This window comes from Kluyvera sichuanensis (assembly GCF_040930405.1).
Lineage (GTDB): Bacteria > Pseudomonadota > Gammaproteobacteria > Enterobacterales > Enterobacteriaceae > Kluyvera > Kluyvera sichuanensis.
Genome location: NZ_CP162271.1, coordinates 3998886 through 4056556 on the forward strand (window position 1 = coordinate 3998886; position 57671 = coordinate 4056556).

A 57671-nucleotide genomic window follows, 5' to 3' on the forward strand; every position below is an offset into this window, starting at 1 on the left:
CCAGATGCAATGCGCGTTGTTGGCCAGCTGGGCCAGGTTCTGGGCCCACGTGGTCTGATGCCAAACCCGAAAGTTGGTACTGTAACTCCTAACGTTGCTGAAGCGGTTAAGAACGCTAAAGCTGGTCAGGTTCGTTATCGTAACGACAAAAACGGCATCATCCACACCACCATCGGTAAAGTGGACTTTGACGCTGACAAACTGAAAGAAAACCTGGAATCTCTGCTGGTTGCGCTGAAAAAAGCAAAACCAACTCAGGCGAAAGGCGTGTACATCAAGAAAGTTAGCATCTCCACCACCATGGGTGCAGGTGTTGCAGTTGACCAGGCTGGCCTGAGCGCTGCTGCAAACTAATGCCTTTACGTGGGCGGTGATTTTGTCTACAATCTTACCCCCACGTTTGCTAACAAAAGTTAGCGGCTAAAAGATTTGTTCGTTGGAGCCTGGCCTAATCCAGGCCTCCGTCGAAGACCGCAGGTGTTTCGCAAGAAACTTAATGCCCTGCGTAGACGGTGACAGAACGCTAAGATTATTTTTGGATACTCTGGCTTGTTTCTGCTCACCGTATTAAGACGCTCTTCCCGTTGGGGAGAGTGAAGTGAGTTCCGGAACATGAGTTCCGGCAAACATCCAGGAGCAAAGCTAATGGCTTTAAATCTTCAAGACAAACAAGCGATTGTTGCTGAAGTCAGCGAAGTAGCCAAAGGCGCGCTGTCTGCAGTAGTTGCGGATTCCCGTGGCGTTACTGTAGATAAAATGACTGAACTGCGTAAAGCAGGTCGTGAAGCTGGCGTATACATGCGTGTTGTTCGTAACACCCTGCTGCGCCGCATCGTTGAAGGTACTCCATTCGAGTGCCTGAAAGACACGTTTGTTGGTCCGACCCTGATTGCATACTCTATGGAACACCCGGGCGCTGCTGCTCGTCTGTTCAAAGAGTTCGCGAAAGCGAATGCAAAATTTGAGGTCAAAGCCGCAGCCTTTGAAGGTGAGTTGATCACGGCATCGAACATCGATCGCCTGGCAACCCTGCCGACCTACGACGAAGCAATTGCACGCCTGATGGCAACCATGAAAGAAGCTTCGGCTGGCAAACTGGTTCGCACTCTGGCTGCTGTACGCGATGCGAAAGAAGCTGCTTAATCGCAGTCCTCTTTGTAAAGTATCTGCTTACGTATAAACTTATTCTGATTTTCAGGAACAATTTAAATGTCTATCACTAAAGATCAAATCATTGAAGCAGTTGCAGCTATGTCCGTAATGGACGTTGTAGAACTGATTTCTGCAATGGAAGAAAAATTCGGTGTTTCCGCTGCTGCTGCTGTAGCTGTAGCTGCTGGCCCGGCTGAAGCTGCTGAAGAAAAAACTGAATTCGACGTAATTCTGAAAGCTGCTGGCGCTAACAAAGTTGCTGTAATCAAAGCAGTACGTGGCGCAACTGGCCTGGGTCTGAAAGAAGCTAAAGACCTGGTAGAATCTGCTCCAGCCGCTCTGAAAGAAGGCGTGAGCAAAGATGACGCTGAAGCACTGAAAAAATCTCTGGAAGAAGCTGGCGCTGAAGTTGAAGTTAAATAAGCCAACTTTTCTAGTTGAAGCCTGAGAAATCAGGCCGATGGCTGGTGACTTTTTAGTCACCAGCCATTTTGCGCTGTATGGCGCCAGTAGCATTTCACACTGTTTGACTACTGGTTGTCCTGACAATGCATGTTTCTATCGACGACTTAATATATTGCGACAGGGTGCTCGCTCTGTGTAAATCGCAATGAAATGGTTTAAGCGTGATAGCAACAGGTATTGCGGAAAGTGTTCCATTTTCCGGTCAACAAAATAGTGTTGCACAAACTGTCTGCCAATGGACAGATGCGTCGACTTGTCAGCGAGCTGAGGAACCCTATGGTTTACTCCTATACCGAGAAAAAACGTATTCGTAAGGATTTTGGTAAACGTCCACAAGTTCTGGATGTCCCATATCTCCTTTCTATCCAGCTTGACTCGTTCCAGAAGTTTATCGAGCAAGATCCTGAAGGTCAGTATGGTCTGGAAGCTGCTTTCCGTTCCGTATTCCCTATTAAAAGCTACAGCGGTAACTCCGAGCTGCAATACGTCAGCTACCGTCTGGGCGAACCTGTCTTTGACGTTCAGGAATGTCAGATCCGTGGCGTGACCTATTCCGCACCGCTGCGCGTGAAACTGCGTCTGGTGATCTACGAGCGCGAAGCGCCGGAAGGCACCGTAAAAGACATTAAAGAACAAGAAGTCTACATGGGCGAAATTCCGCTCATGACCGACAACGGTACCTTTGTTATCAACGGTACTGAGCGTGTTATCGTTTCTCAGCTGCACCGTAGCCCAGGCGTCTTCTTTGACTCCGATAAAGGTAAAACCCACTCTTCGGGTAAAGTGCTGTATAACGCGCGCATCATTCCTTACCGTGGTTCCTGGCTGGACTTCGAATTCGATCCGAAGGACAACCTGTTCGTACGTATCGACCGTCGCCGTAAACTGCCTGCGACCATTATTCTGCGTGCGCTGAACTACACCACTGAGCAGATCCTTGACCTGTTCTTTGAGAAAGTTGTTTTCGAAATTCGTGACAACAAGCTGCAGATGGAACTGATTCCAGAACGTCTGCGTGGCGAAACCGCGTCCTTCGACATCGAAGCGAACGGTAAAGTGTACGTTGAAAAAGGCCGCCGTATTACTGCGCGCCACATTCGCCAGCTGGAAAAAGACGATATCAAACATATCGAAGTTCCGGTTGAGTACATCGCTGGCAAAGTCGCTTCTAAAGACTACGTTGACGAATCTACTGGCGAGCTGATCTGCGCAGCTAACATGGAGCTGAGCCTGGATCTGCTGGCTAAGCTGAGCCAGTCTGGCCACAAGCGTATCGAAACGCTGTTCACTAACGATCTGGACCACGGTGCATACATTTCTGAAACTGTACGCGTCGACCCAACCAACGATCGTCTGAGCGCGCTGGTAGAAATCTACCGCATGATGCGCCCTGGTGAGCCGCCAACTCGTGAAGCTGCTGAAAGCCTGTTCGAGAACCTGTTCTTCTCCGAAGACCGCTATGACCTGTCTGCGGTTGGTCGTATGAAGTTCAACCGTTCTCTGCTGCGCGACGAGATCGAAGGTTCCGGTATCCTGAGCAAAGACGACATCATCGAAGTGATGAAGAAGCTCATCGATATCCGTAACGGTAAAGGCGAAGTGGATGATATCGACCACCTCGGCAACCGTCGTATCCGTTCCGTAGGCGAAATGGCGGAAAACCAATTCCGCGTTGGCCTGGTACGTGTTGAGCGTGCGGTGAAAGAGCGTCTGTCTCTGGGCGATCTGGATACCCTGATGCCTCAGGATATGATCAACGCCAAGCCGATTTCTGCAGCAGTGAAAGAGTTCTTTGGTTCCAGCCAGCTGTCTCAGTTTATGGACCAGAACAACCCGCTGTCTGAGATTACGCACAAACGTCGTATCTCCGCACTCGGCCCGGGCGGTCTGACTCGTGAACGTGCAGGCTTCGAAGTTCGAGACGTACACCCGACTCACTACGGTCGCGTATGTCCAATCGAAACGCCTGAAGGTCCAAACATCGGTCTGATCAACTCCCTGTCCGTGTACGCACAGACTAACGAATACGGTTTCCTCGAGACGCCGTACCGTAAAGTGACCGACGGTGTTGTAACCGATGAAATTCATTACCTGTCTGCTATCGAAGAAGGCAACTACGTTATCGCTCAGGCGAACTCCAACCTGGATGACGAAGGCCACTTTGTAGAAGATCTGGTTACCTGCCGTAGCAAAGGCGAATCCAGCTTGTTCAGCCGCGACCAGGTTGACTACATGGACGTATCCACCCAGCAGGTGGTATCCGTCGGTGCGTCCCTGATCCCGTTCCTGGAACACGATGACGCCAACCGTGCATTGATGGGTGCGAACATGCAACGTCAGGCCGTTCCAACTCTGCGTGCTGATAAGCCGCTGGTTGGTACCGGTATGGAACGTGCTGTTGCCGTTGACTCCGGTGTTACTGCAGTTGCTAAGCGTGGCGGTACCGTTCAGTACGTCGACGCATCCCGTATCGTTATCAAAGTTAACGAAGACGAGATGTATCCGGGCGAAGCGGGTATCGACATCTACAACCTGACCAAATACACCCGTTCTAACCAGAACACCTGTATTAACCAGATGCCTTGCGTGTCTCTGGGTGAGCCAATCGAGCGCGGCGACGTGCTGGCAGATGGCCCGTCCACCGACCTGGGTGAACTGGCGCTGGGTCAGAACATGCGCGTGGCATTCATGCCATGGAACGGTTACAACTTCGAAGACTCCATCCTCGTATCCGAGCGTGTTGTTCAGGAAGACCGTTTCACCACCATCCACATTCAGGAACTGGCATGTGTGTCCCGTGACACCAAGCTGGGGCCAGAAGAGATCACCGCTGACATCCCTAACGTGGGTGAAGCTGCGCTCTCCAAACTGGATGAATCCGGTATCGTTTACATTGGTGCAGAAGTGACCGGTGGCGACATTCTGGTTGGTAAGGTAACGCCGAAAGGTGAAACCCAGCTGACGCCAGAAGAGAAGCTGCTGCGTGCGATCTTCGGTGAGAAAGCGTCTGACGTTAAAGACTCTTCTCTGCGCGTACCAAACAGCGTTTCCGGTACTGTTATCGACGTTCAGGTCTTTACTCGCGATGGCGTAGAAAAAGACAAACGTGCGCTGGAAATCGAAGAGATGCAGCTGAAGCAGGCTAAGAAAGACCTGTCTGAAGAACTGCAGATCCTCGAAGCTGGCCTGTTCAGCCGTATCTACGCTGTGCTGGTTGCCGGTGGTGTCGAAGCTGAGAAGCTGGACAAACTGCCTCGCGATCGCTGGCTGGAACTCGGTCTGACCGACGAAGAGAAACAGAATCAGCTGGAACAGCTTGCTGAGCAGTACGACGAGCTGAAACACGAGTTCGAGAAAAAACTCGAAGCGAAACGCCGCAAAATCACCCAAGGCGACGATCTGGCACCGGGCGTGCTGAAGATTGTTAAGGTATACCTGGCCGTTAAACGCCGTATCCAGCCTGGTGACAAAATGGCAGGTCGTCACGGTAACAAGGGTGTAATTTCTAAGATCAACCCGATCGAAGATATGCCGCACGATGCTAACGGTACGCCGGTAGATATCGTACTGAACCCGCTGGGCGTACCATCGCGTATGAACATCGGTCAGATCCTTGAAACCCACCTGGGTATGGCTGCGAAAGGTATCGGCGATAAGATCAACGCCATGCTGAAACAGCAGCAAGAAGTCGCGAAACTGCGCGAGTTCATCCAGCGTGCTTACGATCTGGGCTCTGATGTTCGTCAGAAAGTTGACCTGAACACCTTCACCGATGATGAAGTGCTGCGCCTGGCAGAAAACCTGAAGAAAGGTATGCCAATCGCAACGCCAGTATTCGACGGTGCAAAAGAAGCGGAAATTAAAGAACTGCTGCAACTGGGCGGTCTGCCATCTTCTGGTCAGATTACCCTGTTCGACGGCCGTACCGGTGAACAGTTCGAGCGTCAGGTAACCGTAGGTTACATGTACATGCTGAAACTGAACCACCTGGTCGACGACAAGATGCACGCGCGTTCTACCGGTTCTTACAGCCTGGTTACTCAGCAGCCGCTGGGTGGTAAGGCTCAGTTCGGTGGTCAGCGCTTCGGGGAGATGGAAGTGTGGGCGCTGGAAGCATACGGCGCCGCCTACACCCTGCAGGAAATGCTCACCGTTAAGTCTGATGACGTGAACGGCCGTACTAAGATGTATAAGAACATCGTAGATGGCAACCATCAGATGGAACCGGGCATGCCGGAATCCTTCAACGTACTGTTGAAAGAAATCCGCTCGCTGGGCATCAACATCGAACTGGAAGACGAGTAATCCTCGCTCAAACAGGTCACTGCTGCCGGGGTCATTCCCGGCAGTGGATTGTGCTAACTCCGACGGGAGCAAATCCGTGAAAGATTTATTAAAGTTTCTGAAAGCGCAGACTAAAACCGAAGAGTTTGATGCGATCAAAATTGCTCTGGCCTCGCCAGACATGATCCGTTCATGGTCTTTCGGTGAAGTTAAAAAGCCGGAAACCATTAACTACCGTACGTTCAAACCTGAGCGTGACGGCCTTTTCTGCGCCCGTATCTTTGGGCCAGTAAAAGATTACGAGTGCCTGTGCGGTAAGTACAAGCGCCTGAAACACCGCGGTGTGATCTGTGAGAAGTGCGGCGTTGAAGTGACCCAGACCAAAGTGCGTCGTGAGCGCATGGGCCACATCGAGCTGGCATGCCCAACTGCCCACATCTGGTTCCTGAAATCGCTGCCGTCCCGTATCGGTCTGCTGCTCGATATGCCTCTGCGCGATATCGAACGCGTACTGTACTTCGAATCTTATGTTGTTATCGAAGGCGGTATGACCAACCTGGAACGTCAACAGATCCTGACTGAAGAGCAGTATCTGGACGCGCTGGAAGAGTTCGGTGATGAATTCGACGCGAAGATGGGTGCGGAAGCTATCCAGGCCCTGCTGAAAAGCATGGATCTGGAGCAAGAGTGTGAAACTCTGCGTGAAGAGCTGAACGAAACCAACTCCGAAACCAAGCGTAAAAAGCTGACCAAGCGTATCAAGCTGCTGGAAGCGTTCGTACAGTCTGGCAACAAGCCAGAGTGGATGATCCTGACCGTTCTGCCGGTTCTGCCGCCAGATCTGCGTCCGCTGGTACCGCTGGATGGTGGTCGTTTCGCGACTTCTGACCTGAACGATCTGTATCGTCGCGTCATTAACCGTAACAACCGTCTGAAGCGTCTGCTGGATCTGGCTGCGCCAGATATCATCGTACGCAACGAAAAACGTATGCTGCAGGAAGCGGTTGACGCCCTGCTGGATAACGGTCGTCGCGGTCGTGCGATCACCGGTTCTAACAAACGTCCTCTGAAATCTTTGGCCGACATGATCAAAGGTAAGCAGGGTCGTTTCCGTCAGAACCTGCTCGGTAAGCGTGTTGACTACTCCGGTCGTTCTGTCATCACCGTAGGTCCATACCTGCGTCTGCATCAGTGCGGCCTGCCTAAGAAAATGGCACTGGAGCTGTTCAAACCATTCATCTACGGCAAACTGGAACTGCGTGGCCTCGCCACCACCATCAAAGCCGCTAAGAAAATGGTTGAGCGCGAAGAAGCTGTCGTTTGGGATATCCTGGACGAAGTTATCCGCGAACACCCGGTTATGCTGAACCGTGCACCAACACTGCACCGTCTGGGCATCCAGGCGTTTGAGCCAGTACTGATCGAAGGTAAAGCTATCCAGCTGCACCCGCTGGTTTGTGCGGCATACAACGCCGACTTCGATGGTGACCAGATGGCTGTTCACGTACCGCTGACGCTGGAAGCCCAGTTGGAAGCGCGTGCGCTGATGATGTCTACCAACAACATCCTGTCCCCAGCGAACGGCGAACCAATCATCGTTCCTTCTCAGGACGTTGTATTGGGTCTGTACTACATGACTCGTGACTGTGTTAACGCCAAAGGCGAAGGCATGGTGCTGACTGGCCCTAAAGAAGCTGAGCGTATCTATCGCGCAGGTCTGGCCTCTCTGCATGCGCGCGTTAAAGTGCGTATCACCGAGTACGAAAAAGATGAAAACGGCGAATTCGTTGCGCACACCAGCCTGAAAGACACGACCGTTGGCCGTGCCATTCTGTGGATGATCGTACCGAAAGGTCTGCCTTACTCCATCGTCAACCAGGCGCTGGGTAAGAAAGCTATCTCCAAAATGCTGAACACCTGTTACCGCATTCTGGGCCTGAAGCCGACCGTTATCTTCGCTGACCAGACCATGTACACCGGCTTTGCTTACGCAGCGCGCTCAGGCGCCTCTGTCGGCATCGACGACATGGTTATCCCAGAGAAGAAATACGAAATCATCAGCGAAGCGGAAGCTGAAGTTGCTGAGATTCAGGAGCAGTTCCAGTCTGGTCTGGTAACCGCTGGCGAACGCTACAACAAAGTTATCGATATCTGGGCTGCGGCGAACGATCGTGTATCCAAAGCGATGATGGATAACCTGCAAACTGAAACCGTCATTAACCGTGAAGGTAAAGAAGAGCAGCAGGTTTCCTTCAACAGCATCTACATGATGGCCGACTCCGGTGCGCGTGGTTCTGCAGCACAGATTCGTCAGCTGGCAGGTATGCGTGGTCTGATGGCTAAGCCAGATGGCTCCATCATCGAAACGCCAATCACCGCGAACTTCCGTGAAGGTCTGAACGTACTCCAGTACTTCATCTCCACTCACGGTGCTCGTAAAGGTCTGGCGGATACCGCACTGAAAACTGCGAACTCCGGTTACCTGACTCGTCGTCTGGTTGACGTGGCACAGGACCTGGTTGTTACTGAAGACGACTGTGGCACCCTGGAAGGCATCACCATGACCCCGGTTATCGAGGGTGGTGACGTTAAAGAGCCACTGCGCGATCGCGTACTGGGTCGTGTGACTGCTGAAGACGTTCTGAAGCCGGGCACCGCGGACATTCTGGTTCCACGTAACACGCTGCTGAACGAGCAGTGGTGTGATCTGTTGGAAGAGAACTCCGTTGACTCCGTGAAAGTGCGTTCCGTTGTATCCTGTGACACCGACTTTGGTGTATGTGCGCACTGCTACGGTCGTGACCTGGCGCGTGGCCACATCATCAACAAAGGTGAGGCTATCGGCGTTATCGCTGCACAGTCCATCGGTGAACCTGGTACACAGCTGACGATGCGTACGTTCCACATCGGTGGTGCGGCATCTCGTGCGGCTGCTGAATCCAGCATTCAGGTTAAGAACAAAGGTAGCATCAAGCTCAGCAACGCGAAGTCGGTTGTGAACTCCAGCGGTAAACTGGTTATCACCTCCCGTAACACCGAGCTGAAACTGATCGACGAATTCGGTCGTACCAAAGAAAGCTATAAAGTGCCTTACGGCTCCGTTATGGCTAAAGGTGATGGCGAGCAGGTTGCCGGCGGTGAAACCGTTGCAAACTGGGATCCACACACCATGCCGGTTATCACCGAAGTAAGTGGTTTCATCCGCTTCACTGACATGATCGACGGCCAGACCATTACTCGTCAAACTGACGAACTGACCGGTCTGTCTTCTCTGGTTGTTCTTGACTCTGCTGAACGTACCACTGGTGGTAAAGACCTGCGTCCAGCACTGAAAATTGTTGATGCTCAGGGCAACGACGTTCTGATCCCAGGCACCGATATGCCTGCTCAGTACTTCCTGCCGGGTAAAGCGATTGTTCAGCTGGAAGATGGTACTCAGATTCACTCTGGTGACGCGCTGGCGCGTATTCCTCAGGAATCCAGTGGTACTAAGGATATTACCGGTGGTCTGCCACGCGTTGCGGATCTGTTCGAAGCACGTCGTCCGAAAGAGCCGGCAATCCTGGCTGAAATCAGCGGCATCATTTCCTTCGGTAAAGAAACCAAAGGGAAACGTCGTCTGGTTATCACCCCGTTAGACGGTAGCGATCCATACGAAGAGATGATTCCAAAATGGCGTCAGCTCAACGTGTTCGAAGGCGAACGTGTAGAACGTGGTGACGTGGTTTCCGATGGTCCAGAAGCGCCGCACGACATCCTGCGTCTTCGTGGCGTACACGCGGTAACGCGTTACATCACCAACGAAGTACAGGACGTTTACCGTCTGCAAGGCGTTAAGATTAACGATAAGCACATTGAAGTTATCGTTCGTCAGATGCTGCGTAAAGCGACCATCGAAAGTGCTGGTAGCTCCGACTTCCTGGAAGGCGAGCAGGTTGAATACTCCCGCGTCAAGATTGCTAACCGCGATCTGGAAGCGAACGGCAAAGTGGCGGCAACGTATTCCCGCGACCTGCTGGGTATCACCAAAGCGTCTCTGGCAACCGAATCGTTCATCTCTGCAGCATCGTTCCAGGAGACTACACGTGTCCTGACCGAAGCAGCCGTTGCGGGTAAACGCGACGAACTGCGTGGCCTGAAAGAGAACGTTATCGTGGGTCGTCTGATCCCTGCGGGTACCGGTTATGCGTACCATCAGGATCGCATCCGTCGCCGCGCGGCGGGCGAAGTTTCTGTAGCACCTCAGGTGAGTGCAGAAGAAGCGACCGCGAGCCTGGCGGAACTGCTGAACGCAGGTCTGGGTGGTTCTGATAACGACTAATCGTTAAATTAGAGGGGGAAGTGCTTAAAGCACTTCCCCTTTTACTTTGTACCGGCGTTGATTCGTTAGGATACTGAACTACAGGGAAGGATATGCCTGTTATTATTTCATTACTATATCTGGTGATCGGTTTTTTTATATTTACCAGGAAAATTAAATTATCAAAATTAATTTCTACATTTTTATTATTTCTTTCTTTATATATTCTACCGCAACACTCATTTTTGATATTGATTTATACGCTCATAATTATTATTGTTACGCTGTTTTTTTATAGATTAACGCTAGACCTGACGAGAAAAGAAACCCTCTATTTTTCGATGCCATGCTGGTTCGTTGTGCTGTCTATTGTTCTAAATGTATTTTATAGATAAACTGTTTTACAGTTATCTATTTTGTTTTTCTCATTATATCTAAGAATTCATTCTCACTAGAGATGTAAATTAATTGACCTGTTTTTGCATTGTATTTTGCCATCGAACACGGGACGTCTGTATCTCCATAACCCATCAGGAATTTTGCACTGATATTGCGGTATAGATTGACGCTAGGAATGGGATCTCTGCCAAAGGTATAGGGGGTAGGTAAACTTGCTTTGTGCTTGCTGGAAAACCATTTTGGTAGCTTAGAACCAAACCCATCAATGGGCGTGATAAAGGTTGAAAAGCCTGAATATTCCAGGTTAAAAATTATTTTTCCATCAGTTTTTTTCTTTCTATTATATCGATTCCAAATGTAATTTTAAATTTATCCCATATCTCAAGTTGACTATAATCTATTGGCTCACCTTTATATAAAGCTTGTTGTTCATACATCAGATGATAGACTTGTTTTAGCACCTGTATTCCTGCAGGACCAATTGTATTAGCAAGGGTTGGTAGTCCAGATTTACTATAGATAGACTCTTTAATGAAAAATATATCGGTACCTTTAAAATAAGCCATGCCTTTTCCTTTATGTTGAATGCTTTGACGGCATGATAAAGGAGTAAGCTTGATTATTGAAAGTTTTCTTCCGGACGTTTTTAAATTATATAAACCTATTTAGAATAGGCATTATGTTATGTAGCAATTACATCATCCCCGGCAAGCTTAACTTGCCGGGGATGAGCGATTGACTTAGCTAACCAGTGGAATACGGCGATACAGTTCAATCATGTCGGTCGCCAGATCCTGGATAACCATCGCGTTCATCAGGTGGTCCTGAGAGTGAACGGTGATCAGATTGACCGGCAGTTTACCCGTGCCTTCGTCAATGCCGATAAGCTGGGTCTGGATACCATGGGCCAGTTTGACGAACTCGCGAGACTCTTCCATCGCTTTTTCCGCGCCCTCAAAGTCACCTTTGCGAGCCAGCTGCAGCGCAGTTAATGCTGAACTACGTGCGGCACCGGCGTTCACCAGCAGCTCCATGATGATTGATTCTAAATCTTCCACGTCTTTCTCACTCCATTAACTTAAGGGCTTTCTCAAGCACAACATCGCCTTTCATCATGCCGTAGTCCATCATATCGATGACGGCGACCGTTTTACCCAGTGGGTCAGCCAAAGCCTGCAGCTTAGCTTGTTCATACTTCACCTGCGGACCTAATAGTACGATGTCCGCATCGTTAAGATTTGCTTTAAATTCGGCCACCGGTACGGCTTTAATTGAGACTTCAATTCCTTTTTTCTGTGCCGCATCCTTCATACGTTGGACCAACATGCTGGTGGACATACCTGCAGCGCAGCATAAAACGATATTCTTCATAATGCTCCCTCATGACCCGTGATGACTCATGTTTATCGCGAGCTGAAACGTTCAACAACTGCTTTACGATGATTGTGTGTAAGCCATCACAAAGATCGGCCCAAAAAACTGAAACCGGTTACAGTTTGCATGATTTAGCGTGCAAAAAATGAGGAAGGATAGGTAGCCCGGCTGAGCAATGTGACGCCGGGATTTTGCACCGCGCCGCCCCGGAGTCGGTGCGGCTGCACCTCGTCCGGGCTACACAAGAGTGGGTTATGCGTCGTGAGTCGTTCGCAGGATGCGGTTTTTCCCCTGGCGCTTGGCTTTATAAAGCGCCTCGTCGACGCTCGATACCAGATGGTCCAGCGTCTCCATGTGCCATTCGCCGAGCCCGGCGCTGAAGGTGACATGCAGCCCTTCTTCACGCCAGTTTCTATTGGCAACATTCATCCGCCATAGCTCGAGTAGCGCTGCCGCCTCGGCAATATGTTCCGCGGTGAAAATAACCGCGAACTCCTCGCCGCCGTAGCGGTAGAGCGACAGCCCGTGTGCCTGGAGAATCGTTATTCCTTCGCGGGCCACGTTGCGCAGCACAATATCGCCGCTGAGGTGACCCCAGGTATCATTGATGGATTTGAAGTTGTCGATATCGACCAGCGCCAGCGCGAACGACTGTCGGTCGTTCATCAAGGCGGTAATGTCGGTATCAAAGGCCCAGCGGTTTTTACAGCCGGTCAGTGAGTCAACGGTCGCCTGGCGTACATAGGCCTGCTCACGCTCTTTGTTGGTTTCAATCGCCTTATGCAGCATCACCTCAAGGCCGGGCGCACGGTTGGTATCGCCGGTTTTGATGGCATTAATAATGTTCATCAGAATACCGCGGGAAGCATGACGCAAATACAGGCCGAAGGTGATGATGATAAGACCGGCCAGCGCGAAGCCCCAGGAGATGATGATGCTCTCATGCTGTGCCAACACGCTGAGCGTATGTCCGGAGACTTTGTAGATGACGAACCAGTCAGGATTGGTGAACGAATAGTAGTAATACCAGGTCCGGCTCTGCTTATCGAATACCTCGCCTTCGCCAGCTGTCATGCTGGTCAGCAGCTGTGAAGAAACGACCGTCTGGAAGAGTTTGCCGGTGTCGGAGTGCAGCAGCGCCTGACCCTGACGGTTCACCACGAAGAAATCCCCCTGTACCGGCGGACGCATCTGGCGCAGGGTGTGGCTCATGGCGGCCAGGTCAAAATGGAAGGCCAGCGTTCCCTTCAGCTTGCCGTCGGGGGAGATGACCGGCTTCGCCAGCGTCACGGTCTGCTGCTGGGTATAGAAATCGGTGTACGGCTGCGTATAGCGGCTGAAAATACCGACATCACCCTGATGGACGAACCAGGGGCGGGTGGTCGCATCAAAGACCGGAGCGTTCTGCCGCTGCACCGCCTGCGGCGCACGCAGATAGTGACCTTCGGTATCGGCGACAGAGAGTGAAGAAACCGTTGGCATCATCGACAGCAACTGCATCATCGATTGCAGCCCTTTCTCAGGATCGAGATTCACCACCTTGTTCAGCTCGTCGTTGCGGGCCAAATAGTTCGTGGCGCGTCCCAGAATATAATCATTTTCGTTGAGAATAGATTCGGCGTAGTTGACCGCCAGGTTGTGGGTGAAGTTGCGGTTGATACTATGATAATCGCGAATAATATCGTTGCGCTGGATGATGGTTACCAGAATGGCAATAGCGATAAAGCACAGAATAATGCCAGCAAAACTGATAAAGATCGGGGTAGTAAACGACAGCCGTCTGCTGTGAGAACTCATCATGGTTTCCATTCCTGGGAGAGATTGCAGAAGACCAGAACCAGAGCGAGTTGGTACTGCAATTTAACACACATATTTATGACTCAATAATTATACTTTATTGGCGTAAAGATGAATATTTGTTCTAAATATATAGATTAAATCGCTATTACAAGTCGGTTTTAATGAAACAATATTTCGTTAAAATCTGAAAGAGGGCAGCGAAAAAACAGGCTGCCCTGAAGAAGTATAGCTGACGTTTAGCGGGCTGCGCTGCGTCCCAGCCAGCTATCCCAATCTTTCCATACCGGCTGCAGGCCGCGAGCGGCTAGCGCACTGGCCACTTCGGCAGGCGTTCTGGCATCGTGCGGGGAGAACTGCTCCAGTTCCGGGCGATTGTCGGCGTAGCCGCCGGGCTGGGTTTTCGAGAATGCGCTGACGTTATTGATAGCCAGCGGAATAACCCGATCCCGGAACCACGGTGATTCGCGGGTGGAGAGCGACAGTTCGGTCTCCGGAGAGAACAGACGGAACGCGCAGATTGTCTGCACCAGCTGGCGTTCATCCATCAGCGATGCAGGCTCAATGCCGCCTGCACACGGGCGCAGCCGTGGGAAGGAGATAGAGTAACGGCTTTGCCAGTAGCGCTGCTGCAGCCACAGCAGATGTTCGGCAACCATAAAGCAGTCGACCCGCCAGCTATCGGAAAGGCCAATCAGCGCGCCGAGGCCAATTTTATCGATCCCGGCTTGCCCCAGACGGTCCGGCGTGTCGAGCCGCCAGAAGAAGTCCTGTTTTTTGCCTTTCAGATGGTGCTGCGCGTACATCGCTTCATGGTAGGTCTCCTGGTAGACCATCACCCCATCCAGCCCCAGGGTTTTTAGCTCGGCATACTCTTCGGTCGCCAGCGGCTGCACTTCCATATGCAACGAGGCAAACTGCTGGCGAATGTCCGGCAGGTGACGACGGAAGTAGTCCATGCCGACCTTTCCCTGATGCTCGCCGGTGACCAGCAGGAGATGCTCAAAGCCCATCTCGCGTATCGCTCCGCACTCGCGGGCAATTTCTGCTTCATCCAGCGTCTTGCGCTTGATGCGGTTACTCATAGAGAAGCCGCAGTAGGTGCAGTCGTTGGCGCAGAGATTCGAGAGATAAAGCGGCACGTAGAAGCTGACGGTATTGCCGAAGCGCTGGCGGGTGAGCTTTTGCGCCCGCTGGGCCAGCGGCTCCAGATAGTCGGCGGCAGCAGGGGAGAGCAGGGCCATCAGATCGTCGCGGCTAAGCTGTGAAGCGCCGAGCGCCCGTTCCACGTCGGCGGCGGTTTTGCCGTTGATGCGTAAACGGATGTCGTCCCACTCCAGCTGCCGCCAGCGGTCGCTGAACGTTTTCATGCCAGCGCCTCCAGAAAACCGGTTAATGGGCTGGTGGCGCTGGCCTGCGTGCTACGGTTTCCCGGCACCGCCTGACGCGCCAGCAGCCCGGCTTCTACCGCCAGACGGAAGGCGGTTGCCATGGTGACCGGGTCGTCGGCCACGGCAATGGCCGTGTTGACCAGCACCGCATCGGCGCCCATCTCCAGCGCCTGCGCCGCATGGCTAGGCACACCGATTCCGGCATCCACCACCACCGGCACGGTGGCCTGCTGGATGATAATCTCCAGCATGGCCCTGGTCTCCAGCCCCTGATTAGAGCCGATAGGCGCGCCAAGCGGCATCACCGCCGCGCAGCCCACCTCTTCCAGCCGCTTACACAGCACCGGGTCAGCGCCGCAGTATGGCAGCACCACAAAGCCCTGCTTTACCAGCGCTTCGGCAGCTTTCAGCGTTTCAATCGGGTCTGGTAGCAGCCAGCGGGCGTCGGGGTGAATTTCGAGCTTCAGCCAGTTTGTCCCCAGCGCTTCACGCGCTAGCTGGGCGGCAAAGATAGCCTCCTCAGCGGTTTTTGCCCCCGAGGTGTTGGGCAGCAGCGTTACGCCCGCGTCAACCAGCGGGGCGAGAATCGCGTCGTTGTGCTGACGTAAATCCACCCGCTTCATCGCCAGCGTCACCAGTTGGCTGCCGGAAGCGCGAATGGCCTCGACCATCAGTTGTGACGAGGCAAATTTCCCGGTACCGGTGAACAGATGTGAATCAAACGTTTTGTCCGCAATACGTAACATATCAACCCCCTGCGATAACCTGAAAAAGCAGGATCTGGTCGCCTTCCTGCACGATGTGCTGCTGCCACTGGTCGCGTGGCAGAATCTGTTGGTTCAGCGCCAGTGCGGTGCCCGGTTTAAGCTGATTAAGCTGGACGAGCAGTTCGCTGACGGTTTGCCCCTCGGCGCATTGCATCGCTTCATCATTGAACTGAATCTGCATGTCGCCCTCCGCATACCGGGCAGCCCTGGGCGCGACGCAGCGCGAGGCTGCGCCACTGGCTGGTTTTGCCATCGAACAGACGCAGTTCACCGCTCGGCGTGTCGATGCCGCTCAACAGCTTGATGGCTTCCAGCGCCTGCAACGTACCCATCACACCAACCACAGGGCCGACGATGCCCGCGGTGCGGCAGTTACGCTCCGGCTCCGCATCGTCCGGCCACAGGCAGCGGTAGCATCCTTGCTCCCATGGCGGCGTCAGCACCATGATCTGGCCGCCAAAGCCGACGGCGCTGGCGGTGATAAGCGGCGTATTGAGCGCCACGCAGGCGGCGTTGATCGCCTGACGTGTTGCCATGTTGTCGGTACAGTCGAGCACCACGTCGGCGCGTGATACCGCGTGGCGTAGCGCATCGCCGGTCAGCCGTTGCTGTAGCGCCACCAGGTCAATATCTGGATTAAGTCGCGCCAGCCGCTGTTGAGTGACCTGCGATTTTGAGCGGGCAATATCGTCGGTGGTGAACAGGATTTGCCGTTGCAGATTACTGAGGTGTACCTCGTCGTCGTCTGCCAGCGTCAGCGTGCCGACGCCCGCCCCCGCCAGATACAGCGCGGCAGGCGAGCCCAGCCCGCCTAAACCGACGATCAGCACATGGCTACCGAGCAGTTTTTGCTGGCCATCAATAGCGATATCGCCCAGCAGGATCTGCCGGCTATAGCGCATAAAGTCGCGGTCATTCATCGCCCACTCCTGCGATAGCCAGCAGTTGTGCCGTGGCTTCACGCCAGTCCGCCGCCTGGGTGATGGCGCTGACTACGGCAATGCTGCCCACGCCGGTCGCCAGCACGTCAGGCGCACGCGCAAGACTGATGCCGCCGATAGCGACGGTCGGGTAATCAGCCAGACGCGCAATATGGCCTGCCAACTGCGTCAGCCCCTGCGGCGCGGAGGGCATCTGCTTGGTTTGGGTGGGGAAGACGTGGCCCAGTGCGATATACGACGGTCGAGCGGCGAGCGCCACGTCAATCTCCATATCGTCGTGGGTCGATACGCCAAGGCGGAGGCCCGCGGCCTGAATGGCTTTCAGGTCCGTGGTTTCCAGATCCTCCTGGCCCAGATGCACCCCGTAGGCGCGGTGCTTGATAGCCAATCGCCAGTAGTCGTTGATAAACAAGCGGGCGTCATAGCGTCGGCCCAGCGCGATGGCGGCCATCACGTCCGCTTCAACCTCGTCGTCGCGCTTGTCTTTGATTCGCAGTTGAATGGTACGTACGCCAGCTTCCAGCAGGCGTTCAATCCACATCACGCTGTCCACCACCGGATAAAGTCCGAGGCGGAACGGTACCGTTGGGAAATCGGGCTGGTACATCAGGCCTCCTCGCGTTTCAGGTAAATTTCACCGCCTTTGGCGCGGAAGTTCTCTGACATATCCGCCATGCCCACTTCAATCGTCTGGGCGGCGGCGTAGTCGCGTACTTCCTGGCTGATTTTCATCGAGCAGAATTTCGGCCCGCACATGGAACAGAAGTGGGCGACTTTGCCGGATTCCTGCGGCAGGGTTTCATCGTGATAGGCACGGGCGGTGAACGGGTCGAGCGCGAGGTTGAACTGATCTTCCCAGCGGAATTCGAAGCGCGCTTTTGACATGGCGTTATCGCGGATCTGCGCGCCCGGATGTCCTTTCGCCAGGTCGGCGGCGTGGGCGGCAATTTTGTAGGTAATCAGCCCCTGCTTCACATCCTCTTTGTTTGGCAGGCCGAGGTGCTCTTTTGGCGTAACGTAGCAGAGCATCGCGCAGCCAAACCAGCCAATCATCGCCGCGCCAATGCCGGAGGTGAAGTGGTCATAGCCCGGTGCGATGTCGGTGGTCAACGGCCCTAAGGTGTAAAACGGCGCTTCGTGGCAATGCTCCAGCTCTTCGGTCATGTTGCGCTGAATCATCTGCATCGGCACGTGGCCCGGGCCTTCAATCATCACCTGCACATCGTACTCCCAGGCGATTTTGGTCAGTTCGCCCAGCGTGTGCAGCTCGGAGAACTGCGCTTCGTCATTGGCATCCTGAATTGAGCCCGGGCGCAGACCGTCGCCCAGCGACAGTGATACGTCATAGGCGGCACAGATTTCACAGATTTCACGGAAGTGCTGATAGAGGAAGTTTTCCTGATGATGGGAGAGACACCATTTCGCCATGATGGAGCCGCCACGGGAAACGATGCCGGTCAAACGTTTGGCGGTCATCGGCACGTAGCGCAGCAGCACGCCCGCGTGGATGGTGAAGTAGTCGACGCCCTGTTCGGCCTGCTCCAGCAGCGTATCGCGGAAAGCTTCCCAGGTCAGATCTTCAGCGATCCCGTTGACCTTCTCCAGCGCCTGGTAGATCGGCACGGTGCCGATCGGAACCGGGCTGTTACGCAGGATCCATTCGCGGGTTTCGTGGATATAGCGGCCGGTCGACAGGTCCATCACCGTATCCGCGCCCCAACGGGTGGACCACACCAGTTTTTCCACTTCCTCTTCAATGGAGGAGGTCACCGCCGAGTTACCGATATTGGCGTTCACCTTCACGAGGAAGTTGCGGCCGATGATCATCGGCTCGGATTCCGGGTGGTTGATGTTGGCAGGAATGATGGCGCGCCCGGCGGCGACTTCATCACGCACGAATTCCGGCGTGATGTTCTCCGGCAGGCGTGCGCCGAAGGCCATGCCAGGGTGCTGGTGGCGCAATACTTCGCTGCGAATGCGCTCGCGGCCCATGTTTTCACGAATGGCGATGAACTCCATTTCCGGCGTCACAATCCCCTGACGGGCATAGTGCAGCTGAGTGACGCATTTATCTGCTTTGGCACGCTTCGGCGTCAACAGGCCGCTGAAACGCAGATCGTCCAGCCCATCATCGGCCAGGCGCTCTTTGGTGTAGGCGGAGCTGCGGTCATCCAGCTCTTCGCTGTCGTCGCGAGCGACAATCCACGGTTGGCGCAGCTTGGCCAGCCCCTGCTGGACGTTAATCGCGACGTCCGGGTCGCCGTAGGGGCCGGACGTGTCGTACACCGGTACCGCTTCGTTCGCTTCGAACTGTGGATTCTCTTTGTTGCCGCCAATTAGCGTAGGGCTCAGCTGAATTTCACGCATCGGAATGCGGATATCCGGCTGCGAACCGGTGATGTAGATACGTTGGGAGTTCGGGAACGCGGTGCCTTCCAGGGTATCGATAAAGTGTTGGGCCTGGGCGCGCTGTTCGCGGCGAGAGGGTTTAGTAGTGACAGACATAGCTCATTCCAAATAAAAGTAAGGACATGGCTTGTCAGACGACGGATGAAGCAAGAGAGAAGATCGCCCTTGGGCGATGCGACTATAGATTGACTCTTGTTCCCTTCGCAGGTCTTAACCTGATCAGGTTCCGCGGATCCCGAATTAACGGTCTCAGCCCGTGCTTGCGCACTGGGCACTCCGACAAGAAGTAACCTCAGATGATGAGAGGTAATGAATGTAAACTACTCGTTAATGCGGCAAATCTCAAGCCGGGCGTTTTATTTCGTCCTCGCCGAGCGCCTCGAAGGTCAGCATGATGAGCTGGTCTTCCAACAGAAAACGGGCCTCCAGCGCTTCACCGATATCGGACAGCGCCTGCTGGAAGGCATACACGTTATCCTGGTCGATAGCGTTCTCCAGCGTAGAGTCGTAGTAGTCCATAATTTGTTGGGTATTGGCGTCCAGCAGCGGCCAGATTTTGCTGGCGTTTAAAAGCGGACTGTTGCCTTCCATTTTATGGATAATGCGTTCATAAATACTGAAATGACCGGCGGACAGATAGTCGACCAGGCGCTGGCAAAAATCATCGAGCGCTTTCTCGTTAAGACGCATGAACGAATCTTTGCCAGGCTTAAGGCCAACCAGATTGTAGTAAGCCACGAGCAGGTGCTTACGAATATTCAGCCAGCGGTCGACCAGTCTGTGGTGTCCTTTTACACGCTCTGTCAGGCTCTCTAACTGGTTTAACATAGGTTGACCCCCGCATCAGTAAGTTTAAAATCTGCTCACGTCAATATGTAAACATTATGTTAATAAAATGCCTATGAACCGAAGGTAGCGCAAGAGATATGGATCGTATAATTGAAAAATTGGATCGCGGCTGGTGGATAGTCAGCCACGAACAAAAATTATGGTTGCCCGGTGGGGAATTACCATATGGCGAAGCGGTAAATTTCGATCTTGTGGGTCAGCCCGCACTCCAGATTGGTGAGTGGGAAGGTGACCCGGTTTGGCTGGTACAGCAGCCGCGTCGCCACGATATGGGCACCGTGCGTCAGGTTCTCGACCAGGACGTGGGCCTGTTCCAGCTTGCCGGGCGCGGCGTGCAGTTGGCAGAGTTTTACCGCTCGCACAAATTCTGCGGCTACTGCGGCCATACCATGCACCCGAGCAAAACCGAATGGGCGATGCTGTGCAGCCACTGCCGTGAGCGCTACTACCCGCAGATAGCGCCGTGCATTATCGTCGCCATTCGCCGCGATGATTCAATCCTCCTTGCCCAACACGTTCGCCATCGCAACGGCGTGCATACCGTGCTGGCCGGTTTTGTCGAAGTGGGCGAAACCTTAGAGCAGGCGGTGGCGCGTGAAGTGATGGAAGAGAGCGGCATTAAGGTGAAGAACCTGCGCTACGTCACCTCCCAGCCGTGGCCGTTCCCGCAATCGCTGATGACCGCCTTTATGGCGGAGTACGACAGCGGCGACATTGTTATCGATCCCAAAGAGCTGCTTAACGCCAACTGGTATCGCTACGACGATCTCCCGCTTCTGCCGCCGCCGGGCACCGTGGCGCGTCGTCTGATCGAAGATACCGTGGCAATGTGTCGGGCTGAATACGACTGACATGTTACAATAGGCGCATCAACGCTAAAGGAATGTAAACATGAGCGAACTGAAGAACGATCGTTATCTGCGTGCGCTGCTGCGCCAGCCCGTAGACGTGACCCCGGTATGGATGATGCGCCAGGCAGGCCGCTATTTGCCGGAGTACAAGGCAACCCGCGCCCATGCCGGTGATTTTATGTCGCTGTGCAAAAACGCCGAGCTGGCCTGTGAAGTGACGCTGCAGCCGCTGCGCCGCTTCCCGCTTGATGCGGCGATCCTCTTCTCGGATATCCTGACCATTCCGGATGCGATGGGGCTGGGACTCTATTTTGAAGCCGGGGAAGGCCCGCGCTTTACCTCGCCAATCACCAGCAAAGCGGATGTAGAAAAGCTGCCGATTCCGGACCCGGAAGGTGAGCTGGGCTACGTGATGAACGCGGTGCGCACCATTCGCCGTGAACTAAAGGGCGAAGTGCCGTTGATTGGTTTCTCCGGCAGCCCGTGGACGCTCGCGACCTATATGGTGGAAGGCGGCAGCAGCAAAGCCTTTACCACTATCAAAAAGATGATGTACGCCGACCCTAAAGCGTTGCACCTCCTGCTTGATAAGCTGGCGCAGAGCGTCACGCTGTACCTCAACGCGCAGATTAAAGCCGGCGCGCAGTCGGTGATGATTTTCGATACCTGGGGCGGTGTGCTGACCGGTCGCGACTATCAGCAGTTCTCGCTGTACTACATGCACAAAATCGTTGATGGTCTGCTGCGTGAAAACGACGGTCGCCGCGTGCCGGTGACGCTGTTCACCAAAGGCGGCGGTCAGTGGCTGGAAGCAATGGCGGAAACCGGCTGCGATGCGCTGGGCCTCGACTGGACCACCGATATCGCCGATGCGCGCCGTCGCGTAGGCCATAAAGTGGCTCTGCAGGGCAATATGGACCCGTCCATGCTCTATGCGCCTGCGGCGCGCATTGAAGAAGAAGTGGCGACGATTCTGGCCGGTTTTGGTCAGGGCGAAGGCCACGTCTTCAACCTCGGCCACGGCATTCATCAGGACGTGCCGCCGGAACATGCGGGTGTCTTCGTTGAAGCGGTGCACCGTCTGTCGGCGCAGTATCACCGCTAAGGGCGTCACGTGGATCTCGCGTCGCTGCGCGCGCAGCAACTGGAGTTGGCCTCATCGGTGATCCGTGAGGATCGTTTCAACAGCGATCCGCCGGATCTGATCGGCGGCGCCGACGTTGGTTTTGAGCAGGGTGGCGAAGTGACGCGAGCGGCGATGGTCTTGCTGAAATATCCGTCGCTGGAGCTGGTTGAGTATCAGGTGGCGCGTATCGCCACCACCATGCCCTATATTCCCGGTTTTCTCTCCTTTCGCGAAACCCCGGCGCTGATGGCCGCGTGGCAGCAGCTTTCGCGCAAACCCGGTCTGCTGTTCGTCGACGGTCACGGTATTTCCCATCCGCGTCGTTTGGGCGTCGCCAGCCATTTTGGCCTGCTGGTGGACGTGCCGACCATCGGCGTGGCGAAAAAACGGCTGTGTGGCAAGTTTGAGCCCCTCTCGCCAGAGGTTGGTGCGCTGGCACCGCTGATGGACAAAAACGAGCAACTGGCGTGGGTGTGGCGCAGCAAAGCGCGCTGTAACCCACTGTTTATCTCCACGGGCCATCGCGTCAGCCTCGAGAGCGCTTTAGGCTGGGTGCAGCGCTGTACCCAGGGTTACCGGCTGCCGGAGCCAACGCGCTGGGCAGACGCCGTGGCCTCAGAGCGCCCGGCTTTTATGCGGCTTGCAGCAAAACCGCCCCATATCGGGTAAACTGCGTCTAATTTCCGTATTCGAGAACTCATCATGTTACAAAACCCGATTCATCTGCGTCTGGAGAAGCTGGAAAGCTGGCAGCACGTCACCTTTATGGCCTGTCTTTGCGAACGCATGTACCCAAACTATGCCATGTTCTGCAAAGAGTCGGAATTTGGTGAGCCACAGCTGTACCGTCGTATCCTCGACCTCATCTGGGAAACCCTGACGGTCAAAGACGCGAAGGTAAACTTCGACAGCCAGCTGGAAAAACTGGAAGAGGCGATCCCGGCAGCCGACGATTACGATATGTACGGCGTTTATCCAGCGATCGATGCCTGCGTGGCATTAAGTGAATTAATTCACTCCCGCCTGAGCGGTGAAACCCTCGAGCACGCGATCGAAGTTAGTAAGAGTTCTATTACCTCCGTGGCGATGCTGGAAATGACCCAGGCTGGTCGCGAAATGACCGATGAAGAGCTGCGTCTGAACCCTGCGGTAGAGCAAGAATGGGACATTCAGTGGGAGATTTTCCGCCTTTTAGCCGAGTGCGAAGAACGGGATATTGAACTGATTAAAGGGCTACGCGCAGACCTCCGCGAGGCCGGTGAGAGCAATATTGGTATAATTTTTCAGCAATGAGACAACAAAACGTGATTTACCGCCTGAATTGTCACGCCTGAAGGCTTCACATCTGCCCCCCGTCTGGTCTACATTTGGAGGGCGAAAAAAAGTGGCTATCGGTGCGTGTATGCAGGAGAGTGCTTTTATGGCATTTTCGTCGCACTCGATGCTTAGCAAGCGATAAACACATTGTAAGGATAACTTATGAACAAGACTCAACTGATTGATGTAATTGCGGACAAGGCTGAACTGTCTAAAACCCAGGCTAAAGCTGCACTGGAATCCACCCTGGCTGCTATTACTGAGTCTCTGAAAGAAGGTGATGCTGTACAACTGGTTGGTTTCGGTACCTTCAAAGTGAACCACCGCGCTGAGCGTACTGGCCGCAACCCGCAGACCGGTAAAGAAATCAAAATCGCCGCAGCTAACGTGCCGGCATTTGTTTCTGGCAAAGCACTGAAAGACGCAGTTAAGTAAGACCGCGTGGCAGTGAACAGTTTTAAAGAAGGGGCGGTTTCGCCCCTTTCGTTCATCTGGTGCCGTTTATCGGCGCTGGCTGGCGTACTGTTGCTCACTGCCTGCAGCCATAACAGCACGCTACCGCCTTTCACCGCCAGCGGCTATGCTGACACGCAGGGTGCGGTTCGCATCTGGCGTAAAGATAGCGGCGGCGAGACCCATCTCTTAACGACGCTAAGTCCGTGGCACAGCGGCAATACCTCGACCAGCGAATACCGTTGGCAGGATGACAAGCTGCAGCTGATTGAACTCAACGTCTACGGTAAACCGTCCGAACATATTCGCGCCCGTTTCGATAGCAACGGCGAGCTGAGCTTTATGCAGCGCGAAACGGATGGGCAGAAACAGCAGCTCTCCAGTGACCAGGTGGCGCTTTACCGCTACCGTGCCGAGCAGATCCGCCAGACCAGCGACGCGCTGCGGCTGGGGAAAGTGGTACTACGTCAGGGGCGCTGGCATGCCGACGGCTCCGTCACCACCTGTGAAGGCGAAACGGTGAAGCCTGATTTTGACTCCCGCGCCCTGGGGCATATTGCGAGCCGCCAGAGCCGTTCATCCGCCGAAGTGAGCATTGCCTGGCTGGAGGCGCCGGAAGGCACTCAGCTCTTGCTGGTGGCGAACGAAGACTACTGCACCTGGCAGCCGACCGAAAAGAACTTCTAGGCCTTACCAGCGGTTCATACCGCCCATGTGACCCCCTCCGTTGTGCCCGCCCTGACAGCCATAGCCCATCCCACCGTGACGGGGGATCCCAGCTTGCGCCATGGCGACATCAAACTTCACCCGCTGATTATCCAGCTTCTGTCGTAGCGTCTCGATCTCCTGCGCCACGCCCTCGATTTTCGCGCTATCCGGTTTATCGGCCGTCAGCAGGGCGTTGTACTCATAGTGCTTAGAGGTGAGCTGTTGTCGCAGCGCGCTGGTCTGGTTGTAAAAATCATCGTGTAGCTTCTGCGCCGTCGCTCGCTGTGCGTCGGTGAGCTGGCTGTAGCCGCCGTTATCACTGTTGTTGCCCCAGTGATGCGGCCCGGCTAACGCAGCCCCGCTGGTGAAGGTGAATGCCGCGGCGGCTAAGAGCGTAAGGGCCAGATTGTTGTTCCGTTTCATGGTTGATTCTCCTGTGGTGTGGTTATCTTAGCTATTGCATCTTCTGTGCCAGACTCACAAACCGCGATAATACAGAGGTTTTCAGGCCACTCGCGGCGGCAGGTGAGTAAAAATGACCCGCGTCAGCCTACCCGGTGGGTTATTTTTACTCGTTGAAGCGGGACGTTTGTGCTCGAGGGCCGGGTTAGCGGGCGCGAAAAATGGCATGATTTCTGCTGAGGGACGATGACGGGAAAAGAGAAGGAAGCCCCATGAGCCTCATACGTTTACAGAAGGATTCGGTTGCGACCGGTATTAGCTGGCTGCTGACCGGCGTGATTTTGCTGCTGGTCTGCCTGTTCTCGGCGCTTATCGTGCGCGATTACGGGCGAGAAAGCGCATCGGCCCGGCAAACCATCCAGGAGAAAGGCAGCGTGCTTATTCGCGCGCTGGAGTCGGGCACCCGCGTTGGCATGGGAATGCGCATGCATCATGCCCAGCTTCAGGCCATGCTGGAAGAGATGGCCTGGCAGCCGGGCGTGCTGTGGTTTGCCGTCACCGATGAGCAGGGAACGGTGATCGCCCATAGCGACCCGCAGCAGGTGGGCAAGACGCTCTACGATGCGCAGCAGATGCACGAACTGCAGGTTAGTGACGCCGTGCGTGAACGACGCGTTGCAACACCCGAACCGGCGCTGGAGGTCTACCGGTCATTTCGCCCGCTGGAGAGCGGCAACGGCCACCATATGCGCATGATGATGCGGCGGGAGGTGGTGACGACTCCGCAGGTGATTTTTGTCGCCTTTGATGTGCGTGAACTCGACGCCGAGCAGGCACGCGGGCTGCGCAATATGATTGTGATCCTGTGCGCCGCCGGGCTGGTGATGGTGGCGACCATCCTCGCGCAGTTCTGGTTCCGTCGCTATCAACGCTCACGCAGGTTGTTACAGGAAGCGACCCACCGCAGAGAAAAGCTGGTGGCCTTAGGCCATCTGGCGGCCGGGGTGGCGCATGAAATTCGCAATCCGCTCTCATCGATTAAAGGGCTGGCGAAGTACTTTGCTGAACGTACACCGCCGGGGGGAGAAGCCTACGCGCTGGCACAGGTGATGGCGAAAGAGGCTGACCGTCTGAACCGCGTGGTTAGCGACCTGCTGGAGCTGGTGCGCCCGGCGCATTTAAAATGGCAGTCGGTGGATCTCAACGAGGTGATTGCCCACTCGCTCCAGCTGGTCAGCCAGGATGCGCGTGGCCGGGAGATTACGCTGCAGTTCACTCCACCGCCTGCGTTACGCCGCATTCAGGCCGACCCGGACCGGCTGAATCAGGTGCTGCTGAATCTCTATCTCAACGCGATTCAGGCGATAGGTCACGGCGGTGTGATTACGGTAACGGCCAATGAGTGTAGCGACGGTCGCGTGAAGGTCACCGTCGCCGATAACGGCAAGGGGATGACGGCTGAGCAGCTACAGGCGATTTTCACCCCGTACTTCACCACCAAAGCCGACGGCACCGGTCTGGGGCTGGCGGTGGTACAGAACATTATTGAGCAGCATGGCGGAACCATTCACGCCGATAGCCGTCCCGGCGAGGGGGCCACATTTACCCTCTATCTGCCGGTTAATGAGCAACAAAAGGAACAGCAAGGATGAGCGTAGAGAAGGGCGATATTCTGGTGGTGGACGATGATATCAGCCACTGCACTATTCTCGAGGCGCTGCTGCGCGGGTGGGGATATCAGGTCTCGCTGGCGCATAACGGCCGGGAGGCGCTGGAACAGGTGCGCCAACGGGTATTTGATTTAGTGCTTTGCGATATCCGCATGGCGGAGATGGACGGCATTGCGACGCTCAAAGAGATAAAGGCCTGGAACCCGTCGATCCCGGTGCTGATCATGACCGCCTACTCCAGCGTGGGGACGGCGGTTGAGGCGCTAAAATCCGGCGCGCTGGATTACCTCATCAAGCCGTTAGACTTCGATAACCTACAGCAGACGCTGTCACAGGCGCTGGTGCATACCCGGCAGCCTGACGGCGCAGTTGAAGCTTCTCCCGCGGCTCAGTTCGGGATGGTCGGCGATAGCCCAGCCATGCAGGCGCTGCTGCACAATATCGCGCTGGTTGCCCCTTCTGATGCCACGGTGCTGATTCACGGCGAGTCGGGCACCGGTAAAGAGTTGGTGGCGCGAGCCCTACACGCCAGCAGCGCGCGCTGCGATAAGCCGCTGGTGACGCTGAACTGCGCGGCGCTCAATGAGTCTTTGCTGGAGTCCGAACTGTTCGGCCACGAGAAAGGGGCGTTTACCGGTGCGGATAGGCGGCGGGAAGGGCGTTTTGTCGAAGCGAGTGGCGGGACCTTATTCCTCGATGAAATTGGCGATATCTCGCCGCTGATGCAGGTGCGCCTGCTGCGCGCGATTCAGGAACGCGAGGTGCAGCGCGTAGGCAGCAACCAGACCATTTCGGTGGATGTCCGCCTGATAGCCGCCACCCATCGCAATCTGGCGGAAGAGGTTAGCGCCGGGCGCTTTCGCCAGGATCTCTATTACCGACTGAACGTGGTGACCATCGACATGCCGCCGCTGCGTCAGCGGCGCGAAGATATTCCCGCTCTCGCGCACTACTTCCTGAAACGCTACGCCGAGCGCAACCGTAAAGCGGTGCAGGGATTTACCCCGCAGGCGATGGATCTGCTGATTCACTACGACTGGCCGGGCAATATTCGTGAACTGGAAAACGCGGTGGAGCGGGCGGTGGTGCTGCTGACGGGAGATTATATCTCTGAGCGCGAGCTGCCGCTGGCGATCGCGGGTACGCCGGTACCGATGTTGTCGTCGGCCGATGATGAGATTCTGCCGCTGGTGGAGGTGGAAAAAGAGGTCATCCTGGCGGCGCTCGAAAAAACGGGCGGCAACAAAACTGAAGCCGCCCGTCAGTTGGGCATTACGCGCAAAACGCTGCTGGCCAAGCTCAGCCGTTAGTTTTGCTCACGCTCGATGGCGCGCCAGCCGATATCGCGACGGCTGAAGCTGCCGTCCCAGTGAATATCGGTCATTAAGGCGTAAGCGCGTTGCTGCGCTTCTGCCACGGTATGGCCCAGCGCGGTGGCGCACAGCACGCGGCCGCCGCTGGTCAGCACGCGGTCGTCGTCAGCGAGCCTGGTGCCCGCGTGGAAGACTTTACCGTCAGTTGAGGATTCCAGCGGCAGGCCGTGGATCTCATCACCGGTGTTGTAGTTGCCAGGGTAACCGCCCGCGGCAATCACTACGCCCAGCGAGGCGCGATCGTCCCACTCGGAGGTTTTTTCATCCAGCTTGCCGTCGCAGGCGGCCAGGCAAAGATCCACCAGATCCGACTTCATGCGCAGCATGATCGGCTGCGTTTCCGGATCGCCAAAGCGGCAGTTGAACTCGATAACCTTCGGGTTGCCCTGTTTGTCGATCATCAGGCCCGCGTACAGGAAGCCGGTGTAGGTATTCCCTTCTGCCGCCATGCCTTTCACGGTTGGCCAGATGATGCGTTCCATAGTGCGCTGGTGGACTTCATCGGTCACTACCGGTGCCGGGGAGTAAGCCCCCATGCCGCCGGTGTTCGGGCCGGTGTCACCGTTGCCCACGCGTTTGTGATCCTGACTGGTGGCCATCGGCAGCACGTGCTCACCGTCGACCATCACGATAAAGCTCGCTTCCTCGCCGTCGAGGAACTCTTCGATAACGATGCGGTGACCCGCGTCGCCAAAGGCGTTACCCGCCAGCATATCGTGTACGGCGGCTTCCGCTTCTTCGAGCGTCATCGCCACGATAACGCCTTTACCGGCGGCCAGGCCGTCGGCTTTGATAACGATCGGCGCGCCTTTCTCACGCAGATAGGCCAATGCAGGCTCAATCTCAGTGAAGTTCTGATACTCCGCCGTCGGGATCTGGTGACGGGCGAGGAAATCTTTGGTGAAGGCTTTGGAGCCTTCCAACTGTGCCGCGCCTTCGGTTGGCCCGAAGATCTTCAGGCCAGCAGCGCGGAACGCATCGACTACGCCAATCACCAGCGGCGCTTCCGGGCCGACGATGGTCAGGTCAATCTTCTCGTTCTGGGCAAAGCTCAGCAGTGCCGGAATATCGGTGACGCCGATAGCCACGTTCTGCAACGCGGGCTCCAGTGCGGTACCGGCGTTACCCGGTGCGACAAAAACGGTATCAACCAGCGGAGACTGTGCCGCTTTCCAGCCCAGTGCGTGTTCGCGGCCGCCGTTACCAATGACTAAAACTTTCATCGTCTGCTCCCTGAATTAATGGCGGAAGTGGCGCATGTCGGTGAAGATCATCGCGATGCCGTGTTCATCGGCAGCGGCAATCACCTCTTCGTCGCGGATAGAACCGCCTGGCTGGATAACGCAGCTCACGCCAACGGCGGCAGCGGCATCAATGCCATCGCGGAACGGGAAGAATGCGTCGGAAGCCATGGCGGAGCCTTTCACTTCCAGACCTTCATCAGAAGCTTTAATGCCCGCGATTTTGGCGGAGTAAACGCGGCTCATCTGGCCTGCGCCTATACCGATAGTCATGTTCTCTTTGGCATACACAATGGCGTTGGACTTCACGAACTTCGCCACCTTCCAGCAGAACAGCGCATCGCGCAGCTCCTGCTCGGTAGGCTGACGTTTGGAAACGACGCGCAGTTCACCTTCGGTGACCATACCCAGGTCACGATCCTGAACCAGCAGGCCGCCGTTCACACGTTTAAAGTCGAGACCCGGCACGCGCTGTGCCCACTGGCCGCAGGTCAGGACGCGAACGTTCTGTTTAGCGGCGGTGATCTTCAGCGCTTCTTCGGTCGCGGATGGGGCGATGATCACTTCCACGAACTGGCGGGAGATGATCGCCTGCGCGGTTTCAGCATCCAGCTCGCGGTTAAAGGCGATGATGCCGCCGAACGCGGAGGTTGGGTCCGTTTTATAAGCGCTGTCGTAAGCGTTGAGAATAGAGGTGCTGACTGCTACACCACATGGGTTCGCGTGCTTGACGATAACGCAGGCCGGTTCGTTGAACTCTTTCACGCACTCCAGCGCCGCATCGGTATCAGCGATGTTGTTATAAGAGAGCGCTTTGCCCTGAACTTGCTGCGCGGTGGCAACGGATGCCTCTTTGACGTTTTCTTCTATATAGAAGGCAGCTTGCTGGTGGCTGTTCTCGCCGTAGCGCATATCCTGCTTCTTAATGAAGTTCAGGTTCAGCGTACGCGGGAAACGACCCGCGGCTTCTTTGCTCTCACCGTGGTACGCCGGAACCATGCTGCCGAAGTAGTTGGCAATCATGCTGTCATAAGCGGCGGTGTGTTCGAAGGCTTTAATCGCGAGATCGAAACGGGTGTCGAGGGTCAGAGAACCTTCGTTCGCATCCATCTCTTTAATAATGGCGTCGTAGTCGCTGCTCTTGACGACGATAGCAACGTCTTTATGGTTCTTGGCGGCGGAGCGAACCATCGTTGGGCCGCCGATATCAATGTTCTCTACCGCATCTTCCAGCGAGCAGCCTTCACGGGCGACGGTCTCGGCGAACGGATAAAGGTTAACGACAACCATATCGATAGGCGCAATGTGATGCTGTTCCATAATGGCATCGTCCTGGCCGCGACGACCGAGGATGCCACCGTGTACTTTTGGATGCAGGGTCTTTACGCGTCCATCCATCATTTCCGGGAAACCGGTGTAATCGGAAACTTCGGTCACCGGCAGACCTTTTTCTGCTAACAGGCGGGCGGTGCCTCCTGTAGACAGCAGCTCCACACCGCGTGCGGAAAGTGCCTGGGCGAACTCGATGATACCGGCCTTGTCAGAAACACTGAGCAGAGCGCGGCGGACTGGACGACGTTGTTGCATGGTAAATCCCCTGGATTTGACTATTACAGAGAGCGTTAGGTGAATTCTTGCGTAAAAACTCAGCTAACGCCCCTTACGGGGCATCCTTGTTTTGCGGGTGCATTGTAACGAAAACGTTTGCGCAACGCTCGCGAATTTTTCTCTTTCCCTCAATTCCATTATTTCATCTCTATAGATGAGGGATAAAACCGGGAGATTCTCGAGAGCGATCCTTATTTTTGTGGATAACTCTGTGTGTAAATGGGTATAAGGTGGGGTTCTGCTGGGGATTTCAGCAGTCAGTCATTTTTCTGCAATTTAAGGGTTGCGGGCCTGAGGAAACTCCCTATAATGCGCCTCCATCGACACGGCGGATGTGAATCACTTCACACTAACTAGCCGGGTTGGTTGAAGAGAAAAACCTGAAAATGAGGGTTGACTCTGAAAGAGGAAAGCGTAATATACGCCACCTCGCAACAGTGAGCGAAAGCCGTGTTGCACTGCTCTTTAACAATTTATCAGACAATCTGTGTGGGCACTCGAAGATACGGATTCTTAACGTCGCAAGACGATAAATGAATACCAAGTCTCTGAGTGAACACGTAATTCATTACGAAGTTTAATTCACGAGCATCAAACTTAAATTGAAGAGTTTGATCATGGCTCAGATTGAACGCTGGCGGCAGGCCTAACACATGCAAGTCGAACGGTAGCACAGAGAGCTTGCTCTTGGGTGACGAGTGGCGGACGGGTGAGTAATGTCTGGGAAACTGCCCGATGGAGGGGGATAACTACTGGAAACGGTAGCTAATACCGCATAACGTCGCAAGACCAAAGTGGGGGACCTTCGGGCCTCACACCATCGGATGTGCCCAGATGGGATTAGCTAGTTGGTGAGGTAATGGCTCACCAAGGCGACGATCCCTAGCTGGTCTGAGAGGATGACCAGCCACACTGGAACTGAGACACGGTCCAGACTCCTACGGGAGGCAGCAGTGGGGAATATTGCACAATGGGCGCAAGCCTGATGCAGCCATGCCGCGTGTATGAAGAAGGCCTTCGGGTTGTAAAGTACTTTCAGCGAGGAGGAAGGCGTTAAGGTTAATAACCTTAGCGATTGACGTTACTCGCAGAAGAAGCACCGGCTAACTCCGTGCCAGCAGCCGCGGTAATACGGAGGGTGCAAGCGTTAATCGGAATTACTGGGCGTAAAGCGCACGCAGGCGGTCTGTCAAGTCGGATGTGAAATCCCCGGGCTCAACCTGGGAACTGCATTCGAAACTGGCAGGCTAGAGTCTTGTAGAGGGGGGTAGAATTCCAGGTGTAGCGGTGAAATGCGTAGAGATCTGGAGGAATACCGGTGGCGAAGGCGGCCCCCTGGACAAAGACTGACGCTCAGGTGCGAAAGCGTGGGGAGCAAACAGGATTAGATACCCTGGTAGTCCACGCCGTAAACGATGTCTATTTGAAGGTTGTTCCCTTGAGGAGTGGCTTTCGGAGCTAACGCGTTAAATAGACCGCCTGGGGAGTACGGCCGCAAGGTTAAAACTCAAATGAATTGACGGGGGCCCGCACAAGCGGTGGAGCATGTGGTTTAATTCGATGCAACGCGAAGAACCTTACCTACTCTTGACATCCACGGAATTTAGCAGAGATGCTTTAGTGCCTTCGGGAACCGTGAGACAGGTGCTGCATGGCTGTCGTCAGCTCGTGTTGTGAAATGTTGGGTTAAGTCCCGCAACGAGCGCAACCCTTATCCTTTGTTGCCAGCGGTTCGGCCGGGAACTCAAAGGAGACTGCCAGTGATAAACTGGAGGAAGGTGGGGATGACGTCAAGTCATCATGGCCCTTACGAGTAGGGCTACACACGTGCTACAATGGCATATACAAAGAGAAGCGACCTCGCGAGAGCAAGCGGACCTCATAAAGTATGTCGTAGTCCGGATTGGAGTCTGCAACTCGACTCCATGAAGTCGGAATCGCTAGTAATCGTAGATCAGAATGCTACGGTGAATACGTTCCCGGGCCTTGTACACACCGCCCGTCACACCATGGGAGTGGGTTGCAAAAGAAGTAGGTAGCTTAACCTTCGGGAGGGCGCTTACCACTTTGTGATTCATGACTGGGGTGAAGTCGTAACAAGGTAACCGTAGGGGAACCTGCGGTTGGATCACCTCCTTACCTTAAAGAAGCGTTCTTTGAAGTGCTCACACAGATTGTCTGATGAAAATTAGCAGTAAAAATCTCTGCAGGCTTGTAGCTCAGGTGGTTAGAGCGCACCCCTGATAAGGGTGAGGTCGGTGGTTCAAGTCCACTCAGGCCTACCAAATTCGCAAGAATTGTCGGTACAGAGATTAGCATTTTGCGATGGGGTTATAGCTCAGCTGGGAGAGCGCCTGCCTTGCACGCAGGAGGTCTGCGGTTCGATCCCGCATAGCTCCACCATCCTTTACTGCAACAAACCCAAGAAAACTTCAGAGTGTACCTGAAAAGGTTCACTGCGAAGTTTTGCTCTTTAAAAATCTGGATCAAGCTGAAAATTGAAACAGCACACTGAACTCTGTTCTCCGTAATAAGAACAGACTGAAGTGTGTTTGAGTCTCTCAAATTTTTGCAGCGCGATGATGAATCGAAAGAAACATCTTCGGGTTGTGAGGTTAAGCGACTAAGCGTACACGGTGGATGCCCTGGCAGTCAGAGGCGATGAAGGACGTGCTAATCTGCGATAAGCGTCGGTAAGGTGATATGAACCGTTATAACCGACGATTTCCGAATGGGGAAACCCAGTGTGATTCGTCACACTATCATTACGTGAATACATAGCGTAATGAAGCGAACCGGGGGAACTGAAACATCTAAGTACCCCGAGGAAAAGAAATCAACCGAGATTCCCCCAGTAGCGGCGAGCGAACGGGGAGCAGCCCAGAGCCTGAATCAGCATGTGTGATAGTGGAACGGTATGGAAAGGCCGGCGATACAGGGTGATAGCCCCGTACACAAAATTGCATGTGTTGTGAGCTCGATGAGTAGGGCGGGACACGTGGTATCCTGTCTGAATATGGGGGGACCATCCTCCAAGGCTAAATACTCCTGACTGACCGATAGTGAACCAGTACCGTGAGGGAAAGGCGAAAAGAACCCCGGCGAGGGGAGTGAAAAAGAACCTGAAACCGTGTACGTACAAGCAGTGGGAGCATCCTTCGGGGTGTGACTGCGTACCTTTTGTATAATGGGTCAGCGACTTATATTCTGTAGCAAGGTTAACCGAATAGGGGAGCCGCAGGGAAACCGAGTCTTAACTGGGCGTTAAGTTGCAGGGTATAGACCCGAAACCCGGTGATCTAGCCATGGGCAGGTTGAAGGTTGGGTAACACTAACTGGAGGACCGAACCGACTAATGTTGAAAAATTAGCGGATGACTTGTGGCTGGGGGTGAAAGGCCAATCAAACCGGGAGATAGCTGGTTCTCCCCGAAAGCTATTTAGGTAGCGCCTCGTGAATTCATCTTCGGGGGTAGAGCACTGTTTCGGCTAGGGGGTCATCCCGACTTACCAACCCGATGCAAACTACGAATACCGAAGAATGTTATCACGGGAGACACACGGCGGGTGCTAACGTCCGTCGTGAAGAGGGAAACAACCCAGACCGCCAGCTAAGGTCCCAAAGTCACAGTTAAGTGGGAAACGATGTGGGAAGGCTCAGACAGCCAGGATGTTGGCTTAGAAGCAGCCATCATTTAAAGAAAGCGTAATAGCTCACTGGTCGAGTCGGCCTGCGCGGAAGATGTAACGGGGCTAAACTGTGCACCGAAGCTGCGGCAGCGACACTATGTGTTGTTGGGTAGGGGAGCGTTCTGTAAGCCTGCGAAGGTGTCCTGTGAGGGATGCTGGAGGTATCAGAAGTGCGAATGCTGACATAAGTAACGATAATGCGGGTGAAAAACCCGCACGCCGGAAGACCAAGGGTTCCTGTCCAACGTTAATCGGGGCAGGGTGAGTCGACCCCTAAGGCGAGGCCGAAAGGCGTAGTCGATGGGAAACAGGTTAATATTCCTGTACTTGGTGTTACTGCGAAGGGGGGACGGAGAAGGCTATGTTAGCCGGGCGACGGTTGTCCCGGTTTAAGCATGTAGGCGGGCGTTTTAGGTAAATCCGGAACGCTATTAACGCTGAGGTGTGATGACGAGGCACTACGGTGCTGAAGTAACAAATGCCCTGCTTCCAGGAAAAGCCTCTAAGCATCAGGTAACATCAAATCGTACCCCAAACCGACACAGGTGGTCAGGTAGAGAATACCAAGGCGCTTGAGAGAACTCGGGTGAAGGAACTAGGCAAAATGGTGCCGTAACTTCGGGAGAAGGCACGCTGATATGTAGGTGAAGTGATTTACTCATGGAGCTGAAATCAGTCGAAGATACCAGCTGGCTGCAACTGTTTATTAAAAACACAGCACTGTGCAAACACGAAAGTGGACGTATACGGTGTGACGCCTGCCCGGTGCCGGAAGGTTAATTGATGGGGTTAGCGGCAACGCGAAGCTCTTGATCGAAGCCCCGGTAAACGGCGGCCGTAACTATAACGGTCCTAAGGTAGCGAAATTCCTTGTCGGGTAAGTTCCGACCTGCACGAATGGCGTAATGATGGCCAGGCTGTCTCCACCCGAGACTCAGTGAAATTGAACTCGCTGTGAAGATGCAGTGTACCCGCGGCAAGACGGAAAGACCCCGTGAACCTTTACTATAGCTTGACACTGAACACTGGTCCTTGATGTGTAGGATAGGTGGGAGGCTTTGAAGTGTGGACGCCAGTTCGCATGGAGCCAACCTTGAAATACCACCCTTTAATGGCTGGTGTTCTAACGTAGACCCGTAATCCGGGTTGCGGACAGTGTCTGGTGGGTAGTTTGACTGGGGCGGTCTCCTCCTAAAGAGTAACGGAGGAGCACGAAGGTTAGCTAATCCTGGTCGGACATCAGGAGGTTAGTGCAAAGGCATAAGCTAGCTTGACTGCGAGAGTGACGGCTCGAGCAGGTGCGAAAGCAGGTCTTAGTGATCCGGTGGTTCTGTATGGAAGGGCCATCGCTCAACGGATAAAAGGTACTCCGGGGATAACAGGCTGATACCGCCCAAGAGTTCATATCGACGGCGGTGTTTGGCACCTCGATGTCGGCTCATCACATCCTGGGGCTGAAGTAGGTCCCAAGGGTATGGCTGTTCGCCATTTAAAGTGGTACGCGAGCTGGGTTTAGAACGTCGTGAGACAGTTCGGTCCCTATCTGCCGTGGGCGCTGGAGAATTGAGGGGGGCTGCTCCTAGTACGAGAGGACCGGAGTGGACGCATCACTGGTGTTCGGGTTGTCATGCCAATGGCATTGCCCGGTAGCTAAATGCGGAAAAGATAAGTGCTGAAAGCATCTAAGCACGAAACTTGCCCCAAGATGAGTTCTCCCTGACTCTTTGAGAGTCCTGAAGGAACGTTGAAGACGACGACGTTGATAGGCTGGGTGTGTAAGCGTAGCGATACGTTGAGCTAACCAGTACTAATGAACCGTGAGGCTTAACCTTACAACGCCGAAGATGTTTTGGCGAAAGAGACATCGATATTCAGCTTGATTACAGATTACATCAGAACGCGAAAAGCGGTCTGATAAACAGAATTTGCCTGGCGGCTGTAGCGCGGTGGTCCCACCTGACCCCATGCCGAACTCAGAAGTGAAACGCCGTAGCGCCGATGGTAGTGTGGGGTCTCCCCATGCGAGAGTAGGGAACTGCCAGGCATCAATTAGTGAAGAAGCCCATCCCGACGGATGGGCTTTTTTGCGTCTGCGGAAAGTGAAAATACGGTGAAAATCCCGGGGTCACTGCGTTCGCCCGGGCTTGTATGATTACCTCGTCAGAAAGAACCGGCCAGTTCTCTCTGATGGCGGTCCGGATGCCGTGCCCGGGCTTAGGCTTTCACGCCTGTACCGTAGATATTCTGCACCGGTCCGCCGTTCTTTCTCATGTGACAAACCGGACAGTATCATGGACCGGTTTTTACCGGTAATCCGCATTCGCAAGGTGGGTTTCACTATGGAATATGAACTGTACTTCATCGGCATTGATGTCGCTAAAACTAAACTTGATGTTGATATCCTTCGCCCTGATGGCCGCCATCTCTGTAAAAAGTTTGCCAATACTCCCCCGGGCTATGAGGACCTGGTCCGCTGGCTTCGTAGCCATGAGGTGAGCCATGCTCATGTCTGCATGGAGTCTACCAGCACCTACATGGAAGACGCTGCCGCCCATCTGAGCGATGCCGGGTATACCGTCTCCATCATCAACCCTTCCCTGAGCGCTGCCTTTGCCCGCAGTGAAGGGCTGCGCAACAAAACCGACAAAGTGGACGCTCGTATGCTGGCTCACTTCTGCCGGGAGAAAAAGCCGCCAGCATGGGAAGCGCCGCACCCGACAGAGCGGGCCCTGAAAGCGCTGGTGCTACGACATCAGTCGCTGACAGAGATGCAGACTCAGGAGAAAAACCGCCAGGAAACTGCACCGGAAGTACAGCTGGAGAGCATTGATGTTCTCCTGCAGTGTCTGGGAGCAGAGCTGAGGCGCATTGAAAAACAGATAAAAGACCTGACGGACAACGACCCCGATATGAAACAACGGCGGAAGCTGCTGAGCAGTATCCCGGGGATAGGAGAGAAAACCGCCGCGGTGCTGCTGGCGTACACGGGACTGAAGCTGAGGTTCGCCACTGCGCGGCAGTTCGCAGCGTATGCAGGACTGACGCCGAAGCAGCATGAGTCGGGGAGCAGCGTGATGCGAACAAGCAGGATGAGCAAAGCAGGACCGGTTCATCTGCGCGGAGCATTATATATGCCGGCGATGTCAGCGTTGTATCACACGGCATGGGGAAAAGCGTTCAGGGAAAGGCTGGAAGGTAACGGGAAGCGACCGAAAGTGATAATAGGTGCAATGATGCGTAAGCTGGCGCAGGTGGCCTATGGGGTATTAAAGTCAGGAAAAACGTTCGATGCGTTGCAGCATGGGATGCCTGTAGTATAAAGGCGGACGGGGAAGTGATAACAGCGCCAGAAGGCGCTGTTAAAGTTATGCCTGCAATCCGGGAAGCAACGGTGAAAAGGAGTTGCTGCCGCTCACAGTATCTACAACGGATCTGGTAGCCCGGACGAGGCGTTTACGCCGACTCCGGGGATGCACCGCAATAACGTAAATGCAGCAACGGATAAGGTCGCCCATGATCGTCCGTCTCCGACCGGCCGGTCACGGCAAACCCCATCTTCTGATAGAACACCACCGCCTGCGCATTCTGCTCGTTAACATCCGTGGTCAGATCGGGAATTAGCGACAGCGCATGTTCAACCAACTTGCGTCCCACGCCGGTTCCTCGTGCATCAGGATCGACGAATAGCGCCTCCAGATGATGCTCAGACAGCAGCATAAACGCCACCGGCACATCATTATCATCTACCGCCACCCAGAGCGGGGCTTCCGGCAGAAATGCCCGTACCTGGACCTCAATATCGGCCCTATCCTGCACGGAAAGAAAATCATGCGTCGCATCGACCGAACGACACCAAATCGCAATCAGTCGTTCGCCCTCATGGCGCTGTGAACGTCGAATTATCATCATTTTTCTCCTTTTCGAATCGTTTCAACATTCTACCTTATAAGTAATTGAAACTTTCTCACCTTCAACTTGCAGACTCGACATTTAACGGAAATCTGGGTATCGTTAGCTGTCTGGATGTCTAAACGTTTATACGTATGCTGTGAGGTAATAAGGTTATGCCGATTCGGGTGCAGGACGAGCTACCAGCCGTCAATTTCTTGCGTGATGAGAACGTCTTTGTGATGACCACGTCGCGTGCTACGGGTCAGGAAATTCGTCCTTTGAAGGTGCTGATACTCAACCTGATGCCGAAGAAGATTGAGACAGAAAACCAATTTTTACGCCTTCTGTCAAACTCTCCGCTGCAGCTGGATATCCAGCTCCTGCGTATTGATGCACGCGAGTCGCGTAATACACCAACGGAGCATCTTAATAACTTTTACTGTAATTTCGACGACATTCGCGACCAGAACTTTGATGGTCTGATCGTCACCGGTGCGCCGCTTGGGCTGGTAGAATTTAACGACGTTGCCTACTGGCCGCAGATCAAACAGGTGCTCGAGTGGGCCAAAGATCACGTCACGTCGACGCTGTTTGTCTGTTGGGCGGTACAGGCCGCGCTCAATATTCTCTATGGCATTCCCAAGCAAACCCGCAACGACAAGCTCTCCGGCGTTTATGAACACCACATTCTCCACCCGCATGCCCTGCTGACGCGCGGCTTTGATGATAGCTTCCTGGCCCCGCACTCTCGCTATGCCGACTTCCCGGCGCAGCTGATTCGTGACTATACCGACCTGGAAATTCTCGCCGAAACGGAAGGCGGTGACGCCTATCTGTTTGCCAGCAAAGATAAGCGTATCGCCTTTGTTACCGGCCACCCGGAATATGATGCGCATACCCTGGCGAGCGAATTTTTCCGCGATGTGGATGCCGGTTTAACCCCGGAAGTGCCGTATAACTACTTCCCGAAAGATGACCCGAATAACAAACCGCACGCGACCTGGCGCAGCCACGGAAATCTGCTGTTTGCCAACTGGCTCAACTACTACGTCTACCAGATCACTCCGTATGATCTGCGGAATATGAACCCTACGCTGGATTGATCTTCTACCTTCCACGATCCTAAAGCGTTTCAGCATTCTCAATCAGGCACCTTCGGGTGCCTTTTTTGTTTCCGAAATCACCCCCAGTGCAAAATAAATTTTTATCTTATTACTAATCAATAAGTTGTATTTGTTTTTAATTAAAAATGGAAATTGTTTTTGTTTTTTTAATTTTATTGATTAGGATTAAAAACGTTGAGCGAAAACCACACAACGATCTTCTGCTCAGCTGGCGGGGAAACTATTCGGATCACTCACGAGGAGCTGCACCATGACACAACAGGCCACAACAACCGATGAACTGGCTTTTCTGAAGCCTTCTGGCGCGCAGGAACAGCAAGTTCTGACTGCGGAAGCGGTGGAATTTCTGACCGAACTGGTGACCCGATTTACGCCTAAACGCAATAAGCTGCTGGCTGCACGTATTCAGCAGCAGCAGGATATCGATGACGGTAAACTCCCCGGTTTCATTTCGGAAACCGCTTCCATTAGAGAGGGTAACTGGACGGTTCGCGGTATTCCGGCTGATTTGCAGGATCGTCGCGTAGAAATCACCGGGCCGGTTGAGCGCAAAATGGTGATTAACGCGATGAACGCGAACGTCAAAGTGTTCATGGCCGATTTTGAAGACTCCCTCGCGCCGGACTGGAACAAGGTGATTGAAGGCCAGATCAACCTGCGCGATGCCGTCAATGGCACCATCAGCTATACCAACGACGCGGGCAAAATTTACCAGCTTAAGCCCGACCCGGCGGTGCTCATCTGCCGTGTGCGTGGCCTGCATCTGCCGGAAAAACACGTTACATGGCGCGGTGAAGCCATCCCGGGCAGCCTGTTTGATTTCGCGCTCTACTTCTTCCACAACTACAAAGCGTTGCTGGCAAAAGGCAGCGGCCCCTATTTCTATCTGCCGAAAACGCAGGCCTGGCAGGAAGCGGCCTGGTGGAACGAGGTGTTCTGCTTCGCAGAAGATCGCTTCAACCTGCCGCGCGGCACCATCAAAGCCACGCTGCTGATTGAAACGCTGCCGGCAGTTTTCCAGATGGACGAAATTTTGCACGCGCTGCGTGACCATATTGTCGGTCTGAACTGCGGCCGTTGGGACTACATCTTCAGCTATATCAAAACCCTGAAGAACCACCCGGACCGCGTACTGCCGGATCGTCAGGTGGTGACGATGGATAAACCGTTCCTCAGCGCTTACTCGCGCCTGCTGATTAAAACCTGCCACAAGCGTGGCGCCTTCGCCATGGGCGGCATGGCGGCGTTTATCCCGAGTAAAGATGCCGAGCGCAACGCGCAGGTGCTGAATAAGGTGAAAGCGGATAAATCGCTGGAAGCTAACAACGGCCATGACGGTACATGGGTGGCGCACCCCGGTCTGGCGGATACCGCAATGGCGGTGTTTAACGAGGTACTGGGCGAGTGTCCAAACCAGTTAGCCGTTTCCCGCGCTGACGACGCGCCGATTACCGCAGAAGAACTGCTGTCACCGTGCGACGGCGAGCGCACGGAAGAGGGGATGCGCGCCAACATTCGCGTGGCGGTGCAGTACATCGAAGCCTGGATCTCCGGCAACGGCTGCGTACCGATTTATGGCCTGATGGAAGATGCGGCAACCGCTGAGATCTCCCGCACCTCCATCTGGCAGTGGATCCACCATCAGAAAACGCTCAGCAACGGCAAACCGGTTACCAAACCGCTGTTCCGCCAGATGCTGGCCGAAGAGCTGCTGGTTATCAAAGACGAGCTGGGCGATGCGCGCTTCAGCGGTGGCCGTTTCGATGATGCCGCACGCCTGATGGAGCAGATCACCACCTCCGACGAACTTATCGACTTCTTGACCCTGCCTGGCTACCGCCTGCTGGCGTAATTCACCACATAACAATATGGAGCATCTGCACATGAAAACTCGTACCCAACAAATCGAAGATTTACAAAAAGAGTGGACGCAGCCTCGCTGGGAGGGCATTCGTCGCCCGTACAGCGCGGAAGAAGTGGTGAAACTGCGCGGGTCGGTCAACCCGGAATGTACGCTGGCCCAGCTCGGTGCCGCCAGAATGTGGCGTCTGCTGCACGGTGAATCGAAAAAGGGCTACGTCAACAGCCTTGGCGCGCTGACCGGCGGTCAGGCGCTGCAGCAGGCGAAAGCGGGTATTGAAGCGGTGTATCTGTCCGGCTGGCAGGTGGCGGCGGACGCGAACCTGGCTTCCAGCATGTACCCGGACCAGTCGCTCTATCCAGCGAACTCCGTCCCGGCGGTGGTCGACAGAATCAACAACACCTTCCGCCGCGCGGATCAAATTCAGTGGGCGAACGGTATTGAGCCAAACGACCCGCGCTATGTGGACTATTTCCTGCCGATTGTCGCCGATGCGGAAGCCGGCTTCGGTGGCGTACTGAACGCGTTTGAACTGATGAAGTCGATGATTGCAGCCGGTGCAGCGGCGGTGCACTTCGAAGATCAGCTGGCCTCAGTGAAAAAATGCGGTCACATGGGCGGCAAGGTGCTGGTACCGACTCAGGAAGCGATTCAGAAACTGGTCGCCGCACGTCTGGCGGCCGATGTGATGGGTGTTCCAACCCTGCTGATCGCTCGTACTGATGCGGATGCGGCGGATCTCATCACCTCCGACTGCGACCCGTACGACAGCGACTTCATTACCGGCGAGCGCACCAGCGAAGGCTTCTACCGCACCCATGCGGGCATTGAACAAGCGATCAGCCGCGGCCTGGCCTACGCGCCGTACGCCGACCTGGTGTGGTGTGAAACTTCTACCCCGGATCTGGCATTGGCGAAGCGCTTTGCCGACGCTATCCACGCGAAATACCCTGGCAAACTGCTGGCCTACAACTGCTCGCCGTCGTTCAACTGGCAGAAAAAGCTGGATGATAAAACCATCGCCAGCTTCCAGCAGCAGCTGTCAGATATGGGTTACAAGTACCAGTTCATCACCCTGGCGGGCATCCACAGCATGTGGTTCAACATGTTCGACCTGGCGCACTCTTACGCCCAGGGCGAGGGGATGAAGCACTACGTTGAGAAGGTGCAGCAGGCTGAGTTCGCGGCGGCGAAAGATGGCTATACCTTCGTTTCTCACCAGCAGGAAGTGGGCACCGGCTATTTCGATAATGTCACCACTATTATCCAGGGCGGCACCTCCTCGGTGACCGCGCTGACCGGCTCGACTGAAGAATCGCAGTTCTGATTACTGCCCGGTGGCACAGCGCTTACCGGGCCTACAACGATATGTAGGCCGGAGAAGTGAACGCGCCATCCGGCATGACTCGGTGCCGGATGGAGAGAATTGATGACGCGAGGCCTGGAATTACTGATTGCGCAGACCATTTTGCAGGGATTTGACGCCCAGTATGGGCGTTTTCTGGAAGTCACTTCCGGCGCACAGCAACGGTTTGAACAGGCCGACTGGCATGCGGTTCAGCAGGCGATGAAAAGCCGTATCCATCTGTACGACCACCACGTGGGGTTGGTGGTTGAACAGCTGCGCTGCATTACCGATGGTAAAAGCACCGATGCGGATTTTCTGCTGCGCGTTAAGGCGCAGTACACCCGACTGCTGCCGGATTACCCGCGCTTTGAAATTGCCGAGAGCTTTTTTAACTCGGTCTATTGTCGATTATTCGATCACCGCTCGCTTAGCCCCGAGCGGTTATTTATTTTCAGCTCGCAGCCGGAACGCCGCTTCCGCGCTATCCCCCGGCCGCTAGCGAAAGACTTCTTCCCCGAATATGGCTGGGAAGCGGTGATTTTCAAAATGCTCAGCGACCTGCCGCTACGTCTGCCGTGGCAAAATAAATTCCGCGATGTCGGCTACATTATGGCGCACCTGAGCGAAACGCTGGGCGCTGAGATGCTGCAGCGTGCGCATCTGCAAATTGCTAACGAACTGTTTTACCGTAATAAAGCGGCCTGGCTTATCGGTAAGCTCATCACGCCAAACGGTACGCTGCCGTTTTTAATCCCAATTCACCGCACTGATGAAGGGGAGCTTTTCGTCGATACCTGCCTCACCACCACCGAAGAGGCGAGTATCGTCTTTGGCTTCGCGCGTTCCTACTTTATGGTTTATGCCCCGTTGCCCGCCGCCCTGGTGGAGTGGCTGCGGGAGATCCTGCCGGGCAAAACCACCGCCGAACTGTATATGGCGATTGGCTGCCAGAAGCATGCGAAAACCGAAAGCTATCGTGAGTACCTGAACTATATCGCCAGCACCGACGAGCAGTTTATCGAAGCACCGGGCATTCGCGGAATGGTGATGCTGGTGTTTACGCTGCCGGGCTTTGACCGGGTGTTTAAGGTGATTAAAGACCGCTTTGCGCCGCAAAAAGAGATGTCTGCCGCTCACGTGCGCGCCTGCTATCAGCTGGTAAAAGAGCATGACCGCGTGGGCCGCATGGCGGATACCCAGGAATTTGAAAACTTCGTGTTGGATAAGCAGCAGATTGCGCCCGCGTTAATGGCGCTGTTATTGCAGGAAGTTCCGGGTAAGATCGTCGATATGGGTGATAAAATTGCAATAAGCCATCTCTATATCGAACGCCGAATGGTGCCGCTGAATATCTGGCTGGAGAGGGTGGAGGGTCAGCCGCTGCGTGATGCGGTGGAAGAGTACGGCAACGCCATTCGTCAGCTTGCTGCTGCCAATATTTTCCCTGGCGATATGCTGTTTAAAAACTTCGGCGTCACCCGCCACGGCCGCGTGGTGTTCTACGACTACGATGAGATTTGCTATATGACGGAGGTCAACTTCCGCGATATTCCGCCGCCGCGCTACCCGGAAGACGAGCTCGCCAGCGAGCCCTGGTACAGCGTGTCGCCGGGGGATGTCTTCCCGGAAGAGTTCCGCCACTGGCTGTGTGCCGACCCGCGTATCGGGCCGCTGTTTGAGGAAATGCATGCCGACCTGCTCAGCGCCGACTACTGGCGTGGTCTGCAGACGCGTATCAAAAATGGGCATGTGGAAGATGTTTATGCCTACCGCCGCAAGCAGAGGTTTTGCATCAGGTTTTCTCCCTCTCCCTGTGGGAGAGGGCCGGGGTGAGGGCATCAGGCCGCACGCAATCCTAACGGATCCCGCCGTACGCCAGCGTCACTTCTTTCGCCGCCTTAATCACCATCGCACCAAACTCGGTGACCCGGTCGTCGGTGATACGGGAAATCGGCCCGGAAATGGAGATAGCCGCAAACGGCTCACGGTGCTCATCGTAAATACACGACGCCACGCAGCGCAGGCCGAGCGCATGCTCTTCATCATCAAACGAATAGCCGCGCTTGCGCGTCTGGGCCAAATCGTCCTTCAGGTGCACCGGCGACACCAGCGTAGCGTGGGTGTAAGCGTGCAGCCCCTTACGGTGCAAAAGGCTGGTAACTTCCTCTTCGCTCAACTGGGATAAAAACGCTTTGCCCGCGCCGGAGGCGTGCATCGGCAACTTGCCGCCAATCGGGGCAGACATACGCATCAGCTGCGTACACTGTACCTGGTCGATAATAATCGCCTGATGATCGCTCTTATCAAGCACCGCCAGATTCACCGTTTCGCCGGAGTCTTCCATCAGCTTGCGCAGAATCGGGTGGACAATTGCTAGCAGATTACGGCTTTGCAGGAAGCTGCTGCCGACGATAAAGGCGTGCGCGCCCACGGACCAGTGCCCCAGTTCACCCACCTGACGCACGAACCCCAGCTGCTGCATGGTGGTGAGCAGGCGGTGCGTGGTGGAGTTCGGCAGCCCAGCCTGCTGCGCAAGTTCGGTCAGCGCGACGCTGCTATGGGATTCGGCAATCCACTCCAGCAGCTTCAGGCCGCGGGTCAGTGATTGTACCTGGCCAGTTGCGGGGGCAGCGGCAGGGGCGGGTTTTCTACCGCGTTTCGCAGGAACGTTGGCAACCATCGCAACTCCTTTCTGTATCGTGGAAATTGTTTTCGTTTTTATTGATTATAATACAACCGTTCGTATTACTGCTCCGATGAGTCATGTTGAACATGTCTCAAGTAGCAAGTTGTTTCCTTTTCCACCCTCACAGTTTATGCCAGTATGCTTTATTGCCTTTTTATGTCTGGGTTTCGTTGAGCGGTGTCGGGAGTGCTTGTGAGCAGCAAAGTGGAGCAACTGCGTGCGCAGTTAAATGAACGTATTCTGGTTCTGGACGGGGGCATGGGCACCATGATCCAGGGCTATCGTCTGAGCGAGCAGGACTTCCGCGGCGAGCGTTTCGCCGACTGGCCCTGTGACCTGAAGGGAAACAACGACCTGCTGGTGCTCAGCAAGCCGGAGGTGATCAGCGCTATCCATAACGCCTACTTTGAAGCGGGCGCGGATATCATTGAAACCAACACCTTTAACTCCACGATCATCGCCATGGCGGATTACCAGATGGAATCCCTGTCGGCGGAGATTAACTTTGCTGCGGCGAAGCTGGCACGTGCCTGTGCCGACGAATGGACGGCACGTACGCCAAATAAACCGCGCTACGTCGCGGGCGTGCTTGGCCCAACCAACCGTACTGCGTCTATCTCACCGGACGTCAACGACCCGGCTTACCGTAACGTCACCTTCGATCAGCTGGTGGCGGCCTACCGTGAATCCACCAAAGCGCTGGTGGAGGGCGGTAGCGACCTGATCCTGATTGAGACCGTCTTCGATACCCTGAACGCCAAAGCGGCGATTTTTGCGGTGAAAGAAGAGTTTGAAGCGCTGGGCGTTGACCTGCCGATCATGATTTCCGGCACCATCACCGACGCCTCCGGGCGTACGCTCTCCGGCCAGACCACCGAAGCGTTCTATAACTCCCTGCGTCACGCCGACGCCCTGACCTTCGGCCTCAACTGTGCGTTAGGCCCGGACGAACTGCGCCAGTATGTGCAGGAGTTGTCGCGCATTGCAGAATGCTACGTGACCGCGCACCCGAACGCTGGTCTGCCGAACGCCTTTGGCGAATATGACCTCGATGCTGACACCATGGCCGCCCAGATTCAGGAATGGGCGCAGGCGGGCTTCCTCAACGTGGTCGGCGGCTGCTGCGGCACCACCCCAGAACACATTGCGGCGATGAGCCGCGCGGTTGAAGGCTTGCCGCCGCGCAAGCTGCCGGATCTGCCGGTGGCCTGCCGTCTGTCCGGCCTTGAGCCGCTGAACATTGGCGACGACAGCCTGTTTGTGAACGTCGGCGAACGTACCAACGTCACCGGCTCGGCGAAGTTTAAGCGCCTGATCAAAGAAGAAAAATACAACGAAGCGCTGGACGTGGCCCGCCAGCAGGTGGAAAGCGGTGCACAGATTATCGACATCAACATGGATGAAGGGATGCTCGACGCCGAAGCGGCGATGGTGCGTTTCCTCAACCTGATTGCCGGTGAACCGGATATTGCCCGCGTACCGATTATGATCGACTCCTCCAAATGGGAGGTTATCGAAAAGGGGCTGAAGTGCATCCAGGGCAAGGGCATCGTCAACTCCATCTCGATGAAAGAGGGCGTTGAGCCGTTTATTGAACACGCGAAAAAAGTGCGTCGCTACGGCGCGGCGATGGTGGTGATGGCCTTTGATGAAGTGGGCCAGGCTGACACTCGCGAACGCAAAATTGAGATTTGCCGCCGCGCCTACAACATTCTGACCCAAGAGGTGGGCTTCCCGCCGGAAGACATCATCTTTGACCCGAATATCTTCGCCGTGGCAACCGGCATTGAAGAGCACAACAACTACGCGCAGGACTTTATCGGCGCCTGTGAAGACATCAAACGCGAGCTGCCACACGCGCTGATCTCCGGCGGTGTTTCTAACGTGTCGTTCTCGTTCCGCGGCAACGACCCGGTGCGTGAAGCGATTCACGCGGTGTTCCTCTACTACGCTATCCGTAACGGCATGGACATGGGGATCGTCAACGCCGGCCAGCTGGCGATTTATGACGACCTGCCAGCTGAACTGCGCGATGCGGTAGAGGACGTGATCCTCAACCGTCGCGACGACGGCACCGAGCGTCTGCTGGAGCTGGCCGAGAAATATCGCGGTAGCAAAACCGACGAGACCGCCAACGCGCAACAGGCGGAATGGCGTAGCTGGGACGTGAAAAAGCGTCTCGAATACTCGCTGGTGAAAGGCATTACCGAATTTATCGAACTCGATACCGAAGAAGCCCGCCAGCAGGCCGCGCGCCCGATTGAGGTTATCGAAGGGCCGCTGATGGACGGCATGAACGTGGTCGGCGACCTGTTCGGTGAGGGCAAAATGTTCCTGCCGCAGGTGGTGAAATCGGCTCGCGTGATGAAGCAGGCGGTGGCCTACCTTGAACCGTACATTGAAGCCAGCAAAGAGAAAGGCTCCAGCAACGGCAAGATGGTTATCGCGACCGTGAAGGGCGACGTACACGACATCGGCAAAAACATCGTCGGCGTGGTGTTGCAGTGTAATAACTACGAAATCATCGACCTCGGTGTGATGGTTCCGGCGGATAAAATCCTCAAAACCGCCAAAGAAGTGAATGCGGATCTGATTGGTCTCTCTGGCCTGATTACCCCGTCGCTGGACGAAATGGTCAATGTGGCGAAAGAGATGGAGCGTCAGGGCTTTACCATTCCGCTACTGATTGGCGGCGCGACCACCTCAAAAGCGCACACCGCGGTGAAAATCGAGCAGAACTACAGCGGCCCAACGGTTTACGTACAGAACGCCTCGCGCACCGTTGGCGTTGTCGCGGCGTTGCTCTCCGATACTCAGCACGACGACTTTGTTGCTCGTACGCGTAAAGAGTACGAAACCGTGCGTATTCAGCACGGGCGTAAGAAACCACGCACGCCGCCGGTAACGCTGGCTGCCGCGCGTGAAAACGATCTGGCATTCGACTGGGAAAACTACACCCCGCCGGTGGCGCATCGTCTGGGCGTGCAGGAAGTGGAAGCCAGCATCGAAACGCTGCGTAACTACATCGACTGGACGCCGTTCTTTATGACCTGGTCGCTGGCCGGGAAGTACCCGCGCATTCTTGAAGATGAAGTGGTGGGTGAAGAGGCGAAGCGCCTGTTCAAAGATGCCAACGACATGCTCGATCAACTGAGCGCGGAGAAATCCCTCAACCCTCGTGGCGTCGTCGGGCTGTTCCCGGCCAACCGCGTGGGCGACGATGTGGAAATCTATCGCGACGAAACGCGCACCCACGTGCTGACCGTCAGCCGCCATCTGCGCCAGCAGACGGAGAAAGTCGGCTTTGCGAACTACTGTCTGTCTGACTTTGTCGCGCCGAAAACCTCCGGCAAAGCGGACTACATCGGTGCCTTCGCGGTGACCGGTGGTCTGGAAGAAGATGCTCTGGCCGATGCGTTTGAAGCGCAGCACGATGATTACAACAAGATCATGGTGAAGGCGATTTCCGACCGTCTGGCGGAAGCCTTCGCCGAGTATCTGCACGAGCGCGTGCGTAAGGTTTACTGGGGCTATGCGCCGAATGAAAACCTGAGCAATGAAGAGCTGATCCGCGAAAACTATCAGGGTATTCGCCCGGCACCGGGCTACCCGGCCTGCCCGGAACACACCGAAAAAGGCACCATCTGGGAGCTGCTGGACGTGGAAACCCACACCGGTATGAAGCTGACCGAATCCTTCGCCATGTGGCCTGGCGCATCGGTCTCCGGTTGGTACTTCAGCCACCCGGACAGCAAGTACTACGCGGTGGCGCAGATCCAGCGCGACCAGGTTGAGGATTATGCTTTCCGTAAAGGGATGAGCGTGGCGGAAGTGGAGCGCTGGCTGGCGCCGAACCTCGGCTACGATGCCGACTGATTCACAAAACCGTCATCTTTCCTTACAACTAACAGGGCACTCAATGAGTGCCCTGTCTCTTTATTGTGCGTAAACCCTTATACTGAAAGAAGGCTCACGCGCGCTGTACACCTTTTCCGGCCAGCATAGGGATGATTTGTCGGCCTGATAAGCGCAGCGCCAACAGGCATATGAGCCTCAGGAACCCATAACAATAAGGAGAAAATGATTCCGTGTTAACTCTGCTGCACCTGCTTTCTGCCGTCTCGCTGTTGGTGTGGGGCACCCATATCGTGCGTACTGGCGTGATGCGCGTCTTCGGCGCGCGCCTGCGTACCGTGCTCAGCCGCAGCGTCGAGAAAAAACCGCTCGCCTTCTGCGCGGGTATTGGTGTTACCGCGCTGGTCCAGAGCAGTAACGCCACCACCATGCTGGTGACCTCCTTTGTCGCGCAGGATCTGGTTGCCCTGACGCCCGCGCTGGTGATTGTGCTGGGCGCCGACGTGGGGACCGCGCTGATGGCGCGTATCCTGACCTTCGATCTATCGTGGCTGTCGCCGCTGCTGATATTTATCGGCGTAGCCTTTTTCCTTGGCCGCAAGCAGACCCGCGAAGGGCAGCTTGGCCGCGTCGGAATTGGCCTGGGGCTTATCCTGCTGGCGCTGGAATTAATTGTTCAGGCGGTCAGGCCGATTACCGAAGCCAACGGCGTACAGGTGATTTTTGCCTCGCTGACCGGCGATATTCTGCTGGATGCCCTGATTGGTGCGGTGTTTGCCATCATCAGTTACTCCAGCCTGGCGGCAGTACTGCTGACCGCGACGCTGACCACCGCAGGGATTATCTCCTTCCCGGTGGCGCTGTGCCTGGTGATTGGCGCCAACCTGGGCTCTGGCCTGCTGGCGATGCTCAACAACAGCGCCGCGAACGCCGCCGCCCGCCGCGTAGCGCTGGGAAGCCTGCTGTTCAAGCTGGTGGGCAGCCTGATTATTCTGCCGTTCGTCCATATGCTGGCCGACGTGATGCACAAGCTGCCGCTGCCGGAGTCCGAACTGGTTATTTACTTCCACGTCTTCTATAACCTGATTCGCTGCGTGGCGATGGTGCCGTTCGCCGAGCCGATGGCACGACTCTGTAAGCGCTTGATCCGCGATGAGCCGGAGCTGGATGCCAACCTCAAGCCGAAGCACCTGGACGTGACCGCGCTGGATACTCCAACGCTGGCGCTGGCCAATGCCGCCCGCGAAACGCTGCGCATCGGTGATGCCACCGAGCAGATGCTGGATGGGTTAAAGAAGGTGATGCACGGCGAGCCGCGTGAAGAGAAAAACCTGCGTAAGCAGGCGGATGATATCAACGTGCTCTACACCGCCATCAAGCTCTATCTGGCGCGAATGCCGAAAGATGAGCTGGCGGAAGAGGAGTCCCGCCGCTGGGCGGAGATTATCGAAATGTCGCTTAACCTCGAACAGGCTTCGGACATTATCGAGCGCATGGGCAGCGAGATCGCCGACAAATCGCTGGCCGCGCGTCGGGCATTCTCGGTTGAGGGGTTAAAAGAGCTGGAAGCGCTGTATGAGCTGCTGTTAAGCAACCTGCAGCTGGCGATGTCGGTCTTCTTCGCCGGTGATGTCACCAGCGCCCGTCGCCTGCGTCGCAGCAAGCACCGGTTCCGTATTCTGAACCGCCGCTACGCCCACGCGCACGTCGACCGCCTACACCAGCAGAACGTGCAGAGTATTGAAACCAGTACGCTGCACCTGGCGCTGCTGGGTGACATGCTGCGCCTGAACTCGCTGTTCTGCTCCGTTGCCTACAGCGTGCTGGAGCAGCCGGATGAAGACGACGATCGCGACGATTACTAGCGCAACCCCGGCGTCGCTGCGCTCGGCCGGGCTACCTTGATGATACGTAGCCCGGGCGAGGCGTTTACGCCGACCCCGGGTTTACGGCTCAGAAGCGATGCCCTTCCTCCAGCGCGACCGCCTCTTCTCCCGCTCTGAACACATAGGTGGTACGCGGCCCGCCAAGCGTCGCTTCCCCGTTTGCCACCTGAATCCAGTTGCCTTCCGGCAGACCAATCACCGTTAATTCCGGCGCCACGACCAGCAGTTCGCGAATACGCTGCTCGCGGGTTTCGCCCTTATGGCCTTCCGGCAGCGCGTTGGTGAAGTGTGGGTTAATCTGCAGCGGGAACAGCCCCAGCGCATCAAACCCTTTCGGATCGACAATCGGCATATCGTTAGTGGTGCGGATAGTCTGGCAGGCAAGGTTAGCGCCCGCGCTCCAGCCGACGTACAGCGCGCCGCGCTTCACTACGTCGACAATTGGTGCCAGCAGCCCGCGCTCGCGGCTCTCTTTCAGCAGTTGGAAGGTGTTGCCGCCGCCGACGATAATCACCTCGGCATTTTCAATCGCGGAAATAGGATCTGCCACGCTATGGATACCGGTCACCGTCACGCCTAACGGCGCCAGAACGGCGGCGGTTTTTGCCGTGTACTCGTCCCAGGTCTGCGTCACGCCCGCAAACGGCAGAAACACCGCGCGACGGCGGCCGTTCAACTGCCCGGCAATCAGCGGCAGCGCGTGTTCCAGCCAGGCTTTACCCGGCAGCGTCGAGTTACTCAGCAGAAGTAAGTCCATCATTTCTCCTATTCATCAGAAAATTATCGAGCAGGGCGGCATGTTACCACCCTGCGTCAGGCCGCTTACTGATGTAGTTCACGATGTTGCAGTAGAGAGTCAGGAGGCGGGCTCGCAGATGGCCTACCGTGTCTACTATCCCGCTCTGGCAAACGCCGCCGCCTCAGCTACCAGCGCATCGTCCGGCCTTACGCCGGTATACATCACAAACTGTTCCACTGCCTGCAGGGCAATCACTTCAGCACCGCTGATGGTCTTTTTCCCCAAGCGCTGGGCGAGCTGAATCACCGGCGTTTCCGGCGGCAGAGCCACCACGTCAAACACCACGCTGGCGCGTGCCACCATCGCTTCACTAAAGGCGAGTTGCTCGCTCTCTTTACCGCCCGCCATGCCGATAGGCGTGACGTTAACCAGAATATCAATACCGTCACCGTCCGGCTGTGCCTGCCATTGGAACCCGTACTGTTTTGCCAGCGCGGTGCCGTTGGCCTCGTTGCGGGCGGCGATAATCACATCGCTAAAGCCCGCGTCGCGGAAGGCGGCAATCACCGCTTTACCTATCCCGCCGCTGCCCTGAATCATCACTCGGGCAGCGGTATCAAGCTGGTGGCTGGCAATCAGGCTTTTTACCGCGATGTAGTCGGTGTTAAACCCGGTCAGATGGCCGTTGTCATTGACGATGGTGTTGACGGAGTCGATGACCCTGGCCGATGGATCGATAGCATCCAGAAATACCATGCAGCTCTCTTTAAACGGCATCGATACCGCGCAGCCGCGAATGCCCAGCGCGCGAACGCCTTTCACCGCCGCCTCAATATCCTGCGTGGTAAAGGCTTTATAGATAAAATTCAGCCCCAGTTTTTCATACAGATAGTTATGAAAGCGCGTGCCAAAGTTGCCGGGGCGGCCGGCAAGCGACATGCACAGCTGGGTATCGCGGTTAATCATGGTCATGTCCTCGTTAATGTTTTACTGCACTAAATATTCTGCGGTGGCCCGGTCGGTGACCAGCGCGTTGATATGCTGCCCGCGCAGCGCGCCAAGGATAGCGGCATGCTTCTCTTCACCGCTTGCCAGGCCGATGACATAGCGGGCCTGCTTTAAGCCCTTGAGCTCAATGGAGAGCGTTTTGTCCTGCATCGCGGTGGCAACGGGCGTGCCGTCAACGGCAAAAAAGCGCGAGCAGATATCCCCAGCTACCTGAAGCGCCTCCAGCTCATCGCTTTGCGCATTACCGTAAAATGCCTGCCAGTTGGCCGCATGGCGAATAGCGGGGGAGCCGATGCCAACCAGCGCGATGTCCAGACGCTGCCAGTACTCGGCCAGCGTCTGAAAATGCGGAGATTGCATGATGCCTTGACGAATCAGCGGGTTATCCAGCAAAGCCGGGAAGTCAGCGAGATACGACTCGCCCTTGAGTCGTGTGGCGGCGCTGTAGGTCAGCGTGTTGACGTGGTAGCGGCTAGGAAGCTTGCCAGAGGGGCCGCCAACGATAGGCACGTACACCAGCGGACGAGGCTGGCTGGACTGCGGTAACGCCTCGACCAACGCGCTGACTGCGCGACCCCAGCCGAATCCAATCACGGCGTTGGGCGACAGCAGTCGTTCAAACAGCTGCGCGCCATAGGTTCGCGCCCGCGCTTGAGCAGGCGGCTGATGGTAGTGCGATAAATCCCCAGCTGGTGGGCGATTTGCGCCTGCGTCATCTCCTGCTCGTAATAAAGCTGGGCAATTTTCACGATTAGGCGGATATCGTCGCTGTTTTCCATCGAAGTGGCTGACTCCTGCACATATGTGCAAAACGTAAAAACGGGTTCTCGATCTGGTATAACGCCGTCATGCAGGGAGTTCAAGCGTATTTATGGAAAAGCCGCTGGTCATAGGCATGCACTTTTGTGCAGAAAGGGCGTGATGAAAACAATGATTTGTCGCGGACTATTTTTTCTCACCCGAAAGGTAGGGTATATTTCGCTTTTACAGGAGAATTTATGCTGCCAGACTCATCCACCCGATTAAATAAATACATCAGCGAAAGCGGCATCTGCTCGCGTCGCGAAGCGGATCGCTTTATCGAACAAGGCAACGTCTTTATCAACGGTAAGCGCGCCACCATTGGCGATCAGGTTGTGCCGGGCGACGTTGTGAAAGTGAACGGTCGATTGATTGAGCCGCGGGAAGCGGATGATCTGGTGCTGATTGCGCTGAATAAACCCGTCGGTATCGTCAGTACCACCGAAGACGGCGAGCGCGACAACATTGTGGATTTCGTTAACCACAGCAAGCGTATCTTCCCGATTGGCCGTCTGGATAAAGACTCCCAAGGGCTGATTTTCCTCACCAACCACGGCGACCTGGTGAACAAGATCCTGCGTGCCGGCAACGACCATGAAAAAGAGTATCTGGTCACCGTCGACAAGCCGGTTACCGATGAGTTTATTCGGGGGATGGGCGCGGGCGTACCGATTCTGGGTACGGTGACGAAGAAGTGTAAGGTGAAGAAAGAGGCGCCTTTCGTCTTCCGTATTACCCTGGTGCAGGGCTTAAACCGTCAGATTCGCCGCATGTGCGAACACTTCGGTTTCGAAGTGACCAAGCTCGAGCGTACGCGCATTATGAACGTCAGCCTGACGGGGATCCCGCTGGGTGAATGGCGCGACCTGACCGACGACGAGCTGGTGGATTTGTTCAAGCTGATTGAAAACTCTTCCTCCGAAGCAAAACCGAAGGTGAAGGCCAAGCCGAAAACCGCCGGTATTAAGCGCCCGGTGGTGAAGATGGAAAAGACCAGCGAGAAGCCAGCGCGCCCGGCGGGCAATGGAAACGGTAAACGTTTCACCGCACCGGGACGTAAAAAGAAAGGCCGTTAACGCCTGCCGCGCGTCGGCGTGTTCGCCGACCACGAAAACGAACTTTCGCTATCCGGTTTATAAGCCTGCTGTTTTTTCACCTGGCGGGCTTTCTTCGCTTCGGCTTCGCGCTGAACCATCAGCTTATCGATGTACTCCTTTTTCACGCTATTGGTTTCCGCGTTGGACAGCGGACGGCCATGCGCAATGCGCGCGCGGTCGAGCAGGGTTTTTAGTTCACGCTGCTCGCGCTCGGTCATCTCTTTTTGCGTAATGCGGGGGAGTGCCATAAGGGTTGCCCTCAATCGGATAGTTAACCCAGTGTACGGCAAAGGGGCATATCTTTGTAGCCCGGCGGCGCTTTGCTTGGCCGGGCTACGAGTTTATTTTTGCTTTGTCTGGTTGATAGGCTTCCCTGACCAGTACCCTGCCAGCAGTGACCCAGACAGGTTATGCCATACGGAGAACAGTGCGCCAGGCAGGGCGGCCAGCGGCCCGAAGTAGATTTTCCCCAGCGCCGCGGCAAGCCCGGAGTTCTGCATACCGACCTCAATGGCCAGCGTGCGGCAGGTCGACTCATCAAAGCCAAACAGACGCCCGCCCCAGTAACCGCCGAGCAGGCCGATGGTGTTGTGCAGAATAACCGCGATAATCACCATAAAGCCTACGGACGCGATATGCGACGCGGAACCGGCGACCACTGCGCTGATAATCGCCAGAATGCAGATCATCGAAAACGCCGGCAGATAAGGCTCCACTGCTTTCACCACGCGTGGGAACAGGTGGTGGATAACCAGACCCATAGCAATCGGGATCACCACAATCTGCAGAATGCTGAGCAGCATACCCATTACATCGACCTGAATATGCGCATCGACGTACAGGCGGGTCAGCAGCGGCGTGGCAACCACGCCAACCAGCGTGGAGACGGACGAGATAGTGACCGATAGCGCCACATCGCCCTTCGCCAGAAAGATCATCACGTTCGACGCGGTTCCACTGGCCACGCTACCCACCAGCACCATCCCGGCGGACAGCTCCGGCGGCATATGGAAAGCCAGCGCCAGCAGCCAGGCAGCGAGCGGCATCACCAGATAGTGCAGGAAAATCCCCGCCGCAACTGGCGCAGGTCGTGACAGTACGCGTTTAAAATCGTCCACCTTTAGATGCACGCCCATGCCGAACATAATCAGCATCAGCAGCGAAGGAACCAGCGGCCCAATAGGCGTGAAGGTGGTGGGAGTGAAATAGGCAATAACAGAGAGCAGCAGCGCCCATAACGGGAACAGCCGGGTGATTACGGCGAGCATGTTGTATTCCTTGCGATTTATACACTTCATCCTTCAAGTTGCCTCTGCGTTGGCTGCGCTCTCTCACCCCAGTCACGTACTTATGTACGCTCCCGGGGATTCGCTCGCTTGCCGCCTTGATCCAACTCGAATGATTTTGTGTATATGGATGTTGTGTTGTTATAAAAAAGCCGGGTTCGAGCCCGGCTATAGTTATTGTTTATCGCGTGGTGAAATATTATTCAAACAAATTATGATGAAGTTTCTGCACCACCTGCTCGGCTTCCGCGCCCGGTACCAGGAAGCACAGGTTATAGCTGGATGCGCCGTAGCAAATCATGCGGATGTTGAACGGCTCAAGCACGCCAAATACCTCTTTGCCCACGCCGCAGGCTTTCGACAGGTTATTACCAATCAAGGCCACTAGCGCCAGGTTCTCTTCCACTTCTACGCGGCACAGCGCCGACAGTTCCATCAGCAATGACTGCGTCAGCAGCGTGTCGCCGGTAGAGGTGGAGCCGGTGGTATCCAGCGTCAGCGCGACGCTGACTTCAGAGGTGGTGATCAGATCGACAGAGATACTGTGGCGCGCCAGAATGCCGAACACTTCTGCCAGGAAGCCGCGGGAGTGCAGCATGTTCAGGCTGTGCAGGGTCAACAGGGTCTGCTTGCGGCGCAGCGCCAGCGCGCGGAACAGCGGCGGGTTAGCGGTTTTATTGCACACCATGGTGCCGCCGGCTTTTGGATCTTTGCTGGAACCGACAAACACCGGAATATCGCTGCGAACGGCAGGCAGCAGGGTGGCTGGATGCAGCACTTTCGCGCCAAAGGTCGCCAGTTCAGCGGCCTCTTCAAAAGCGATTTCATCAATACGTTTTGCCGCTGGCACCACACGCGGGTCGGTGGTGTAGATCCCCGGCACGTCGGTCCAGATATCGACGCGGGTCGCATGCAGCGCTTCGCCCAGCAGCGCAGCGGTATAGTCGCTGCCGCCACGGCCAAGCGTGGTAGTACGGCCTTTGCCTTCGCTGCCGATAAAGCCCTGGGTGATCACCAGACCTTCGTCAAGACGCGGGGCCAGCTGTTGGGTGGCCAGTTCGGCCAGTGCGGCAACGTCCGGCTCAGCGCGGCCAAAGCGGTCGCTGGTACGCATCACTTTACGCACGTCAAACCACTGCGCCTGCACGTGGCGTTCACGCAGAATTTCAACAAACAGCAGGGTGGACATCAGTTCGCCGTGGCTGACCAGTTCATCGGTCAGGGCGGTGGAGGTTGCCAGAGAAGCGGCTTCCGCTAGCGTGCCGAGGTTTTCCAGCAGGCGTTCGATTTCATCGCGGATAACGGCAGGGTTGGCCAGACGTTCAAGCACGGCGTACTGAATGGCGCGGATGGCTTCCAGTTTGGCCTGGCGCTCGGCTGGCTCCAGCCCTTCGGCGAGGGCAACCAACAGGTTGGTGACGCCCGCCGAAGCAGACAGCACAACCACGCGTACGCTAGCGTCGGAGAGCACCACATCGGCGCTACGGTTCATGGCGTCAAAATCGGCCACGCTGGTGCCACCA

Annotated in this window: 42 protein-coding genes, 2 tRNA genes, 3 rRNA genes, 1 pseudogene and 1 riboswitch (2 of these 49 cut by a window edge); of the genes and pseudogenes, 26 read left to right on the top strand and 22 right to left on the bottom strand. The window is 55.4% G+C overall.

Features of this window, described 5'->3' with window-relative positions; all coding sequences use genetic code 11:
- From rplA to rpoC, 5 genes are all read left to right on the top strand, one after another.
- Positions 1-354, top strand: partial view of a 50S ribosomal protein L1 gene (gene rplA / locus AB2B48_RS19230; protein WP_035895924.1) — the 3' portion only. It extends 351 nt beyond the left edge of the window; the window shows 354 of its 705 coding nt (coding positions 352-705); its start codon lies beyond the left edge, outside the window; the stop codon is at positions 352-354.
- Between the two features lie 291 nt (positions 355-645).
- Positions 646-1143 carry a 50S ribosomal protein L10 gene (gene rplJ / locus AB2B48_RS19235; protein ID WP_185669941.1) on the top strand — a complete coding sequence of 166 codons (498 nt, stop codon included), beginning with the start codon at positions 646-648 and terminating at the stop codon, positions 1141-1143.
- A gap of 66 nt (positions 1144-1209) precedes the next feature.
- Positions 1210-1575: a 50S ribosomal protein L7/L12 gene (gene rplL, locus AB2B48_RS19240; protein ID WP_006176746.1), complete on the top strand. Its 366-nt coding sequence runs from the start codon at positions 1210-1212 to the stop codon at positions 1573-1575.
- 318 nt (positions 1576-1893) lie between these two features.
- The gene (gene rpoB / locus AB2B48_RS19245) at positions 1894-5922 is read left to right on the top strand and encodes a DNA-directed RNA polymerase subunit beta (RefSeq protein WP_185669940.1); all 4029 of its coding nucleotides are present in this window, start codon (positions 1894-1896) and stop codon (positions 5920-5922) included.
- Positions 5923-5998: 76 nt separating this feature from the next.
- Entirely contained in the window at positions 5999-10222 is a 4224-nt protein-coding gene (gene rpoC / locus AB2B48_RS19250; protein ID WP_185669939.1) for a DNA-directed RNA polymerase subunit beta', read from the top strand.
- Between the two features lie 689 nt (positions 10223-10911).
- On the opposite strand, the gene AB2B48_RS19255 is transcribed toward rpoC, so the two are convergent.
- The 11 genes from AB2B48_RS19255 to rsd form a co-directional block, all read right to left on the bottom strand.
- On the bottom strand, positions 10912-11166 hold the full coding sequence (locus AB2B48_RS19255; protein WP_368299868.1) for a hypothetical protein: 255 nt from the start codon (positions 11164-11166) through the stop codon (positions 10912-10914).
- 174 nt (positions 11167-11340) lie between these two features.
- Positions 11341-11658: a PTS lactose/cellobiose transporter subunit IIA gene (locus AB2B48_RS19260; protein ID WP_035895909.1), complete on the bottom strand. Its 318-nt coding sequence runs from the start codon at positions 11656-11658 to the stop codon at positions 11341-11343.
- Between the two features lie 7 nt (positions 11659-11665).
- Positions 11666-11971 (bottom strand): PTS sugar transporter subunit IIB, encoded by a 306-nt coding sequence (locus tag AB2B48_RS19265; RefSeq protein ID WP_185669937.1) that lies wholly within the window; start codon positions 11969-11971, stop codon positions 11666-11668.
- Between the two features lie 255 nt (positions 11972-12226).
- Complete coding sequence (locus tag AB2B48_RS19270) at positions 12227-13771, bottom strand: diguanylate cyclase domain-containing protein (protein ID WP_368301984.1); 1545 nt, start codon at positions 13769-13771, stop codon at positions 12227-12229.
- A gap of 239 nt (positions 13772-14010) precedes the next feature.
- Positions 14011-15141, bottom strand: a complete 1131-nt coding sequence (gene thiH / locus AB2B48_RS19275; RefSeq protein WP_368299869.1) for a 2-iminoacetate synthase ThiH — start codon at positions 15139-15141, stop codon at positions 14011-14013.
- On the bottom strand, positions 15138-15908 hold the full coding sequence (thiG, locus tag AB2B48_RS19280) for a thiazole synthase (RefSeq protein ID WP_333500551.1): 771 nt from the start codon (positions 15906-15908) through the stop codon (positions 15138-15140). The genes thiH and thiG overlap by 4 nt, the downstream gene beginning before the upstream one ends.
- A 1-nt stretch (position 15909) precedes the next feature.
- Positions 15910-16110 carry a sulfur carrier protein ThiS gene (thiS, locus tag AB2B48_RS19285; RefSeq protein WP_185669934.1) on the bottom strand — a complete coding sequence of 67 codons (201 nt, stop codon included), beginning with the start codon at positions 16108-16110 and terminating at the stop codon, positions 15910-15912.
- The gene (gene thiF, locus AB2B48_RS19290) at positions 16091-16849 is read right to left on the bottom strand and encodes a thiazole biosynthesis adenylyltransferase ThiF (RefSeq protein ID WP_333497325.1); all 759 of its coding nucleotides are present in this window, start codon (positions 16847-16849) and stop codon (positions 16091-16093) included. Before thiF ends, thiS begins: the two co-directional genes overlap by 20 nt.
- Positions 16842-17477, bottom strand: coding sequence for a thiamine phosphate synthase (gene thiE, locus AB2B48_RS19295; protein WP_368299871.1), 636 nt, complete (start codon positions 17475-17477; stop codon positions 16842-16844). Before thiE ends, thiF begins: the two co-directional genes overlap by 8 nt.
- Positions 17477-19375: a phosphomethylpyrimidine synthase ThiC gene (thiC, locus tag AB2B48_RS19300; protein ID WP_368299872.1), complete on the bottom strand. Its 1899-nt coding sequence runs from the start codon at positions 19373-19375 to the stop codon at positions 17477-17479. Before thiC ends, thiE begins: the two co-directional genes overlap by 1 nt.
- Positions 19376-19458: 83 nt before the next feature.
- A riboswitch (TPP riboswitch) is annotated at positions 19459-19568 on the bottom strand.
- Positions 19569-19621: 53 nt separating this feature from the next.
- Positions 19622-20107: a sigma D regulator gene (gene rsd, locus AB2B48_RS19305; RefSeq protein WP_368299873.1), complete on the bottom strand. Its 486-nt coding sequence runs from the start codon at positions 20105-20107 to the stop codon at positions 19622-19624.
- Positions 20108-20205: 98 nt separating this feature from the next.
- On the opposite strand from rsd, the gene nudC reads away from it, so the two are divergent.
- The 6 genes from nudC to AB2B48_RS19335 all read left to right on the top strand — a co-directional run bounded on the left by nudC (position 20206) and on the right by AB2B48_RS19335 (position 24562).
- Positions 20206-20979 (top strand): NAD(+) diphosphatase, encoded by a 774-nt coding sequence (gene nudC, locus AB2B48_RS19310; protein ID WP_368299875.1) that lies wholly within the window; start codon positions 20206-20208, stop codon positions 20977-20979.
- Positions 20980-21019: 40 nt separating this feature from the next.
- A complete protein-coding gene (hemE, locus tag AB2B48_RS19315; protein WP_185669928.1) occupies positions 21020-22084 on the top strand; it encodes a uroporphyrinogen decarboxylase in 1065 nt (354 codons plus the stop codon).
- Positions 22085-22093: 9 nt separating this feature from the next.
- Positions 22094-22774: a deoxyribonuclease V gene (gene nfi, locus AB2B48_RS19320; RefSeq protein WP_368299876.1), complete on the top strand. Its 681-nt coding sequence runs from the start codon at positions 22094-22096 to the stop codon at positions 22772-22774.
- Positions 22775-22807: 33 nt separating this feature from the next.
- On the top strand, positions 22808-23398 hold the full coding sequence (locus AB2B48_RS19325) for a YjaG family protein (RefSeq protein WP_185669926.1): 591 nt from the start codon (positions 22808-22810) through the stop codon (positions 23396-23398).
- A 186-nt stretch (positions 23399-23584) separates the two neighbouring features.
- Positions 23585-23857 carry a nucleoid-associated protein HU-alpha gene (gene hupA / locus AB2B48_RS19330; RefSeq protein WP_001044509.1) on the top strand — a complete coding sequence of 91 codons (273 nt, stop codon included), beginning with the start codon at positions 23585-23587 and terminating at the stop codon, positions 23855-23857.
- A 12-nt stretch (positions 23858-23869) separates the two neighbouring features.
- Positions 23870-24562 (top strand): DUF1481 domain-containing protein, encoded by a 693-nt coding sequence (locus AB2B48_RS19335; RefSeq protein WP_368301985.1) that lies wholly within the window; start codon positions 23870-23872, stop codon positions 24560-24562.
- A gap of 3 nt (positions 24563-24565) precedes the next feature.
- Here the strand turns inward: AB2B48_RS19335 and zraP are convergent, their stop codons facing one another.
- The gene (zraP, locus tag AB2B48_RS19340; RefSeq protein WP_368299879.1) at positions 24566-25006 is read right to left on the bottom strand and encodes a zinc resistance sensor/chaperone ZraP; all 441 of its coding nucleotides are present in this window, start codon (positions 25004-25006) and stop codon (positions 24566-24568) included.
- Positions 25007-25257: 251 nt separating this feature from the next.
- Between zraP and zraS the strand changes: the two genes are divergently transcribed.
- Positions 25258-26637, top strand: a complete 1380-nt coding sequence (gene zraS, locus AB2B48_RS19345) for a two-component system sensor histidine kinase ZraS (protein ID WP_368299880.1) — start codon at positions 25258-25260, stop codon at positions 26635-26637.
- Positions 26634-27965: a sigma-54-dependent response regulator transcription factor ZraR gene (gene zraR, locus AB2B48_RS19350; protein ID WP_368299881.1), complete on the top strand. Its 1332-nt coding sequence runs from the start codon at positions 26634-26636 to the stop codon at positions 27963-27965. Before zraS ends, zraR begins: the two co-directional genes overlap by 4 nt.
- Here the strand turns inward: zraR and purD are convergent.
- The gene (purD, locus tag AB2B48_RS19355; RefSeq protein WP_368299882.1) at positions 27962-29251 is read right to left on the bottom strand and encodes a phosphoribosylamine--glycine ligase; all 1290 of its coding nucleotides are present in this window, start codon (positions 29249-29251) and stop codon (positions 27962-27964) included. The two genes, zraR and purD, sit on opposite strands and share 4 nt — an antisense overlap.
- A 15-nt stretch (positions 29252-29266) precedes the next feature.
- A complete protein-coding gene (gene purH, locus AB2B48_RS19360) occupies positions 29267-30856 on the bottom strand; it encodes a bifunctional phosphoribosylaminoimidazolecarboxamide formyltransferase/IMP cyclohydrolase (protein WP_185669921.1) in 1590 nt (529 codons plus the stop codon).
- 620 nt (positions 30857-31476) lie between these two features.
- Between purH and AB2B48_RS19365 the strand changes: the two genes are divergently transcribed.
- The 6 genes from AB2B48_RS19365 to AB2B48_RS19390 all read left to right on the top strand — a co-directional run bounded on the left by AB2B48_RS19365 (position 31477) and on the right by AB2B48_RS19390 (position 37886).
- Positions 31477-33016, top strand: a 16S ribosomal RNA gene (locus AB2B48_RS19365).
- Positions 33017-33085: 69 nt separating this feature from the next.
- Positions 33086-33162: transfer RNA gene (locus AB2B48_RS19370), tRNA-Ile, on the top strand.
- Positions 33163-33204: 42 nt separating this feature from the next.
- A tRNA-Ala gene (locus AB2B48_RS19375) sits at positions 33205-33280 on the top strand.
- A 210-nt stretch (positions 33281-33490) separates the two neighbouring features.
- A 23S ribosomal RNA gene (locus AB2B48_RS19380) occupies positions 33491-36398 on the top strand.
- Between the two features lie 96 nt (positions 36399-36494).
- Positions 36495-36610: ribosomal RNA gene (gene rrf / locus AB2B48_RS19385) — 5S ribosomal RNA — on the top strand.
- The 16S, 23S and 5S rRNA genes sit together here with 2 tRNA genes alongside, the layout of an rRNA operon.
- Before the next feature lie 295 nt (positions 36611-36905).
- The gene (locus tag AB2B48_RS19390; RefSeq protein WP_368301891.1) at positions 36906-37886 is read left to right on the top strand and encodes an IS110 family transposase; all 981 of its coding nucleotides are present in this window, start codon (positions 36906-36908) and stop codon (positions 37884-37886) included.
- A 133-nt stretch (positions 37887-38019) separates the two neighbouring features.
- Here AB2B48_RS19390 and AB2B48_RS19395 read toward each other — a convergent pair whose 3' ends face one another.
- A complete protein-coding gene (locus AB2B48_RS19395) occupies positions 38020-38475 on the bottom strand; it encodes an acetyltransferase (RefSeq protein WP_368299883.1) in 456 nt (151 codons plus the stop codon).
- Positions 38476-38630: 155 nt separating this feature from the next.
- Between AB2B48_RS19395 and metA the strand changes: the two genes are divergently transcribed.
- The 4 genes from metA (at position 38631) to aceK (ending at position 44623) form a co-directional block, all read left to right on the top strand.
- On the top strand, positions 38631-39560 hold the full coding sequence (metA, locus tag AB2B48_RS19400; RefSeq protein ID WP_185668422.1) for a homoserine O-acetyltransferase MetA: 930 nt from the start codon (positions 38631-38633) through the stop codon (positions 39558-39560).
- Between the two features lie 271 nt (positions 39561-39831).
- The gene (aceB, locus tag AB2B48_RS19405; protein ID WP_368299885.1) at positions 39832-41433 is read left to right on the top strand and encodes a malate synthase A; all 1602 of its coding nucleotides are present in this window, start codon (positions 39832-39834) and stop codon (positions 41431-41433) included.
- 31 nt (positions 41434-41464) lie between these two features.
- On the top strand, positions 41465-42769 hold the full coding sequence (gene aceA / locus AB2B48_RS19410; RefSeq protein WP_185668424.1) for an isocitrate lyase: 1305 nt from the start codon (positions 41465-41467) through the stop codon (positions 42767-42769).
- Positions 42770-42871: 102 nt separating this feature from the next.
- Positions 42872-44623, top strand: coding sequence for a bifunctional isocitrate dehydrogenase kinase/phosphatase (gene aceK, locus AB2B48_RS19415; RefSeq protein ID WP_368299886.1), 1752 nt, complete (start codon positions 42872-42874; stop codon positions 44621-44623).
- 22 nt (positions 44624-44645) lie between these two features.
- Here the strand turns inward: aceK and iclR are convergent, their stop codons facing one another.
- Positions 44646-45470: a glyoxylate bypass operon transcriptional repressor IclR gene (gene iclR / locus AB2B48_RS19420; RefSeq protein ID WP_185668426.1), complete on the bottom strand. Its 825-nt coding sequence runs from the start codon at positions 45468-45470 to the stop codon at positions 44646-44648.
- A gap of 198 nt (positions 45471-45668) precedes the next feature.
- On the opposite strand from iclR, the gene metH reads away from it, so the two are divergent.
- Both metH and AB2B48_RS19430 read left to right on the top strand, forming a co-directional pair.
- Positions 45669-49352 (top strand): methionine synthase, encoded by a 3684-nt coding sequence (metH, locus tag AB2B48_RS19425; RefSeq protein ID WP_368299887.1) that lies wholly within the window; start codon positions 45669-45671, stop codon positions 49350-49352.
- A gap of 212 nt (positions 49353-49564) precedes the next feature.
- On the top strand, positions 49565-51196 hold the full coding sequence (locus AB2B48_RS19430) for a Na/Pi cotransporter family protein (RefSeq protein WP_185668428.1): 1632 nt from the start codon (positions 49565-49567) through the stop codon (positions 51194-51196).
- Between the two features lie 88 nt (positions 51197-51284).
- On the opposite strand, the gene pepE is transcribed toward AB2B48_RS19430, so the two are convergent.
- The 3 genes and pseudogenes from pepE to AB2B48_RS19445 form a co-directional block, all read right to left on the bottom strand.
- The gene (gene pepE, locus AB2B48_RS19435; protein ID WP_185668505.1) at positions 51285-51974 is read right to left on the bottom strand and encodes a dipeptidase PepE; all 690 of its coding nucleotides are present in this window, start codon (positions 51972-51974) and stop codon (positions 51285-51287) included.
- Between the two features lie 135 nt (positions 51975-52109).
- On the bottom strand, positions 52110-52922 hold the full coding sequence (locus AB2B48_RS19440; RefSeq protein WP_368299889.1) for a shikimate 5-dehydrogenase: 813 nt from the start codon (positions 52920-52922) through the stop codon (positions 52110-52112).
- 21 nt (positions 52923-52943) lie between these two features.
- Positions 52944-53743, bottom strand: a pseudogene (locus AB2B48_RS19445) (sugar-binding transcriptional regulator).
- A 219-nt stretch (positions 53744-53962) separates the two neighbouring features.
- Between AB2B48_RS19445 and rluF the strand changes: the two are divergent.
- Complete coding sequence (gene rluF / locus AB2B48_RS19450; protein WP_185668431.1) at positions 53963-54841, top strand: 23S rRNA pseudouridine(2604) synthase RluF; 879 nt, start codon at positions 53963-53965, stop codon at positions 54839-54841.
- Here the strand turns inward: rluF and AB2B48_RS19455 are convergent.
- From AB2B48_RS19455 to lysC, 3 genes are all read right to left on the bottom strand, one after another.
- The gene (locus AB2B48_RS19455) at positions 54838-55110 is read right to left on the bottom strand and encodes a DUF3811 domain-containing protein (protein WP_220440464.1); all 273 of its coding nucleotides are present in this window, start codon (positions 55108-55110) and stop codon (positions 54838-54840) included. The two genes, rluF and AB2B48_RS19455, sit on opposite strands and share 4 nt — an antisense overlap.
- A 93-nt stretch (positions 55111-55203) precedes the next feature.
- Positions 55204-56130 carry a ketopantoate/pantoate/pantothenate transporter PanS gene (gene panS / locus AB2B48_RS19460; RefSeq protein WP_368299891.1) on the bottom strand — a complete coding sequence of 309 codons (927 nt, stop codon included), beginning with the start codon at positions 56128-56130 and terminating at the stop codon, positions 55204-55206.
- Between the two features lie 217 nt (positions 56131-56347).
- Positions 56348-57671, bottom strand: the 3' portion of a protein-coding gene (gene lysC / locus AB2B48_RS19465) for a lysine-sensitive aspartokinase 3 (RefSeq protein WP_368299893.1). It continues 26 nt past the right edge of the window; 1324 of the gene's 1350 nt are visible here — the last part of the coding sequence; the start codon falls outside the window, past its right edge; the stop codon is at positions 56348-56350.

Bases quoted from the DNA above. Each gene is read 5' to 3' on its own strand.
- zraR (WP_368299881.1), top strand. From the start codon at position 26,634: ATGAGCGTAGAGAAGGGCGATATTCTGGTGGTGGACGATGATATCAGC.
- iclR (WP_185668426.1), bottom strand. From the start codon at position 45,470: ATGGTTGCCAACGTTCCTGCGAAACGCGGTAGAAAACCCGCCCCTGCC.
- aceK (WP_368299886.1), top strand. From the start codon at position 42,872: ATGACGCGAGGCCTGGAATTACTGATTGCGCAGACCATTTTGCAGGGA.
- metA (WP_185668422.1), top strand. From the start codon at position 38,631: ATGCCGATTCGGGTGCAGGACGAGCTACCAGCCGTCAATTTCTTGCGT.
- rpoB (WP_185669940.1), top strand. From the start codon at position 1,894: ATGGTTTACTCCTATACCGAGAAAAAACGTATTCGTAAGGATTTTGGT.
- aceB (WP_368299885.1), top strand. From the start codon at position 39,832: ATGACACAACAGGCCACAACAACCGATGAACTGGCTTTTCTGAAGCCT.
- purD (WP_368299882.1), bottom strand. From the start codon at position 29,251: ATGAAAGTTTTAGTCATTGGTAACGGCGGCCGCGAACACGCACTGGGC.
- rplJ (WP_185669941.1), top strand. From the start codon at position 646: ATGGCTTTAAATCTTCAAGACAAACAAGCGATTGTTGCTGAAGTCAGC.
- AB2B48_RS19440 (WP_368299889.1), bottom strand. From the start codon at position 52,922: ATGATTAACCGCGATACCCAGCTGTGCATGTCGCTTGCCGGCCGCCCC.
- AB2B48_RS19270 (WP_368301984.1), bottom strand. From the start codon at position 13,771: ATGAGTTCTCACAGCAGACGGCTGTCGTTTACTACCCCGATCTTTATC.
- AB2B48_RS19265 (WP_185669937.1), bottom strand. From the start codon at position 11,971: ATGAAGAATATCGTTTTATGCTGCGCTGCAGGTATGTCCACCAGCATG.
- AB2B48_RS19395 (WP_368299883.1), bottom strand. From the start codon at position 38,475: ATGATGATAATTCGACGTTCACAGCGCCATGAGGGCGAACGACTGATT.
- AB2B48_RS19255 (WP_368299868.1), bottom strand. From the start codon at position 11,166: ATGGCTTATTTTAAAGGTACCGATATATTTTTCATTAAAGAGTCTATC.
- panS (WP_368299891.1), bottom strand. From the start codon at position 56,130: ATGCTCGCCGTAATCACCCGGCTGTTCCCGTTATGGGCGCTGCTGCTC.
- thiF (WP_333497325.1), bottom strand. From the start codon at position 16,849: ATGAATGACCGCGACTTTATGCGCTATAGCCGGCAGATCCTGCTGGGC.
- rplL (WP_006176746.1), top strand. From the start codon at position 1,210: ATGTCTATCACTAAAGATCAAATCATTGAAGCAGTTGCAGCTATGTCC.
- zraS (WP_368299880.1), top strand. From the start codon at position 25,258: ATGAGCCTCATACGTTTACAGAAGGATTCGGTTGCGACCGGTATTAGC.
- thiG (WP_333500551.1), bottom strand. From the start codon at position 15,908: ATGTTACGTATTGCGGACAAAACGTTTGATTCACATCTGTTCACCGGT.
- AB2B48_RS19325 (WP_185669926.1), top strand. From the start codon at position 22,808: ATGTTACAAAACCCGATTCATCTGCGTCTGGAGAAGCTGGAAAGCTGG.
- pepE (WP_185668505.1), bottom strand. From the start codon at position 51,974: ATGGACTTACTTCTGCTGAGTAACTCGACGCTGCCGGGTAAAGCCTGG.
- thiH (WP_368299869.1), bottom strand. From the start codon at position 15,141: ATGAAAACGTTCAGCGACCGCTGGCGGCAGCTGGAGTGGGACGACATC.
- hupA (WP_001044509.1), top strand. From the start codon at position 23,585: ATGAACAAGACTCAACTGATTGATGTAATTGCGGACAAGGCTGAACTG.
- thiC (WP_368299872.1), bottom strand. From the start codon at position 19,375: ATGTCTGTCACTACTAAACCCTCTCGCCGCGAACAGCGCGCCCAGGCC.
- AB2B48_RS19455 (WP_220440464.1), bottom strand. From the start codon at position 55,110: ATGGCACTCCCCCGCATTACGCAAAAAGAGATGACCGAGCGCGAGCAG.
- hemE (WP_185669928.1), top strand. From the start codon at position 21,020: ATGAGCGAACTGAAGAACGATCGTTATCTGCGTGCGCTGCTGCGCCAG.
- thiE (WP_368299871.1), bottom strand. From the start codon at position 17,477: ATGTACCAGCCCGATTTCCCAACGGTACCGTTCCGCCTCGGACTTTAT.
- zraP (WP_368299879.1), bottom strand. From the start codon at position 25,006: ATGAAACGGAACAACAATCTGGCCCTTACGCTCTTAGCCGCCGCGGCA.
- AB2B48_RS19390 (WP_368301891.1), top strand. From the start codon at position 36,906: ATGGAATATGAACTGTACTTCATCGGCATTGATGTCGCTAAAACTAAA.
- nudC (WP_368299875.1), top strand. From the start codon at position 20,206: ATGGATCGTATAATTGAAAAATTGGATCGCGGCTGGTGGATAGTCAGC.
- thiS (WP_185669934.1), bottom strand. From the start codon at position 16,110: ATGCAGATTCAGTTCAATGATGAAGCGATGCAATGCGCCGAGGGGCAA.
- purH (WP_185669921.1), bottom strand. From the start codon at position 30,856: ATGCAACAACGTCGTCCAGTCCGCCGCGCTCTGCTCAGTGTTTCTGAC.
- aceA (WP_185668424.1), top strand. From the start codon at position 41,465: ATGAAAACTCGTACCCAACAAATCGAAGATTTACAAAAAGAGTGGACG.
- rluF (WP_185668431.1), top strand. From the start codon at position 53,963: ATGCTGCCAGACTCATCCACCCGATTAAATAAATACATCAGCGAAAGC.
- rsd (WP_368299873.1), bottom strand. From the start codon at position 20,107: ATGTTAAACCAGTTAGAGAGCCTGACAGAGCGTGTAAAAGGACACCAC.